Source organism: Martinezella lusitana (genome assembly GCF_014207095.1).
GTDB classification, from domain to species: Bacteria; Pseudomonadota; Alphaproteobacteria; order Rhizobiales; family Rhizobiaceae; genus Rhizobium; species Rhizobium lusitanum_B.
On the sequence record NZ_JACHBG010000008.1, the window covers coordinates 1 to 54734 of the forward strand.

Here is a 54734-nt window from a genome sequence, read left to right on the forward strand (position 1 = left end):
GATGCTGGCCTCCATTCCAGCATCAATGATCAATCACAAATCTGCTGATTTGGGAATCCCGCAACGATTCCGATAAGAAATGATCCGCTCTAGGCCCACTCGCCCTTGCGCATGACGGGCACGCGCGAGCCATCGGCATTGATGCCGTCAATATCGACCTTGTCGGAACCGATCATCCAGTCGATGTGGATCAGGCTGGAATTGCCGCCCTGCGCCTTGATCTGCTCCTGGCTGAGCTTGGCGCCGTCAATGAAGCACTTGGAATAGCACTGGCCGAGCGCGATGTGGCAGGAGGCATTTTCGTCGAAGAGCGTGTTGTAGAACAGGATGCCGCTCGCCGAAATCGGCGAGGAATGCGGCACCAGCGCCACTTCGCCAAGCCGGCGGGCGCCTTCGTCGGTGTCGAGCACCTTGTTCAGCACTTCCTCGCCGCGCGTCGCCTTGGCCTCGATGATCCGGCCGCCTTCGAAGCGCACCTGGATATTGTCGATCAAGGTGCCCTGATGCGACAGCGGCTTGGTGGAGGAGACATGACCTTCGACGCGCAGCGCATGCGGCGTGGTGAAGACCTCTTCCGTCGGAATGTTTGGGTTACAGGTGATGCCGTTCTTGGCGGTGGAAGAGCCGCCATGCCATTCATGACCGTCGGCAAGCCCAACCGTCAGATCGGTGCCCGGTCCCTGGAAATGCAGGGCGGCGAAGCGCTGACCGTTCATCCAGGCCGAGCGCTTGTGCAGATTGGCATTATGCTCAGCCCAGGCCGCGACCGGATCTTCGACATCGACGCGCGAGGCCGAGAAGATCGCCTTGGCGAGCTTGGCGACGGCAATCGCTTCCGGATCGTTCGGGAAGACCAGCTTTGCCCAGGAGGGGTTCGGATAGGAGACGATGTTCCAGTTCGTATCGAAGTTAGAGATCTTTTCGAGAGCCGGCTTGTAGGCGGCCGAATTGGCGCGGTTGGCGCGCGCCACCTTGTTCGGATCCTGGCTCGATAGCAGCATCGGGTTGTCGCCGGAAATCGCCAGTCGCGCCGTGTTGTTGGAGAAGGCCTTGGCCATGCCCTCATAGAGCCAGTTTGCTGCGCGGTCGAAGCTCGCGTCATGGCCGTATTCGTAGCGGGCGAGTGTCGTTTCCTCATCCGAATAGAAAGTGGAGACGAGGCCGGCGCCGGCCTTGTAGGCCTCGCGCGTGATCAGCCGCACCAGTGGCATTGCCGCAACTGGCGCCGTCATCAGCAGATCCTGCCCGGCCTGCAGCTGCAACCCGACCTTTATGGCCACTTCCGCAAGCTTTTCCAGCTTGGCGTGATCGACGGGATGATGGTTGGGGGAGGCTGATGTCATGGCAAAACCTGCTTGGCTGATATCGAAGATGGTCCGAAGACTTAGACCGGTTTACGGCGAAATTGAAGGCGCTTTGTCCGATCTTGAAGATCGTCAAGCAATCAGTGGCGCAGCCTTGGCCTTAAGCGCCGTCAAGGCATCCAGTGGGCTGAGGCGTACCTGCAAACCGCGCTGGCCGCCGTTGATATAGACATAGGCCTCGGTCATCGCCTGCGCCTCTATGGCTGTCGGCACGATCTTCTTTTGGCCGAAGGGGCTGATGCCGCCGACATGATATCCCGTCAGACGCTCGGCATCGACCGGCTTCATCATGGCGGCAGACTTGCCGCCGAAGGCCGCGGCGAGCTTCTTCATGCTGACTTCGTGGTCGGAGGGCACGACAGCGCAGATCGGCTTGCCATCCACCTCAGCCATCAGCGTCTTCAGGACGCGATGCGGTTCCTCGCCGAGCGCCTCTGCTGCCTGCAGGCCGACGCGTTCCGCATTCGGATCGTAATCATAGGCGTGTACGGTGAAGGCGACTTTCGCCTGGGTCAACACTTGCGTCGCGCGGGTGGTTTTGGACATGGCTTGCCTCTAAGCAGTCTTGCCGAATGCGGCCGCATAAATATCGGGCTTGAAGCCGATGAGCAATTTGCCGTCCGCTTCCAGCACCGGGCGCTTGATCATCGAAGGCTGCGCCATCATCAAAGCAATGGCCTTGTCCTTGGAAAGATCGGTCCGATCCGCTTCCGGCAAAGCCTTGAAGGTGGTGCCAGCGCGGTTGAGCACGATTTCCCAGCCGGCTTCCTTCGTCCAGCCTTCGAGATGCTCCCGGTCGATGCCCACAGCCTTGTAGTCGTGGAAATCATAGGAAATGCCGTGGCCTTCCAGCCAGGTGCGGGCCTTCTTCATCGTGTCGCAGTTCTTGATGCCGTAAATGGTAATCGTCATGGCGAATCCGTCTCTTGCTGTCCGACAGGGCATAGCATGCGAACAAAGCCGGTTGAAAGCCGAACGGAGGCCGAAGCGGTTCTCTCGTCCATTGCAGTCACCGCCCATAATCCTGTAAATATGCAGCGTGCATATTTACGGCGCGGGTGAGCATGGCGACGGACAAGGAAACACTACGGCTGGAAAACCTCTTCGGCGCCATGAGCCTCGCTCTGGTGGACAAGATGGAAAGGGCCTTTGCCGATGAGACAGGCCTCGGCCCACGCGCCGTTGCCGCCATCATCCAGATCGGCTCCGAGCCGGGTTTGACGATCGAGACATTGCGCCGAATGATCGCGCTCTCCCATTCCGCCACCGTGCGCCTCGTCGATCAGCTGGTGGCGTCGGATCTCGTGTTGCGCGCCGGCGGCATCGAAGGCGACAAGCGCGCCCGCTCGCTGCAGCTGACACTGGCCGGGCAGGCATTGTTTGACAAAAGCCTCACCGCTCGCCGCGCCGTCATCGAGCGCGCTTTCAAAACGCTCGAGCCTGAAGAGACTGAACAGCTCGGCCGTCTGGTGGAGAAGCTGCTGCCGGCCCTGGTCGATCTCGGCGACGATCAGGATGTGGTTTGCCGCGTTTGCGATCAGGGTGTCTGCGATCAGGATCGCTGCCCCATCGCCTTCATGTCCTAATCCAAGCGGAACTGTCTTGACAGGCTTCGAATATATATGCACTATGCATGCATATATCTGTGAGGCGCAATTTACACCTCTTGATGGTCTGAACACCGCCCGCATCGCTTCGACCGGAGGCATTATCTCAATGGAAAATAGTTCAATTCTTGCCCGGCTACCGGGCAGGGTGCGCGCGGCATTTGCTGGCGCGCTGGATCATATCCGCCGCCTCGGCACTCGTCTTCGGGAGGCGGCGGCGATCGCCTTTACCCTGCGCTGCAGGGTGATTGATCGCCGCTAACCACGTCAGTCTTCCAGCGTGCCCGGCTTGCGGGCGACGGAGCTTGGCTTGTCGGAGCCGATCTTCATCAGGTCGCCGCGCCGCCGCACGAGCCGATCCGAGACGCGGGTGACGATGAGGCCGGGTTGCGGCGCGCGAACCTCGATGGTTCCCTCAGCCATTCCGGGGGCGGTGATGATCGTCGCCAGCAGATCGCCTTCCACGACGCGCTCACCGATATTGCGATGGAAGAGCACCGTGCCTGCCTGCGGCGCGCGGATCATCTCGACATTGTCGAGCGGCACCGCCGGTCCGGCAAAGGCCGCGAGATGAACGCTGTCGTCTCGCACTGCACCGCGCGCCGCGAGGAAGCGCCAGAGCCCTTCGGCGTCCTGTTTGGCCATTTCGGGGTAAACATCGCGCGTGCCGCGCAGTTCGACAGTCACCGACAGCTTGCCCGGCAGCCTGGCCTTTTTCTCGCCGGGCACTTCGTATTTCCAGGCAAAGCTGACGGCTTCCTCGAATGCCGAGCTTTCGCCATCCGAAAGCAGCACCGCGTCCATCTTCAGGGCGGCGGCGAGATCGGAAGCCTCGGGCCAGAATGCCTCGTCGATATAGGCATATTGCAGGGATTCGTCGTCGCAATGGAGATCGATCACCAGATCGGCGCCGAGCGCCATATGGATCAGCTGGCGCTTCAGCCGGTCGACCGCGGAATAGCGCTCGAGGTTCTCGACCAGCAGTTCGCGATCGCGCAGCGAGATCAGCGGGAAGTCACGGTTGAAATTCGTGCGCGATCCCAGATCGAAGCGGCCCTGCATCTCGCCGAAATGCGATTGCGCTGCCCCGATCGGATTGGCATGCGGCACGACGATGATATCGCTCAGGATGGCACCTTCGCTTTCCGCCTGCCGCAGTCTCTCGCAGAGGAAATGGACGAGCGCCGTCCCCGGCAGCTCGCCGGCATGAAGTGCAGCCTGGATGTAGATCCTAGGGGCACCGGCATTCTTGCCGGCGAAATGCAGAACCGGCAGCCGCCACGCAATGCCCGGAGTATCGCCCTCGATGACGATTTCGGTGATATCCATGGAAGGGCCTCCTCATGATGATGATCGGAGACCCATATCAAGCCATCACTGCCTTCTGCAACTATTGCGGCCGCTTGACCGCATGGAGCGGCCGGTCAGGGGCCGTGATGTCTTCGTAGACCGAGACTTAGGAGAAGGCTGAGCAGCACGGCGCCGACGCCGAGCGAGAAGGGGGCGGCATAGCCGAGATGATCGGCGGCAATGCCGGCGATCGGGCCGGTTGCGCCGAGCGAAACATCGAGGAAGATCGAGTATAGGCCGAGCGCGACGCCGCGGTTCTGCGGCGGGATGCGCTCCATCGCCTCATTGCCGAGCGCCGGGAAGACGGGCGCGAAGCCCGCGCCGGCAAGCGCCGCGCCGATGATGGCAATCGTCGGCGAGGGTGCGAGTGCCAGCAATGCCAGGCCGATCACCTCGACGACGAGCGAAATACGCACCAGCGGCAGACCGCCGAACCGGGCAACGGCTTGTGCAAGGCCGAGACGAACGCCCATGAAGGCAAGACCGAAGGCGCTGAGCGCGAAGGAGGCGCCCTCCCAGCCGCGGCTGTGGAAGAACAGGGCGACAAAGGCCATCACCACGCCGAAACCGCTGGAGGCGAGGGCAAGCGCAACACCGAAAGGCGCCACGCGGCTCAGCACTTGGCCGGTGCCGATGCCATTTTCCTTCACACCCGGCACGGGCGGACGGCTCTGCGCCAGCATCAGCCCGGCGATGGCAAGCAGCACCGTGACTGCGCCGATGGAAGCGAAACCGTACTGCCCCTGCAGCCATGCGCCGAAGGGAGCGGCGAGCGCTATACCGCCGTAAGTGGCGATGCCATTCCAGGAGATGATACGAACGGTCTCGCGCGATCCCATCAGGCCGATTGCCCAGGTGATCGCCGCCGTGCTGACCCAACTTTCGCCGATCCCGAGCGCCAATCGCCCCGCAAGCAATAGGGCGAGGCTTGCCGTTGGGACTTGAACCGTGAAAGTCGAAGCAATCGTCAGCGCGCCCGAAAGCCCGTAGGCGAGGAAGCCGAGAAGCACGGAACGACGCGGCCCATACTGATCGCAGAGGCGACCGACATGCGCGCGGCTGATGATGGTTGCCACATATTGTGTGCTGACGGCGATGCCCGCCCAGACGACGCCGAAGCCGAGGCCGCTGTCGACATAGGTCGGCAGTACGGCTAGCGGAAGGCCGATGGCGATATAGCCAAAGAATGTCAGTGCAACGATGGAAATGAGGGCAAGGGTCGAATTGGACCGGATGGTCTGGGAGGCAGTGTTCACGGGATGTCGCCTGCGGACACCGGCGGGAGCGATGCCCAAACTGATTTCACGAAGGAACGAGATTTCGTATTGGATAGAGCTGACGGCGATAGCCCGAATGGCGGCGCCTCGCCTTGTGTAAGGCGTATCAGGCAAATGCAGGCGGGGTCAACGAATTGCTGCCTTGCAGCAAAAGTCATTGACGGCGTGAGGCGAATATGCGTCAGACCTGAAACATCTTCCTTAGAGCGGAGCTGAGGTGCAACCCCGCTCGAATGGCACTCACATCATCAAGACGACGCTCGCCGTCGTGCGGCCGGCTTCGAGATCCGCATGTGCTCGCGCCGCATCCTTCAGCTCGTATTCGGCGCCGATCGGATTGATCAGTCCATCCTGCAAATGCTCCATCAGGGCGGCAGTGCCCTGTCGATAGAGTTCCGGATCGTTGGCATAGGTCAGCACGCTCGGGCGAGACAGGGCGATGGCGCGGGGTGCAGTCAGCTCCTCGATCTCGATCGGCGGAATGGGGCCGGCGGCCTGGCCGAGGCTGGCAACCATGCCGAAGGGGCGCACGGCGGCAAACGTCTGCGACAGCATCGTTCCGCCGATCCCATCGACGGCCAAGTGGACGCCGCGACGATCGGCGATGCGGCGGGTCTCTTCCACCCAATCTTCGGATGTGTGCAGAAGAACGATGTCAGCTCCGGCCTCATAGGCAAAACCGGCCTTGGCTTCGGAGCCGACTGTGGAGATGACGTTCGCGCCGATCCGCTTGGCAAGGCGCGTAACGAGCTGGCCGAGGCCGCCTGCGCCGGCATGAACCAGCACCCATTCGCCCGCTTTTAGCGGATAGACCTTTTGCAGCACCATATGGGCGGTAAGTCCGCGCAGCATCGTGCTGCCGGCCACCCGTTCGCTAACGCCATCAGGCAGTTTCACGAGCCGCGAGGTGGAGAGTGTGCGCACCTCGGCATAGCTGCCGAGCGGATGGCCGATATAGGCGACGCGGTCGCCGACCTTCAGCTCGCCGCCGCCGGGGCCGAGCGCCTCGACCACGCCGGCACCTTCGAAGCCGAGCACGCTTTGGCCGGGCGGCAATGGGTAAAGTCCGGAGCGAACATAGATATCGACGAAATTGACGCCCGAGATGCTTTGGCGGATCCGGGCTTGACCCGGGCCGGGCTCTGTTGCGGGGAGATCGACGGCTTTCATGGCCTCGGGTCCGCCGGGGCCGGTAATGGCAATCGCTAGGGGCATCGAGAAGTCTCCTTTCAGGAGATCTTTGACCATAAACCCCGGCCTGAATAAATTCGGTATGAACTCACCGTATCTGTGCAATAATGCACCGATGATCGATTGGCAGGACCTTCTCCATTTCGCTGCGCTTGCTCGAACGGGCTCGCTGTCCGCAGCGGCGCGGGAGCTTGGCGTCGACCATGCCACGGTCGGCCGGCGGATTGCCGCATTGGAGCGGTCGCTGGATTTGCGCCTGATCGATCGGCGGCCGCGTACCTCTCCGCTGACTGCCGACGGCCGCGCCATAGCCGAGCTGGTGGCCGGCATGGAGGAAAATGTCGAAGCCATCAGGCGCTATTCGAAGAGCGCCGTCGCCGGGCTTTCCGCCGCGGTCAAGGTCAGCGCGCCGCCATCGATCGCCGCACATCTTCTCGCTCCGAAAGCGGCGTTGTTTCGCGCCGAGCATCCGGATATCACCCTGACCATTGCCGGCGTCACCCGCCGGGCCGCGCTCAACTACGGTGAGGCCGATATCGCCGTGCGCATGACGCGGCCGGAGGAGAGCGATTTGCTGGTGCGACGCATCGGGGTCATGCGCTTCGGCCTCTATGCGGTCCCAGCAGTGGCGCAGATGCCCGATAGCGACTGGGCTTTCATCGGCTATGATTCGGCGATGGAGCATCTGACGCAGCAAACCTGGCTGCGCAGCCTGCTCGAAGGCCGCCCGATCGTCTTTCGCGCCACCGATGTCTTCGGCCAGCTCGAAGCGGCTCGCGCCGGTCTCGGCGTCGTGGCGCTTCCGGCCTTTCTCGGCGATGGCGAGGCGGGGCTTACGCGTCTGCCGGTGGCGATCCCGTCTCCCGCGCGGGATATCTGGCTCGTCACCTATCCCGATCTGCGCCGCTCGCCGGCCATCCGTGCGGTCATGGACTTCGTCACGGAGATGATCGGCCGCGGCTGCCCGCTGCGCGACAGTCTCGACGCTGCTTCCTAAATCGTGGTTTTCAGGACTTATTTTGTTGTTGCAGCGTTGCGGCGAATCTCTATCCATAGATGGATGGGCCATACTTACGGTCGGTGATCGATGACGAAGCTGGGCAGTTGGTTCGTAATTGACAAGGCGGATCTGGTCGCCGGCATATCGGTTGCCGGGCTGATGCTGCCGGAAGCGGTGGCTTACGCCGGCATTGCCGGGCTGCCGCCGCATCGAGCCATCCTTGCCGGCATCGCCGGATGTTTGATCTATGCCATATTCGGCCGCAGCCGCTTCGCTATCATTTCCCCGACATCCTCCTCCGCCGCCATTCTTGCCGCGACGCTGGCGGTCGTGCCGGGCGATGCCACCGTCAAGATGGGGCTTGCCACCGTCGCAGTCGCGCTTGCGGGAGCCCTCTTTGTGGTTGCTGCCCTGTTGCGCTTGGGCGGCATCACCGGTTTCATTTCACGGCCGGTGCTGCGAGGCTTCGCGCTGGGGCTGGCGATCACAATCATTCTCCACCAGCTGCCTATCCTTGTGGGCGTGCCTGTGCAGGGCTCGAACATCTTCACCTATGCGGCGGCGCTATTCGGCGCGATCCTGCAGTGGAATCCGATCAGTGTTGCCGTCGGCGTCATGGCGCTGGCTGCTCTATTGTTGCTCAAGCGCATGCCGAGCATTCCCGGCGCCTTCCTGGTGCTCGCGGCCGGCATTTTCGCCTCATACTTGTTTGGCCTTGAGGCGCACGGGGTCAAGCTCGTCGGCACCATAGAAATACTGCCGCAATGGCCGTCGCTGCCCGATGCCGGCTGGACGTCCTATTCGCGGCTGGTCCAGTTTACGGTGCCGCTCGTACTCATCCTTTTTGCGGAATCCTGGGGCACCATGCGAGCTCTGGCGCTCCGCTACGGCGAAACGCTGGAGGTCAATCGCGAACTCGGCGCGCTCGGCGCGGCCAACATCGCCAGTGCGCTCGTCCAGGGCATGCCGGTTGGTGCTGGGTTTTCCGCCGGTTTCGCCAGCGAGGCTGCAGGCGCAAAGACACGGGCTACCACCGTATTCGCCGCCATTGGCCTTGCCATCCTGATCGCCTGCGCCGGACCGCTGGTAGCTCTCTTGCCGGAGCCGGTGCTTGCAGCCGTGGTGATTGCGGCGCTGACCCATGCGCTCGATCCGAGTCCTATCCTGCGCCTGCGTCGCCTGCATCGCGATTTCTACGTGGCGCTAGGCGCTGCGATCGGTGTGCTGATCTTCGGCGTGCTGAACGGCATGCTGCTGGCAATTGCACTGTCGCTGGCGGCCATGATGCATCGTCTGGCATCGCCCTATGTCGCCCGTCTGGGGAGGCTTGGCGACAGCCACAACTTCGTTGATGTCAGCCGTCACGACGACGCATCCGAGATGCCCGGTATCGCGGTCTGGCGCCCCGGCGAAACGCTGTTTTTCGGCAATGCCGACACGATCTTCGGCGAGATTCTGTCACGCAGCCATAGCGAGGCAGGGGTGCGTGCCGTCGTCCTCAGTCTGGAAGAGAGCTTTGACCTCGACAGCACGGCGATGGACGCCCTGATGGAATTCGATGGCGCCATGCGTCGATCGGGCATCCGCTTGCAGTTCGCCCGCGTGCATGATCGCGTTCGCGACCTTATGACAGTCGCCGGCGTAGCCGATGTCGCCAATCGCTGCAGCTTCAGCGTCGATGATGCCGTAGCGGCGGTGAAGGGATCTGCAAACCTGTCGAGGGCTTGAGCGTGGCGTTCAGTCCCGCAAAGTCCAATAGCAAAGATGCTCGTGGATTGACTGCCCCTGCAAGCTGTTGATGAGGACGAAATCCTTAGCTGTCCAGATGACAGGTTCCTCCAGCATAATGTCGGGAACCACTCGGCCTCGGTAGAGCAGCGTCATATGCGGCTCGATCGGTTTTTGCTTGGCAGGCATGATACCGGTAAGCCGCATGGAACCGGCCAATTCCTCATAGATCGCCTTGAGTTCGGCATTTCCATTCGATTTCCACAGAACAAGTGGGCGATTGTCGCCATTGCCGAAACTGACCGCTCGATCGAAAGTCACCGGACAACAGCGCTTACTGACTCTCGAAGCTGCCTCCATCGCTGCAAACACCACCTCTTCGGGCAAGCTACAAAACGATCCAATCCCATAAAGGGTCACATGAAAGAGATCAGATCTTCGAGGCTTTGCGAAAAAGCGGTGTTGCCGATGGAAATTGCTTGCAAGCTTATGGCTTTGCTCGGCGATCTCGGGATCGGGAAGGATTGCAAAATAGAGTTCGCTGATTGGCCCTCGATCGACTGACGGTGGTGTTCGGCTGGACGATCCGCCGCTGAGATAGAGCGAGAGCTGGTTCTTGTTCTTCATGGGTTCGCGTCAAAGCATGGGCGCTTTGCCTCCTCTTGTACGACCCCGCAATGATAGGACTCGATGCTTATAGAATCAAGAACAAATCATGAACATATGATCATTGAGCCGACTCACCAGTGCTCCTTGAAGCTCTCGAAAATACGTTCGAATAAAAAGCCGGCCTGATCTGTTCACTCCAGGTTCGGGTCTTCATGCCCATGCTCAGCAACAGGGAATGACAATCATGTACACCAGATCTGTCTTTACGGTCCTCTTCCTCGTTTTCGTCGGCCTTGGTGTCGCGTCTTGCACTACCTCGGGCGATCACAATTCCGGCGGCGGCATGACTCTGAACGCACCTCCGACCGGCGGCGGATATTGATTTCAGGATTGTCGTTATCTGAGCCTCGCTCCATCACCATCAAAACGGTGGCAATTCCTGTTCTTCGCAAGAATCGGGTTGAATTCGTCGCGCCTGAGGACGATTTTCATGACAAGTGGAAACACAGGAGCTTTCGTCATGAGTGAGGCAAGACAGCATTACCTGATTTTCGAAACCGCTGGTGGCTTCTGCGGCATCGCTTGGAACGATGTCGGCATCTTGCGCTTTCAACTACCGACAAAGGATGCAAGCTCGACCGAGCGGCTGCTCCTGCGCCGCTTGCCAAATGCGCAGCCCGGAACGCCGTCGCCCGAGATCGTGGAGGTGGTCGCGCAGGTGAAGCGCTATTTCGCAGGCGAGGAGATCGACTTCTCAGGCGTTACGCTCGACCTCGGCGAACAGGATGATTTCTTCAAGCGGATATACGATGCCGCCCGGCAGGTCGGCTGGGGTCACACGACCACCTATGGAACGCTCGCCAAGCAGCTTGGCGCCGGCCCGGAAGCCGCGCGCGATGTCGGTCAGGCCATGGCGAAGAACCCCGTCGCACTGATCATTCCCTGTCATCGCGTTCTGGCGGCGGGCGGCAAGATCGGCGGCTTTTCCGCACCGGGTGGCTCGAATTCCAAGGCACGCATGCTGGAGCTAGAAGGCGTCCAGTTGGCGCCGCCAAAGCCGGTCCAGCAATCGCTAGGGTTCTAAGCTACAGTCCAGGGATTGCGGCGAGCCTAGTCTTGCGCTGGTCGGCGAGCCCGGGAAAACAATAGCGTATCCTTGTCGTTGAGGCGCACCGGTGTCGGATCGCGGTAACCGGCCTTTTCCGCAACGCGGATCGAGGCCTTGTTTTCAGGCGAGATCAGACAGACACTTCGCTCGAAGCGAGGCTGCTCATCCAGCCACGCGGTGGCGGCGGTCAGGGCCTCCGTCGCAAAGCCCCTGCCATGCGCCCATGCCGCCATCGCCCAGCCGGCCTCGGGAATGCTGCGGATCGACGGCTCCATGACCCGATGAAAATCCGCAAAGCCGAGATCCCCGACATAGCGGCCGGAGGATTTCTCTCGGATTGCCCAGTAGCCATGGCCGAGAAGCGGCCAAAGGCCGTGATAGGACAGCATCCGCATCCAGGATTCTCTCGACGTCGATACCAGGTTGCCAAAGATATGCTTCACGACCAGCGGATCGCTCCACATGGCCGCAAGCGGCCCGAAATCATCGAGCGTATGTCCCGTGAGCAGGAGGCGTTCGGTTTCGAGTGATGGAGGGGAGGTTATCGGTTTCATGCAAGCCGTTCTTTCAGCCTAGTTTTGAGAGGTTTGCTGCAGCCGTTCGGCCAGTGCTTCTTCGTTGGGCAGGAACCAGACTTCGCGCCCCTTGTTCGCCTCATAGACGAAATCCCTGAGGGCGTCGCTATCGGCAACCCATCGCGAGATATCGCCAATGATGGCAAGCCGGCAACGATAATTGACGAATTTCTGGATGATGCCGCCGGCGATGCGCGTCGAAAGCCGGAAAAACTCATCGCTCAGCCGCGATACGGGAATGGCGATCATGCTCGCCTCGGCGTCCCATGCGGCACTGAGCCAATCGTTCACATCTCTCTCGCTGGCCAGTATCGGTCCATTCTCATCGCCGATGACAACCTTGTAGCCGGATAAGTTCTTGACTGCGTGCATGCTGCTCAACTGTTCTTTCTGTTGGGAAATATGGGGTTGTTCTCGTGGCGTGTCGATAGTTGTGCGTTGGCATCAGACACTGTCGGTTCTCTCCGCCGATGTCGGAAGACCCTTGCCGGAAAGCCGCAGCACCGCCGCCACCAATGCATCGGGATCTGTGCCCGGATCGAATTGTCCATCGATCATCAGGAGCGCGAGGCCATGCGTCAGAGACCAGAGAAAGAGCGCCGCCGTGCCGATCTCCCCGGCCGGCAGGCGCCGGGACAATCCGTCCTTGAGCACCTCGTAGGCTTGAGAGCGCAACGCGCGTATCCTGTCGTCGGCTGCGAAAGCGCCCCCGAAGCCTTCGCCGAACATCAGCCTGTAGAGGCCCGGATTGTCACGCGCAAAGGCGATATAGGCCATTCCCGCCGGCGCAAGCTGACCGTTTACATTGCTTGGCGCGGCCTGAAGGCGCTCCGCCAGTTCCGCGAAACCCTGCTCGGCAAGTGCCACAGCAATGTCGTCCAGTCCGGAAAAGTGATGATAGGCGGCCGGTGCGGAAACGCCGACGCGGCGGGCGATCTCCCGAATGCTGAGCGCACTCGGTCCACCCTCTTCCAGCAGCACACGGCCAGCCTCGAGAAGCGCGTTTCGCAAATCCCCATGATGATAGCGCGCCGGCGGCCCGTTTTCTGCTGTCGTCAACTTGCTCGTCTCCAATCTTTACGACGTTAAGATTATCGGCTAATTCTGTGCCGGCTGCAATCCTGCCGTTACGGAGTTCCGGCGATGTCTCATATTCCGGCCTATGTCTACTGCCTGTTTCTACTGCTGCTTTGGATGGGCATTTCGCGATGCTTGCCGCGCACCATCCGGGTTGAACGCCTCGCCATAATGCCAGTCCTGATGGCCATACTCGGTTTTCGCGGCTTTGAGGGACTTTTCTCGCAGCCCACGATGTTCGATCTGCTTGCAGCAGCGTTGGGGCTATGCGCCGGCATGGCAATCGGCTGGCATCATGTCAGAACCTGGAACATCGGTGTTGATAGAGAGCGGGGATCGCTCTCCTTGCCTGGCGACGTCATGATGCTGGTGATCATCCTTGCGACCTTCGCCTTCGAATTCCTGCTGCATGCCGCGGCGGAAACCCACTCCATCTGGTTCTCCGCTCCCGCGGTGCCGTCGGTTGCGGCAGCAATATGGGCCGGCTTCATCGGCATGTCCGTCGGCAGAAACCTGCATCTCTTTTCGCGTTACATGAATGTTCCTGTCGAGCCTGTCGACCAGGCAGGCTAGAGCGCCTTAGGCTCAACCACGCCCTTGTCCCTTTCCGCTAGCGGTTGTTGACCGAGCCCGTCGGCGAAGCGGCGCACAAGCAGCGTGAGCGACTGCCGGTCCTCGTCGGTCCATGCGGCGAGGACCTGCGTCAGGGCACGTCTGCGCGCCTCGCGCACTGCCCTGAAACGCGCGTTGCCCTCTTCGGTAATCTCGGCAATCGACCGACGCCTGTCTTCGTTATCGGGGCTGCGGGTCACGAGGCCGAGGCTGTCGAGCCGCGCCAGTTGACGACTGACGGTCGTGTAATCCCGACCGACCTGTTCCGCGAGTTCGGCAACGCCGAGCGGTCCCTGCATTCCGAGGCGCGCGAGCAGGGGAAACAGCGCGCGATCGAGTTCCACGCCCGCGGCCCTGAGCAGGGCCTCGTCGCGCTGCGGCGCATTCAGGAAATTGACGATATCAAGCAGGCCGCCGGCGAGCTCGTCGAGAATATGTGTATTTTGCACCTTTACAGGTCCCGCTCCTTCAATTTAAGTGTATTATACACATAATAAGAGAGAGCGCCATGCCCATGCCATCCAGAATTCTCGTCATTGTCGGCAGCATAAGGCCGAACCGCATATGCCCGGTCGTGGCAGAATGGGTGACATCCGTCGGCCGCGAAATCCTGCCGGCCGAGTTCGAGATCGTCGATCTTCTGGACTGGCCCTTGCCTATGGATGGCGAGCCCAGCATCCCGGCAACGGGAGACTATCGCACCGATCTCACCAAGGCGTGGAGCGAGAAGATTGCCACCGGCGATGCCTTTGTCTTCGTCAGCCCCCAATATAATTGGGGCTATCCGGCCGTACTGAAGAATGCGCTCGATCACCTCTATCGGGAGTGGGCAGGCAAACCGGCCATGATCGTTACCTATGGCGGCCATGGTGGCAATAAATGCGCGGCCCAGCTTCATCAGGTGCTGACCGGATTGAAGATGAAGCCGCTCGAAACCATGCCTGGCTTCACCCTATCGCGCAGCTTTATCGAGGCGAACACGGGGGCACTGGACCCGGCAACGGAATTCGCCGAGGGGCGCGCGATGCTCGAACAGGCTTTTGGCGAATTGGGCCGCAACTGAGCGGGCACTTCGCGCCGCATCAATTTTCATATGCGATCGTTGCTGCATTGTTGTTGGGGAATATCGGGCTTCGATCGACCGCTGGCCCATACTAATGGAACAATGGCTGCGCGTGATGGTTGGCTCGACCAGTAGAGGGGTGACTGTTCCGTCGGTCGCCGGCTTGCAAGCATCGGTCTAGAAGGGCCGGTTACCTTTGGCGATCGATCGCCAACTTCAGTTCGCGATAACATTCCGTTAGCTTTGCCAGATCGAAAGCCCGGTTGAGGCCGCTCGGGTTGGGTAAGACCCAGATCGAGGTGCCCGCAAAGCCTTCCGGCTGCTTGCCCCATTCAATGTCGGCCCGAAGGCTGATGGCGGCATAGGCTGCCTTGCCCAGAAATGCGAGATTGCCCGGAGCAAGCTTTCGGATCTTCTCCTCGAGCACAGGAGCGGCTGCAATATAGTCGCTCCTCTTCAGTTCGCTGGCGCTTTTGGTTGGACGGGCGATCGCGGATGTCAGGCCGAGGCTATATTGCAGCATCTCCAGCTCTTCCTCCGCCCGCAGCAGGCGAGGGGTGAAGCCGGCAAGATACAGCACCTGCCAGAAGCGGTTGCTGCGGTTGGAAAAGTTGTGGCCGTCGCGCTGCGCCGTCAGGGCCGGGTTCAATCCGCAAAAGATGACGGAAAGACGGGGCGCAAGGATTTCTGCCAGCCCGCTTGTCGAGGACGCACCTTCGAGCGGCGCATTCGTCGGTTCGAGAGAGGTGTCATCGTGCATATCGAGTGTCCGTGCGCAAACCGGAACGAGGCGGCTTGAACCCGCCCGTCAGCGTCTGCTGCGTGATATCAGATTTTCCCTGACCCTCTCAAGCCAATCGATAACCCGCCCGACCGCTTGACCTCCCACGCCGAAGAGTTCCGCAAGTTCGCTTTCGGCCTTCTCGCGTATCGAGGTCTCGTGAACCGGCAGCGGCGGCAGGATATGCGCGAAGTAGGTCTTGTCCAGCAGCCGATGAAGCAGGCGCTCGCCCGGAAAGGGCTCGTCATTGTTGAGCGCCCGCGCCGCCTTGAGGAGGGTACGGATATCATACTGGACGGGGCTGATGTCGGGCACCTGTTTATGCAGGCCCAAAAGCGTATAGACGCCCACGCGCGCCGTGCGGATCGAGCTGTCCATCGTGAAGATGATGTCGTTCGACGTTTCCACGAACTGGCCCATCAGCGCCAGGTTGGTGCATCCTGCTGGCACGACATGCGGCCTGTCGCCTGCAGCACGCGGCATGAACATAGCGGTGATGTATGGCATCAGGGCAAGGCGCGCCTTGGTGTTGGCGATAACAGCATCGAGCTGATCCTCGATCCCCAGATGATAGCAGAGCTCGGCGATGATCTCCCGGCCGGTGCAGGCGGGCATCGGCTTCTTGATGTAATTTCCCTCCTTGTCCATCAGCAGCGCGTAGACCCAGACGACGAGCATATCGTCCGGCTGTTCTGGGAAATGCGGCTGACGGTTGCAGGTGAAGCTCAGAACCCAGTTGGAATCGGTGAAGGTGATGATCCCGCCGGTGACGGTCTTTCCCGAATAGGGGTCGTTGACCGAAAGCTCCTTCAGCTTGTCCACGAAGGGCGAAGGCTTGCAGGTCAGCGTGACCGACTCCCACATCGATTTGTCGGTGTCGCCGTAGAATTTCTCCGGGTTGCCGAAGATCGGCGACTTCTGCGCAAGGTTTTTCCACAGCGTCCAGTCGCTGGCGTCGCCCGGTTCGTGCTGTCCGCGCTGAAGCACCGGCGCGGTCTCCATGTCGCCATAGGCGGTGCCTTCCGTCATGGATCCCGTCAGCGCGAACACCACGTCGTTCGGCCCAACGGCGATGGTCTGATCCTTGCCGCCGATATCGGCGCGGATCGCCGTTACGGTGTGCGCATTGCCGTCGACGGTCATGTCGAGGTCATAGGCGCGGGTGTCGAACTGAACCTTGACCCCACGCTCCTGAAGGTGCCGGACGAGCGGGCGCACGAAGCTGTCATACTGATTGTATTTGGGAAAGATCAGCGCCGACATGTCCTTGAGCCCATCGAGCGCATCCAGGAAGCGGTGCATGTAGAGCTTCATCTCGAGCAGGCTCTGCCAGTTCTCGAAAGCAAACATCGAGCGCCAGAGGTACCAGAAATTGGTTTCGAGGAAGTCGGCGCTGAAATATTGCTCGATGGTGATGTCGTCGAGGTCTTCCTTGCGTTTCAGCAGCAGCCGGATCAGCTCCCATTGCTGCGAGCGCGTGAGGCCGAGGGTCGAGAAGTCCCGGATCTCGCCGCGTTTGTGCATCAGCCGGGCTTTCGAAAAGTTCGGGTCATTGTCGTTGACCAGACGGTATTCGTCGAGAACGCTGTAGCCCTCGGGCAGTTCGAGCGCCTGTATATCCTGGAACATGTCCCAGAGGTTATCGTAGTTCCAGTTCATCTCGCGGCCACCGCGGATGATATAGCCTTCCTCGGGGTTACCCGCGCCGTCCAGCGAGCCGCCCTCGATGTCGATCGTGTCGAGGATGGTAATGTCCTCTCCGGCCATGCGGCCGTCGCGGATCAGATAAAATGCTGCAGCAAGACCGGCGATGCCGCTGCCGATGATCCAGGCCTTGCGTCCTTCCACCTGGTTCCCAGGCACGGGGCGGTTGCGCATATAGGCGCCCATCATGTCCGGCGGCGGCAGGGTATTTTCCGGGCGGTGGTGCCAATAGCCTGCGGTGGTGTCGTTCTCCACCGCGAATGCCTTGCTGCTATCCTGGCTGGAGTTTGGCGCGCGTGTCATGGAAGCCTCCAATCTGTCGACGATGTCAGTGGTTCAAGACGTCGGACCCGACCTTGAGGCCGGAGTGTATCTCGTTCCAACATATATCACAGGGCGTATGCGTCCATGACAGGAATGAGGCAAAGCCAATTCCTTTCGAGACAGCTCACGCAGCGCAGTAGATCTGCGCCACCGCGCCTCCCGGAAAGGCTTTGGAACTTGCAAGCTTGAGGCGCATCGGCGCATCAAGTTCCGAGAACAGCGGCAGACCCTTGCCCAGCACGACGGGACATACCAGGAGGACGTACCGGTCAATCAGCCCCCGGGCGATGAGGCTACGCGCAAAGCTTACGCCGCCATGAGCGATTATCGGTTTGCCATCCTGAGCTTTCAGCTTGGCGATTTCTTGGGCCAGATCGCCACCTGCCACATAGGCCTCCGCCCAGCTCTCAGCACCCGACTGCCGCTCTCTGGACTGCCCATTCCCCGCACGGGCGCGGACTGCATCGAGCGTCGCCGGTCCTTGCCGTGAAAAGACGGCCTTCGGAATCTGATTCATCGGCGGAGCGAACATGTCTGTGGATGTCGGCCACCAGCCAGCCATGCTCCAGAAGGTTCGGCTGCCCATGATATGAAGCCCAGCGTCCCACAGGGTTTCAACGGACCAGTTTTTTGCTTCCTGATCGGCGCCGAACATCCATGTGTTGCTGCCATCCAGATCGCTCACGAAGCCGTCGATCGACATCGACATTTTCAAGATCAGCTCTCTCACCGCTCGCTCCTCGTTTCGGTTCTATTCCGAGGACGGACGGGATCGATGATTTCCGACAGCTTGTGATGATTTTCTAAGGCAATTCCGGGAAAAGCGCGCAGCAGCTTTCCATCGAGATTTGCAGGAAGCAAGACGCCGGAACGGTTCTCAAATTCCGTGAGGAACCGAACCGCTCCGGCGAACCACGCTTATTCCCACTCGATCGTGCCGGGTGGCTTCGACGTAACGTCGTAAACCACGCGGTTGATGCCGCGGACTTCGTTGATGATGCGGGTCGCGGCGCGGCCGAGGAATTCCATATCGTAGTGATAGAAATCCGCGGTCATGCCGTCGACTGAGGTCACGGCGCGCAGTGCACAGACGAATTCGTAGGTGCGGCCATCGCCCATGACGCCGACGGTCTGAACCGGAAGCAGCACGGCGAATGCCTGCCAGATCGCATCGTAGAGGCCGGCCTTGCGGATCTCGTCGAGATAGATGGCATCGGCTTCGCGCAGGATTTCCAGCTTCTCGCGGGTGATGCCGCCTGGGCAGCGAATGGCGAGGCCGGGACCTGGGAAGGGGTGGCGACCGATGAAGCTGTCGGGCAGGCCGAGCTCCTTGCCGAGCGCGCGCACTTCGTCCTTGAAGAGCTCGCGCAACGGCTCGACGAGCTGCATCTTCATGCGCTCGGGCAGGCCGCCGACATTGTGGTGCGACTTGATGGTGACCGAGGGGCCGCCGGTGAAGGAAACGCTCTCGATGACATCGGGATAAAGCGTGCCCTGGCCGAGGAAGTCGGCGCCGCCGAGCTTCTTGGCTTCTTCTTCGAAGGTCTCGATGAAGAGGCGGCCGATGATCTTGCGCTTGGTCTCGGGGTCGGAAACACCCTCCAGCTCGCCGATGAAGCGCTCGGAAGCATCGACATGCAGCAGATGCAGATTGTAGTGCTCGCGGAACATGGCGACGACATTGGCCGCCTCGTCCTTGCGCATCAGGCCGTGGTCGACCAGGATGCAGGTCAGCTGGTCGCCGACGGCTTCGTGGATCAGCAAGGCTGCGACGGAGGAATCGACGCCGCCGGAGAGCGCGCAGATGACGCGCTTGTCGCCCACCTGATCGCGGATCGCCTGAACGGCCTTGGCGCGATAGGCCGACATCGACCAGTCGCCCTTGATACCGGCGATGTTATGGATGAAGTTGCCGATCAGCTTGGCGCCGTCGGGCGTATGAACGACTTCCGGATGGAACTGCACGCCGTAATATTTGCGCGCCTCGTCGGCGATGAAGGCATAAGGCGCGTTCGAGGACGTGGCGACGACTTCGAAGCCTTCTGGCAGCATGGTGACACGGTCGCCGTGGCTCATCCAAACCTGATGGCGCGAACCGCTCGACCAGAGACCTTCGAAGAGGGCGCAATCCTTGTCGACTTCGAGGAAGGCGCGGCCGAATTCGCGGTGATGGCCGCTCTCGACCTTGCCGCCGAGCTGCATGCACATGGTCTGCTGGCCGTAGCAGATGCCGAAGACCGGGATGCCGCTGTCGAAGATGATCTGCGGCGCTCGGGGTGAGCCTTCGTCCACGGTCGAGGCCGGGCTGCCAGAGAGGATCACGGCCTTCGGCTGCAGCCGCCGGAAGCCGGCTTCTGCGGATTGGAAGGGAACGATTTCGCAGTAAACGCCCGCTTCGCGCACGCGCCGTGCGATGAGCTGGGTCACCTGACTGCCAAAATCGACGATGAGAACGGTGTCTGGATGTGCTGTCTGGGTCATGCCGAGCCTTTAAAGAAAAGCGCTTTCCCTGGCAATCGGGCAAATCGGGCCGGAGCCGATTTTATTGTCCCGATTGTCCTAGCAATGCTTGGTTTCCAGTCTATCAGAACCAGAATACGCCGTCTTCCAGCGCGGTAAACAGGCCATCTACGGCATAGGACAGTTTGCGATCGATCACATGCAGATATTCGGTCCAGTCGGAAATGCGCTGCAGTTCGACCTGGCCGTCGGAAATCCCGCGCAGTCCGATCAGGGGCCGGCCGTAGGCCTGGCAGACCCGCAGAACGGCAAAGGTTTCCATGTCCACCATGTCGGTGCCGATGCGCTCATAGGCCTCTGTGCCGGAGACGATATTGGCGCCCGTCGAAAGGCTACCCTCAGCGATGGCGGGAATACGCAGCGGCAATTCGATCGTCGCCGGCAGATCGAGGAAGGGCGTCCGGCCCTTTTCGAAACCAAGCGGCGAAGCATCCATGTCGCGATAGGAAACGGATGTGACCTGGTAGACCTCCGTCTGCTCCAGCCGGGCGGAGCCGGCCGAACCGAGCGAAACCACGAGATCCGGCAGGTCGTCCTGGGCTTCGAGCTGGGCGAAGGTGCGGGTGAGCGCGATCGCCGCTTCGACAGGGCCGACGCCCGTCATTAGCGGATCGATGCGCGAGCGCAGGAAAGGCCCGTACTCCGCCTCCGCCGCCATCACGAACAGGATCGACTTGCCCGAGACGCGCTTCAATTCGAATTTCATCCGCTAATTCCCTCTCTGCCCCGGATGACCATCATCGTTCCCGTCATCGAGGCAATCAGCTTGGCCGGCCCGTCGCCGATCGCATAGCCGCGACCGTCCGCCACGATGATCGTCGTACCCGGCTTGGTGACGTCGCCTCGAAACAGGAAACGCTCGCCGCGCCCTGGCGACATCAGATTGATTTTGAACTCGATAGTCAGGATCGATGCCGAGGGGTCGATAACGCTATAGGCGGCGAAGCCGCAGGCCGAATCCAACGCGGCAGCAATGATGCCCGCATGCAGGATGCCGTGTTGCTGCGTCAGCTTCACATCGAAAGGCAGCTCGATTTCGACCGTACCATGCTCGACGCGTGTGAGTTCCGCCCCGATCGTCGCCATCGCCGCTTGCCGGTCGAAGCTCGTCCGGATGCGCGTCCGAAAATCGCTGCTGTCTGCCCCTGTCATGCCGTCCCCTTTCGCGGGTGCGAAATTGGCATGGAGCAGCCATTTGGACAAGGGACATCTACTGCGAAAGGCAACCTTTTGAGTGCCGTCGCTCTATCTCTTCGGGTATCGAAGGTGATCCTGTCTAGGCTGGCCGCTTGATCCGCACGATATGCTGGTCCCAGGCGACACCGCTGCGTTCGCCCAGAAAATCGCCGCGGTAGGACGATACGGCAAATCCGTGGCTGGCGGGCGCTATGCCGGCGGCATCCGGCACGCTTTCGACCTTGAGGACCTTGCCGGTCTTCGCATCGAGCGTCACCGACGCGCCTTCGACCGGCGACGTCACGCCGACGAGGTTTTCAGCGCGATTGACGGCGATGGCGCCGACATAGTTGCCGAGCGCCCGGGTCGTGTCGTCGGGCAGGGCAATAAATGTAAGGTCTTCGCCTTTGGCGAAGTGGCCGATAAGCGGCGGCAGGTCGTTGCGAGGCCCTTCATATTGGCAGGCGAACCAGACCCGGCCGCCGGCATCGATGTCGACATGCCGGGTCGAGACCTGGGCATACTGCGGCGGCAGTGTGTGCTTCTCGATCAGCTGTCCGCTCGCGGCATCGATCAGCGTCAGCGACGGTTGCATGTGGTCGCGGTTGAGCTTGGTGCGGCCGAAATCCGGATGAGTCTCGATGCCGCCATTGGCGACGATGAGGAACCTGCCGTCGTCGGAGATGGTCATGTCATGCGGGCCGACGCCGTAGGTCTCGTATTCGCCGATGCGGGCAAAGCGGTTGCTGACGTCATAGAGCCCGATGATGCCGCGATTGTTGTCGAAATCGTTCTCGCTGGCATAAAGCAGCCTGCCGTCGGGCGAAAACGTGCCGTGCCCGTAGAAGTGCCGACCGTCTTTGGCTGAGATAACGATCGGTTCCTCTTTGTTCCAAGGATCGAAAATCATCGCATAGGTGCCGGGCCGGCGCGCGAAGGCAACCGTCTTGCCGGTGGCCTTCGAGAAGGCCATGCCATGGGCGCGGGCCGGAAGAGCGACCTGATCGATGATGCGGCCTTGTTCCGTCACCGTCGCGACGGCAAATGAACCGTCTGCTCTCCGGATGCCCGAGGCGTAGACGGCATCGGCCCGCTCCAGCGCCATCAATGCGCCAGGCTTGAGCGCGGCGAGGAAGGTCAGTCCCGCGGCTTTGACGAAGGCTCTCCGATCGATGAGGCCGCTTTGCATGGAACTCAGTCTCCGTCTGCGAAGGAGAAGCCGGCCGATAGCCCGATGGCGACGCCATATTCATCGCTGAAGCCGGTGGCGAGATCACGGCTGACAGAAAGAAGCTTGTCGATCTTGGCCCGCTCGGCATCGTTGCCGATGGCCGCTTCGATATCCGGGTTGATCGCCGTCGCCGTCGTCGCCAGCTCGGCGAGCAGCTTGTCGATCTTGCCGGCGATATCGCGTTTGTCTGCCGGCAGCAGGCTGGCCATGTCGGCCTTTTCCCAGAGCGTCTTCAAGCCTTCGATATTGCCGGCAAACGAGGTCCAGGTGTTGGCGGAGCGCCAGTAGATCGCCATCTTCGGACGCGTTGCCGCAGCATCGCCCTTGTAGAAGGTCTCCAGCCGCTGGTCGCGGACAGTGGCTGCCCCATGCACCAGGATGCCGAGCAACGCCGTGACGGCTTCCTTGTTGTCCATGAAGTCACTGCTGGCGTTGCCCGGAAACTTCCATGATTTCTGCACGCCGTCCGGGGCGTCCCACTCGTCGGCAATTTCCTTGGTAGTCTTTTCGATATTGCCGGCGACAGCCGCACCATAGCGGCAACGGAAGCTTTGCTTCTCCGTGGAAAGCACGTCCGAGCCGTTGCCGTCGAGGACGTATTCCAGCGCCGTCAGGCTCATGAGTGCCACGCTCTTGCCGGCCACGGCCTCGACCGTCGTGTCGTGTTCGTCCGCCTTGGCGATCAATGCCTGCACCTGCTTGAGGCCGACGCCTTTGCGGTCAGGATAGAACAGGATGTGCTCGAAGCGGTTTTTCTCGATGATCGGGCCGGTGTCGACGATCTCGATATGAGACCAGCTCTTGACCGTGTCGCCGAAGGCCGACTTGGCGCTCGCAAGCGTCGTGGCGCTGGGGGCGGCGCAAAGCGCCTTCATCGCGACGGTCAGTTTCGATGCGGAATTGTGCATGGCGCGGTAACCGGGGCGAATGACGTCGTCGACCGCCTTCTGCAGGACCGCCGGTACTGCCGCCTCGTTGAGGCCGGCGCCGTTGGCTTTCGCGTCCTCTGCATGGGCCGGTAGAGCCGAAACCGAAAGAAGAAGGCAGACGGCGAGACTTTTCCAGTGGCGCATCAGAGAGACTCCAGAAAGTTGATGAGGGCTTGCCGATCATCCTTGGACAGGTCGGCGAATGCGTTGCGGGCTTTTTCGGCCTCTCCTCCGTGCCAGAGGATGGCTTCGGTCAATGTGCGGGCGCGGCCGTCATGCAGATAGGCCTGCCGTCCGCTTACCGTTTGGGTCAGGCCTATACCCCAGAGCGGCGGCGTACGCCAATCGCGACCGGATGCCACGCCCACCTGCTGCCCATCCGACAGGCCTTCGCCCATATCGTGCAGTAGGAAATCGGAATAGGGCCAGATCAGCTGGAAGGCCTGCGGTGAATCTTTGCCGTCGCTGCCCTTGATGCCGTCGCGGGTCACGAATTTCGGCGTATGGCAGGAAGCGCAGCCGGAGCGATAGAACATCTCCTTGCCGTGCAGCACATCGGGAAAGCTCGCCTTGCGGCGGGCGGGCACGGCGAGATTTTCGGAATAGAAGGTCACGAGAGGCAGAACCGGATCCGGCGCCTCCGTATCGCCGAGCCGCTTTTGCACGCCGTTCGGCATGGAGAGGCAGCGTGGCTCCTTTGCCGTGCAGTCGCCATAGGGGGTTGGGCGGTCCGGCGTCGAAATGCCGATATCGACGGAAAAGGCGTCGGCCGCCTGATCGCGCACTGTCGCATTCTGCGCCTTCCAGCCGAAACGGCCGAGTGCAAGTTGCCCGGTGCGATGATCGCGGACGATCGCGGCCTTGCCATGGATACCGTCGCCGCTCTTGTCGTCCGGGTCGGCATTGGCAAGAATGTCGGCTTCCGGAATGGCCTCGATCAGGCCGAGGCCGATCATCGGCGGGGCGATGCGGGGCGAAAGCGTGGTGGTCGGGTCCATCGGCCCGTAAGCAAGATCGGTCACCCTATAATGCGGCTTGCGCAGGGTAACGGTTTCACCATCGGCGAGCATCGCTGTCTCTTCGCTATAGCTGACCGTCACCTTGCCCTCGGCGGCAAGGCCGGGCACGGCGAGATCCTGCAGCTGCGCGCCATAGGTCGAATCCGGAAAATTGAGCGCGCGAAAATCCTTGGTTGCCTGTTCCTCCTCTGGGGTCGATGCCGGTCGCGCTAGCCTCAGCACCAGGGATATGGCATCGGTCGCCGTCTTTTCGAACCCATGTCCGCGGCCATCGCGGAGGTGGCAGCTCTGGCAGGATCGGGCGTTGAACAGAGGTCCGAGCCCGTCGGAGGCCTGGGTGGAGGAAGGCGCGGAGACCCAGAGCTTGCGGAAAAGGGCGTTGCCGAGATGGAAATCCTGTCCCCGTTCCAGGCTGAGATTGGCCGAAGGCTTCGAGAAGATATCGCGGGTGATGGGATCGATCGAGGTCAGCGCACCGCCCTGCATCGCCTCATAGGACTCGGCCTTGGAAAAATCCGTGGTCGCGCGGGTGACGTCGCGCACCCGCGTCAGCTGCTCGGTGGAAAGGTCGGTCCGCGTGGTCGGAAAATCAAGGATGCCGGCCGCGGCCAGGGTGATGGAAAAAACCAAAAAACCCGCAGCGAAGGCGGGCAAAAGGGCGCGGTTGGCCTGAGTGTTTATCATGGTTGCCGAGGGTGGCAGCGCCTTGTCGCGCTGCCACCTCCCTCATTACTTCTTGAAGACGGTGTTAGGATTGTCCAGGCTTGCCGAACCTTCAAGCTTGATGGTGCCGAGATCGAGAGCGGCGATGACGCGCTGGATGCTCTTCGTCTGGTCGAGCAGGCCCTCGATCGCCTTCTGCACGGTGGCGTTGCCTTCCTTGTTGCCTTCGCCGATCATCTGGTCGTACTTCTCGACCGTCTCGCCGCGATGCACCAGCGCCTTCATGGCGTCGAGGGTGGCGTCGAGCTTGGCTTCCATTTCCTTGTCGAGCGCCGGATCCTTGGCCTTGACCAGATCGTGCAGCGACGGACCCGTCATCTTGGTGCCGTCGACGCGCGTGTAATTGCCGGTATAGGCAGATGCGATGCCGATGGCGTCGCCATTATGCTCGTTGTAGGTGTTGTCGGAGAAGCAATCCTGCTCTTCTTCCGGATCGTGCAGCAGCAGGCCGAGCTTCATGCGCTCGCCTGCAAGTTCGCCGTAGGAGAGCGAGCCCATGCCGGTCAGGATGGTGGTGAGGCCAGCCTTCGGATCGGCCTGGACGTTCTTGGTGGCTTCGCCCTCAGGCGCCCACTTCTCCGCCATATCCTTGAGATCGGCAACGAGCAGCGTCGAAGCGGAACGCAGATATTCGGCGCGGCGGTCGCAATTGCCGTGCGTGCAATTCTTCAGGTCGTAATCGGTGGCGGGACGTTCGCCGGTGCCCGGTCCGGTGCCGTGCAGATCCTGGCCCCAGAGCAGGAATTCGATGGCGTGGTAACCGACGGCCACATTGGCTTCGACGCCTCCAGCCTTGTGTAGCGTGCCCGACAGGAATTCCGGCGTCAGATGCGAGGCGTCGACATCCTTGCCGTTGATCTTGATCGTCTTGTTGGCGATGACATTGGCGACATAGAGCGAATTCTCGTCGCTCTCCGTGCCGTAGGAGGCATCGACGTAGTCGATCAGACCTTCGTCGAGCGGCCACGAGTTCACCTGGCCTTCCCAGTCATCGACGATGGGATTGCCGAAGCGATAGACTTCCGTCTGCGCATAGGGGACACGGGCCTTGACCCAGGCCGCGCGTGCCGCCTTCAGCGTCTTGTCGCTCGGGTTGGCAAGCAAAGCGTCGATTGCCTTGTCGAGCGCCTGTGCTGTCGTCAGCGCGTCCTGATATTTGGCATGTGCCAGGTCCGTATAATGCTTGAGAACGGCGGCCGGCTCGGGAGCGGCGGCACGAGCGGGAAGGCCGGATGCGGCAGTCATGGCAACGGCCACCGCAAGTGGGGCGCCAAAATTGATTTTCACCTTCATGTTCCTCTCCTGTGACAGCGGGGGGCACCGTCAAAACTTGGCAATTTGTGTCATGTATGAAAAATAAACTTGTGTCAAACGCTCTAGTTTAGAATTGTTTTAAGGCGAGTGACCTTTGGTTCCGGCTTCGCGGATAGGGGGATTTGCCGGAAAAGCAGCGCGCTGACGGTGCGCCGCGTGCCGCATCTACATTGTCTCTGATTGCTGAAATAGCCTGCCCAATTGCAGTGCGGCGGCTCAACCTAGTCGCCGCACTGCGGTGCACCTATGCCTTGCGCTGCAGGCGGCAGAAGAAGAAGCCGTCCGTGTCTGTGGAGGCGGGGGTCAGGGTGATGGTCTTGCCATCTGAAGAATGCGGGCGCGCCGTATCCTTGCCGAACAACTTTTCCCAGGAGCTCAGCGTCTCCACGATTGCGAAATCGGGGTTCTGGCTGGCGAAGCGGGTGACTTGCGCCTCGTTTTCTTCGGGCAGGACCGAACAGGTGACGTAAAGCAGCGAGCCGCCGGGGCGGACGAATTCGCCAGCTTGAGCGAGGGCTTCCTGCTGCTGGCTGGTCCGCTCGTCGAGATTTTTCTGCGTCAGCCGCCATTTCGTATCCGGACGGCGGCGCCAGGTGCCGGTGCCGGTGCAAGGCGCGTCGACCAGAACCTTGTCGAACTTGCCGCGCAACGTCAGCAGACCGTTGCGTTCGTCATGAACCTGGACATTGCGGGTTCCGGCACGCTTCAGCCGTTCGATGATTGGTGCCAATCGCCGGCGATCGCTGTCATAGGCGTGGACCTGACCCTTGTTGTGCATGGCGGCCGACATGGCGAGCGTCTTGCCGCCGCCGCCGGCACAATAATCGAGCACTTGGTCGCCTTCTTCGGGCAAAACGAGATCGGCAACGATCTGCGAACCTTCGTCCTGCACCTCGAACCAACCTTTCTGGAACGAAAGCTCGGCCGTGACGTTAGGAAGACGGGATGCGCCTTCACCGGCGGGAATGCGGATGCCGAAACGGGCGATTTTCGATGCCTGTGCGCCTGCGCGTTCCAACGCCTTCACCACCTTGGCGCGGTCGGCCTTGAGCGCGTTGGCGCGAAGGTCGAGCGTTGGGCGGTCGGAGAGCGCTTGTGCTTCGGCAAGCCAGCCGTCGCCGAAGGCGCGCTGGAAGGAGGCTTCGACCCATTCGGGGATATCGCCCTGGACGTGCACGGGCGCGTCCTCGAGTTTGCGGGCGGCAAAGCTGGCCAAGGTCTGTGCGCTCGGCGCCTCGGGAGCAAACTTATCGCCGTCTAGTTCGGCAGCGAGAGCTTCGGGCGTCAGGCCCCATTGGCGAAAGAGGACAGCATGGGCAAGCGCCGAAGGACTGTCGTCTTCCATCAGCCAGGCGTGAGAAAGCCGCATGCGCAGGGCATCGTAGACGATGTTGCCGATCGCGGCCCTGTCGCCGGAGCCGGCAAAGCGATGGGCAAGGCCCCAATCCTTCAGGGCGTCGGCCACCGGTCGTTTGCGCGCTTCAATATCGGCAAGAACTTCGATGGCCCCCTGCAATCGGCCGCCCAGACGCATTCACTCTTCTCCTGCTTGCGCATGATCCCGAAACTCGGCGGAGTTTATCGGGAAACGGGATGCGCCGCCAACATATCGCTGACACTTCATCAATCCGCTCGAATGCCCTACATGGCGGCAGATTATTGAAGCGTCGCAATCGCGTGGTAGCCGCGATTGGCGGAGAGAGCAAGCGTTGAGCCGAAATGCCCTATGCGTCCGGCCTGATCGGCGATTACTTCGAGGCGACGACCTCGTAGCAGACCTTGGCGGTGCCGGAGGCAACCATGCCGATGTCCTGGGCTGCGGCGCGGGAAAGATCGAGAACACGTCCGCGAATGAAAGGTCCACGATCGTTGATGCGAACGACGACGCTGCGGCCATTGTGCTTGTTGGTGACCCGCAGACGCGTTCCGAAGGCAAGCGAACGGTGGGCGGCAGTAAGATTTCTGGAACTCATACGTTCACCGGAAGCAGTCTTGGAGCTTCCTCCGTACCATGAAGCGCCTCCGCAGCCGGCGGATGCAAATGCTGGAGTCGAAACGACAGCAAAGGAGGCGGATATAGTTGCGGCGATTGCCAAAGAACGTGCGACTTTCTTCAAACCGTTTTTCCCTCAAGCTATTGAACTTGCGCCCTGGGCAGGCGGTGGGGCTTAAATCCGGCCAAAAATGGCAAAAAAGTGCCACTATCAATCACGGAATGTTACAGACTGTAACATTTGTGAATCGCGGCAAATACTGTGACTATTCAGTGGATTTGCTCGGTTATGGAAAAAACCTAATAAAATCAGTTAAAAGTGGAACGATTTTTCCTGCAGGCATGCTGCAATGTCCGGGATCACGATTTTCTGGAAAATAATTTTGCGGCGCCGCCATAATTGCTGCCGCATTTGTGCAATTTTAGAGGTCGTTAACCATAATTGCGGGGAAAATTGAACTAGGGAGCCCGGCCTGGTAGGAATTTTCATGCAATTTAATGAGGGTTGGGGGCGTGTCTTTCAGCCTTGCCAGCGTCCCGAGGACCACAGTTCCGCAAGGGACATACGATACTCCGGGTAACGGAAGGCAAAGCCCAACGCGCGCAATTTCGCGTTCGAGACACGCTTGTTTTCGCCGTAGAAGGAGCGTGCCATCGGGCTCAGCTCAGCCGTTTCGAAGGGTTGTTCCGGCGGCGGCTCGATGCCCATGAGGCGGGCGGCTTCAGCGATCACATCCTGCGGCGGCGCAGGTTCGTCATCGGTCACATTATATATGCCGCCAAGCCTGTGCTCGGACAGGAAGCGGGCACAGGCGCCGATATCTTCGACGCGAATGCGATTGAAGACCTGGTTCGCCTTGATGAGGCGGCGGGCCGTTCCCTTGTCCAGATTGCAAAAGGCATTGCGGCCCGGGCCATAGATGCCGGAAAGTCTGAGAACGGAAACCGGCAGATCAAGCCGGATACCGACGCGCAGCCAGCCGTCTTCCGCCTCGACACGCTCGACGGAGCGGTCGGCGACCGGATGCAATGAAGTCTGCTCGCTGACCCATGCGCCCTTATGGTCGCCATAGACGCCAACCGTCGAGAGGTAGCAGACCCATTCCAGCTTCGGCATCAGCGCCTTCAGATTGAGCTGCGCCAGCCGCAGCAGCGGATCGCCCGATTTGCCCGGTGCGATCGACTGCACCAGATGGGTTGCGGATGCCATCGCTTCGGCCAGAGCCGGATCGAGCGTCTCGCCGTCGAAGACGAAAGCCTCGATGCCTTCCTTCGCCAGCAATGCGGCCTTCTCGGCGGAACGGGTCGTGCCGGTGATGCGCACACCGGGGCTGGCAAATGCCTTGGCGATGGCCGTTCCCGAATAGCCGCAGCCGAAAATCATCACATGCATCACAACACCCCTGCCAGTTTCCATTCCGCGCGAACCTCTTCGTCCGCTTCGTCATGCCTTTGTGCCGCAAATGCACGGAACTCGCCAGCCGTCATTAGCCGCGACAACGCCCAGACTGCCATTCCCCGCACGACAGGCGATGGATCGCCAGCCAATTCGCGACATTTCTCTGTGAGGGACCGTTCACCGGAATTGCCAGCCGCGATGAGGACATTGCGGATAAACCGATCCCGGCCGATACGCTTGACCGGCGAGCCGCTGAAGAAGGTGCGGAAGGTCGGATCGTCGAGACCGAGCAGAAAGGCGATCGATGGTTCCTTGAGATCTTCTCGCGCGACGAGCTTCATCTCCGAGGCAGCACTTGCGAACTTGTTCCAGGGGCAGGCGGCCAGACAATCGTCGCAGCCATAGATGCGATTGCCGATCATCGGTCGAAGTTCCGGGTCGATCGGCCCTTTGTGTTCTATGGTGAGATAAGAGATGCAGCGGCGCGCATCGAGTTGATAGGGCGCAGGGAAGGCCGCTGTGGGGCAGGCGTCGAGGCAGGCGCGACAGGAGCCGCAATGATCGATCTCAGGCGCGTCCGGCTCCAGATCGGCCGTGGTGAACATCGAGCCGAGAAATAGCCACGACCCGAAAGCGCGGCTGACGAGATTGGTGTGCTTGCCCTGCCAGCCGAGGCCGGCAGCGCCGGCGAGCGGCTTCTCCATGACTGGCGCCGTATCGACGAAAACTTTGACATCTTCTTTCGCCCGCGCCGCAAAGCGGGTCGCGATCTCCTTCAGCCGTCCTTTGATGACGTCATGATAATCGCGATTGCGGGCGTAAACGGAAATGGCTGCCTTGTCGGGCTTTTCCAGAATGCCGCGCGGATCTTCGTCGGGACCATAGTTGAGGCCAAAGACGACGATGGAGCGGGTTTCGCTCCATAGGACACGAGGATCGGCCCGCCGGTCACGCGTTTCCTCCATCCAGCCCATCGTGCCGTGATGGCCTTTGTCGAGGAACTCTCCGAGCCGGACGGCAGCCTCTGGGATGGCGTCCGGTCGTGTGATGCGACAGAGATCGAAGCCTTGCGCCCGCGCTTCCTCGTGCAGGAAGGCGGTCAGCGCGCTTCGCCGTTTTCCGGCTTTTTCCGTTTCACGATCCTCGGGCATGACAAGCCCTCGTTAGAGCAATTCCAGCAAAAGTGCGCAGCGGTTTTGCGTCCGGAATTGCGTGAAAACCAAGAGATAGAGCATTTTGCGACACCGCTCAAAGCGAAAAGGCTCTAGAAATCCAGATCGGCGTAGTGTGAAACCGGGGTGACGCCGCGCACACGCTCCGCCAGGATCGGCCGGAAGGATGGGCGCGACTTCAGCCGCTGGTACCATTCCTTGGCAATCGGGGATTCCGTCCAGTCGATCTCTCCGAGATAGTCCAGCACGGAAATCGAAGCGGCGGCTGCCAGATCGGCGTAGCTCAGCCGGTCGCCTGCCAGCCACTGCCGGGAGCCGGCAAGCCACGACAGATATTTCATATGCTGGCGGATATTGCCGCGCGCCATCCGCATTACCTTGGAGTCGGGCGCGCCGCCGCCTTGTTCGGCGGTCATCTGCAGCTTGAACACGCGCTCACGCGTAAGTGGCCGCGTGACGTCCTGCTCCATCTTCTGCATGAACCATTCCGTCAGCCGGCGAATTTCGGCGCGCTGGAACGGATCTTCGGCCAGAAGGCGGCGGTCGCGCTTCAGGACGCCGTGGGTCTCGTCGAGATATTCGGAAATGACCGAGGCACCACAGAGCGCCCTCATGCTGTCATCGACGTAGACAGGGAGGGTGCCGGCAGGGTTAAGCGCCAGGAAGTCGCGGCGCTTTTCCCATGTCTGCTCATCGATCAGTTCCGTCTGATAACCATATTCGGTCAGGATCAGCCGGACGAACCGAGATGAAGATGACATTGGGTGATGATAAAGCGTCGGCATTGCTACTCGGGTGTTTCTGATTGGTGCTACGGAGTTTTTCGGGTCGCGTTCTTGCGGCCCTAGTCATGTGTCATGGGTTGAAGCTATAGGAGCTTGGCCTAGTTTGCACAAGCGAATCGGGCCGCCCTGCCGTTTGACAAAGGACACGATATGGCTGAACAAATTATTATCGCGTTGGTTTTGGGTCTTGTGGAGGGCCTTACGGAGTTCATTCCGGTCTCCTCCACCGGACATTTGATATTGCTCGGACATTTTCTCGGTTTCAAAGAAGCCGCCACTTTCGACGTTCTCATCCAGCTCGGTGCGATTCTCGCCATCCTGCTCGTCTATTTCAATCGGCTTGTCCAAATTGCCAAGGCGCTTCCCGTCAGCGTCAAGGCTCGCCACTTCGTTCTGGCCGTCCTCTTCAGCTTCCTGCCGGCCGCGGTGATCGGCGCTCTGGCGCATGATTTCATCAAGACCGTGCTATTCGATTCGCCGAAGGTCGTCTGTATTTCGCTGATCCTCGGCGGCTTCGTTCTGCTCGGCGTCGACAAGATCAAGTTCAAACCGAAATACACCAGCGCCTACGAGTTTTCCTGGCCGATGGCGGTGAAGATCGGTTTCTTCCAGTGCCTGGCTATGATTCCGGGCACGTCGCGCTCCGGTTCCACCATCGTCGGTGCGCTGCTGCTCGGCGCAGACAAGCGATCGGCTGCCGAGTTCTCATTCTTCCTTGCCATGCCCACCATGGCAGGCGCGTTTGCACTGGATCTGTGGAAGAGCCGTCACGACCTGAGCATGGACCAAGGGTTGCTGATCGTCATCGGCTTCGTCACCGCCTTCATCTCGGCGCTGTTCGTCGTGCGGGCCTTGCTCGACTTCGTCTCCCGCCGTGGCTACGCGCCCTTCGCGTGGTGGCGTATCGCCGTCGGCACCGTCGGCCTGATCGGACTTTACTTCGGCTGAAGCAAGTCGTCCGCCGACGCGATCCTGGAGACAATTAAGGCCGGTGAGAACCGGCCTTTTTCATGCCTATCAATTTGAGGAGGCGTTGATAGAGCCCGTCGTGCAGGGATCGACGCCGTAGGCCGGCGCACATTCGCCCTTCACCGAGGCGATGCTGCCGCGGGCGACGAAAGAGCCTGCGAGAATCACCAGTGCCGCGCACGCAAACAGAAGCGCGATAGACTTGCCCATCGAAAAATGCCTTTCCGCAGAAGTGTGAAGCGCGCCACGATCGGTTCGTTATGCAAGCTCGCGACGCGCGGCCTTGTTAGTCAGTGAAGTGAGCAATAGCAATAAATGTTCATATTAAATTTGACGTTAATGCCACTATTTCCGCAGTGCGTCTTTTAGGCAACGCTAAGCTGTGTGCGGCAGGGGTTCAACGGGTTCAGCGACGTCAAATTTTGTCTATCTGGACAATAAAAAACGCCGCTCGGCAGGGCCGGGCGGCGCTTGAATTTATCGGGAGCTCCGAATCGTCAGGCTGCTTTGCCGGAGCCGGTGAACTGGCCATGCGGGCGGTAGCGCACGAGGTAGGAGGGCAGCACGGAGACGAGAAGCGTCGGCAGCAGGCCGATACCCTTCAAGGTGCGTCCCTCGGCTTCAGCCTGCTTGGAAACGACATTGTCGCTCTTCAGCAGCGTGACCTGGTCGGAGGTGATCGGCGGCTTGATCAGCGGGATGAGGGAGGCGATCGAGCCGATCAGCGAGGCGAGGCCGAAGGGGATGGAAACGAGCGCCTTCTTCCGGCTGATGACCGAAAGTGTCGTCTCGAGACATTCACGGAAGGACAGGACTTCCGGGCCGCCCAGTTCGTAGGTCGTGCCGGCCTTCAGCTTGCCGTCGACGCTGCGGGCAACGGCTTCCGCGATGTCTTCGACGTAAACGGGCTGGAACTTCGTCTTGCCGCCGCCGATCAGCGGCAGGAACGGGGCCGTGCGCGACATGTCGGCAAACTTGTTGAAGAACTCGTCTTCGGGTCCGAAAACGATCGATGGGCGCAGGATCACGACGTCAGGCTTGATCGACAGGATGGCCGTCTCTGCGCGAGCCTTGGTGCGGGCATAGGCGGAAGGTGACTTGGCATCCGCGCCGAGCGCCGAAATATGCGTCAGCGATGCGCCGACGCTGCGTGCGGCTTCCGCGATGGCCTTGGCGCCGAATTCCTGCACGGCGTCAAAGGTGTTGCGGCCGCTTTCGGCCAGGATACCCACGCAATTGACGACATGTTGCGCGCCTTCGGCTGCGCGATCGATGGAGTTGCGATAGCGCACATTGGCCTGAACGATCGAAATCTGGCCGAGATTGCCGAGCGGGATCAGGAAACCCGCAAGATCGGGGCGGCGCACGGCAACACGGATGCGATAGCCACGCTTGGCAAGCGCACGCACGACGTGCCGCCCGATGAAGCCTGATCCTCCGAACACGGTCACGAGCGGCGGGAGGTTGGACAGGGTCATGGCAGGCTCCTCGAAAGGCTTTGATTGGGCTTATATGGTTTCGTCTTAGCCGATCCGAGCGCCGAGGTGAAGTGCAATCACGCTGCGTTGCAGCGTCGCGTTTCGAAGGGGTCAAACCCCTTCGACGACGACCATTTCCGCGTCCGCGACCTGCTGGCGGATTTTGGCGGCGATCTGGTATTCCGGCGAGTTGTAGCAATCGACGGCGTGCTGCAGTGACGGGAACTCGATGACGACGTTGCGCCCGCGTGCAGGCCCTTCAAGCGGCGTGAAAGCGCCGCCCCGGGCGAGGAAATTCGCGCCATATTTCTCGAAGGCGGGCTTGGCGGCTGCGACGTAGTCCTTGTAACGCTCGGGGTCGCGCACGTCCACGCGTGCGATCCAGTATCCCTTCGGCATATGTTCCTCCCTGTTTCTTGGTGTATTCTCAGATTGCGGCGTCGATCTCGGCGAGGATGGCGCGAGCGGCCTCCTTCGGATCGCCGGCCTTGACGATCGGCCGGGCGACGACGAGATGGCTCGAACCAGCCTTGATGGCCGCAGCCGGGGTCATTACTCGCTTCTGATCACCCTTGTCGCTACCATCAGGCCGGATGCCGGGGGTCACCAGCGCCATGTCGGGGCCGATGATCTTGCGCACCGCAGCTGATTCCTCGGCCGAACAGACGATACCGCCCATGCCGGCAAGATGCGCCTGCTCAGCCCGGCGCAGCACCAGCGTATGCGGATCGTACTCATAGCCGGCGGCGATCAGGTCTTCTTCGTCCATCGACGTTAGCACGGTCACACCGAGCAGGCAGAGATCCGAGCCCTTGGCCGCTTCGACGGCCGCCTTCATCGCCTTCGGATAGGCGTGCAGTGTCAGCATCGACATGCCCATCTTGACGATGTTCTCGACGCCGGAGGCCACCGTGTTGTCGATGTCGAGCAGCTTCATGTCGAGAAAGATCTTCTTGCCGCTGGCGGCGAGATCGCGCGCAAATTCCAGGCCGCCGGCAAAGGCGAGCTGATAGCCGATCTTGTAATAGAGAATATCGTCGCCGAGGGCGCCGACCACTTTCTCGGCCTCCTGAAGGTTTGGAACATCCAGTCCAACGATCAAGCGGTCGCGTGCGGTCATCTCAAGCCCATCCCATCCAGTCTTCCATGGGTGTCCAGTCGCACGAGACGGCGCGCTTCGCAAGATCGAAACAGAAAAGATTGCCCCCGCCCGGCGGCTGGTCGCCCTGGCGCGCGATCGGCTTTCCCTCGAGATGGCATTTCAGCAGCGTACCGACGCCGCCGTGTCCGACGAAGGCGATCGGCAGCCGCGGATCGTGCCGCGCAAGAATGGCTTCGACATTGGAGACGATCCTTGCCTGCGCATCGAAGGCGCGCTCCCAGCCCTTGAAGCTCTCATGCGGATTGGCAAAGAACCAGTCCGCCGCCTTTTCGAACTCGGGCGGGGCCAGGAAGCCCGTGGCGCTGCGGTCGTTCTCGTGCATGGCCTCGATGATCTCGACGGACGCGCCGCTCGTCGCCGCCAGAATTTCGGCCGTTTCTATCGCTTTGCGTTCGCCGCTAGAGACGATCAGCCCAAGCTTATAGGCCCAAGGATGGGTCGCCGCCGCGCGCGCCCTTGCCGCTCCGATCTCGGACAGCCCCCATTCCGGCACGGGCACGTCCGGATCAATCCGCACCTGCGGGTGCGTAATATAAAGAGCATACATGGATTGTCTCAGCCGCGGCTGTAGACCCAGAGCTGGGCCGGCGGAATATTGCGGACGATGAAATCGAAATGGCGGATGTGGTAGCGATCGGGTTTGGCGATGATCGGCGACACCGGTCCATAGGAAATCTGCACGAAGGGACGACCCGCGGGCATGCGATCCAGCAGGCTTTCGAGCAGCGCCACACGCGCCTTCATCGGGAAATTGAGGAGTGGAATGCCCGAGACGACGGAGTCGAAGGTCTGGCCGCGCAGCACGCCGAGCGTCTTGTCGAGATCGAAGGCATCGCCATTGATGAAATGGACGCCGGGATAGAGCTTGACGAGATGATTGTAGAAGTCGGTCGAATATTCGATGGCGACCAGGTTCTTCGGCTCGACGCCGCGTCCGAGGATCGCCTTGGTGATGGCGCCCGTACCCGGCCCAAGTTCCAGCACAGGCAGCCCTGACTGGGTGTTGATGACGCTCGCCATCTTGCGGGCGGTGATCGAGGACGTCGGCGCAATCGAACCGACGGTCTTCGGCCCTTGCATCATGCCCTTGAAGAAACGGATCTCCTCATCGAATTTCTTGCCAAGCCGTTCCTTAAGACGCAGCGCCATGCCTTCTCCCCCTAGATGTTACGGTCACGACTTACATACAGTTTCTCTAAAATCTTGCAATGCGATGACGCAATAACAAGAGAAAATGTCGCAATCCGAAAAGAACCAAATAAAAGCGCCCTCGCGGTAATGAAACGCATGAAAGGGCGCTTTGGTTTCCCTAGATCCGGGTGATTTTTACGTCTGTTCGACCTGAAATCATCCGGATCTTGAAGCAAAAAAGCAGAGCACGATGTCATCCGAAAACCGCTGGCAGCTTTCGGCAGCATGCTCTAGACGCGCATCGGCATCAGCACATAGAGCGCATCGTCACCGGCCGTGTCGCGAATGAGCGTCGGCGACCCGGCATCGGCCAGCAGGAACACGGCAGAATCGCCGGAAAGCTGTGCGGTGATGTCAAGCAGGTACTTGGCATTGAAGCCGATTTCCATCGGGTCCATCTCATAGCCGACAGCGACTTCTTCCGTTGCACTTCCCGAATCCGGGTTGTTGACCGTCAGCAGCAGCTGGCCGTCGGACAAAGCGAGCTTCACGGCGCGGCCGCGCTCGGACGAGATCGTCGAGACGCGGTCGACGGCCTGCGCGAAGGTCTGGCAATCGACGCGCATTTCCTTGTCGTTGTTGGTCGGAATGACGCGCTGATAGTCTGGGAAGGTGCCGTCGATCAGCTTCGAGGTCATGACGATCGAGCCGATCGTCAGACGGATCTTTGCATCGGAAACTTCGACGGTGACGATCGTATCCGGAGAATCCACCAGCTTCTGCAGTTCACCGACCGTCTTGCGCGGAATGATGATGCCGGGCATGCCCTCGGAGCCCGAGGGAGCGCTGACATCGGCGCGGGCGAGGCGGTGGCCGTCGGTGGCAACGGCGCGAAGCTTGAGGTCGCCGTCGCTTTCGATCGTGTGGAAGAAGATGCCGTTCAGGTAGTAGCGCGTCTCTTCGGTAGAAATCGCAAACTGCGTGCGGTCGATCAGCATCTTCAGATCGGCGGCCTTCAGCTTGAAGGAATGGCTGAAACTGCCGGCGGTGAGATCCGGAAAATCGGATTCCGGCAGGCACTGCAGCGAAAACTTGGAGCGACCGGAGGCGACCGTCATCGAGCTGCCGTCGGCATTGGTGGCAAGCAGTACTTCCGAGCCGTCGGACAGCTTGCGCACAATGTCGTAGAGCAGATGCGCGGGAACCGTGGTGGCACCGGCCTGCTCGACATTGGCAGGCGTCGCCTCGGTAATTTCGAGGTCGAGGTCGGTCGCCTTCATGTCGAGGCTGGTGCCTTCGGCCTTCAGCAGGACGTTGGACAGGATCGGGATCGTATTGCGACGCTCGACCACGCGATGCACGTGGTTCAGCGACTTCAGGAGGTTTGACCGCTCAATTGTAATACGCATGGATGCTACCGCTTTCGACCGTGACTTGCCGGGCAGCCCGAGGCGCCCGAGCGACATGTTTTCGGACGAGGCCCGAAAGATTGGACAGGCAACTTGGCAGACTTCTCCATCCGAATGCAAGAGGCATGGATCAATTGCCAAGGGCCAATTCGACATTTCGTCGACAATGCTCCACAGGAATTGCACCGCTCTTGCCGTCCGTGCGCGGCTCGCTCATAAAGGCTGCTTATCCCAAGCGAATTCAGGATCGGCATGAACGAAGAGCAATCCAGCGGCGGGACGCGCAGTTTCCGCCTGCACAACAACCAGATTCCTGCCCGTCCCCTCGAGCCGGCGCTCTATCTCGTAGCCACGCCGATCGGCAATCTCGGCGATATCACGCTGAGAGCGCTGGAGACGCTGGCCGGTGCCGACGTACTCGCCTGCGAGGATACGCGCGTCACTCGCGTCCTGCTCGATCGCTACGGAATCCAGAACAAGCCCTATGCCTATCACGAGCACAATGCCGATGAGGCCGGTCCGCGGCTGCTTCAGGCGCTGGAGGCTGGCCGTTCGGTGGCGCTGGTGTCGGATGCCGGCACGCCGCTCGTCTCCGATCCCGGCTATCGGTTGGCGGTGCAGGCGATCGAGGCAGGCTACAAGGTCGTTCCAATTCCTGGCGCTTCGGCGCCGCTCGCAGCCCTCGTCGGCTCCGGCCTGCCCAACGACGCCTTCTTTTTCGCGGGCTTCCTGCCCGCCAAGGATAAGGGTCGGCGTGATCGGCTGGCCGAACTTGCCGGCGTGCCTGCAACCCTCATCTTCTTTGAATCGCCGCATCGCATCGCCGCCACGCTCGCCGCCGCTGCCGATGTGCTGGGTGGAGAGCGCGCAGGTGCCGTCTGCCGCGAGCTGACGAAGACGTTCGAGGAATTCCGGCGCGGCTCGCTATCCGAGCTCGCCGCATTCTATGAAACAGTCGACAATGTGAAGGGCGAAATCGTCTGGCTCGTCGGCCCACCAGCGGAAAGCGCCCCGGCTGAAGCCGATATCGACGCCATCCTTACCGACCTCTCGGGGACGATGCCGACGGCAAAGGCTGCCGCCGAAGCCGCGCGTCTCACCGGTCTGCCGCGCAAGGAGCTTTACCAGCGCCTGCTCGACATGAAGGAGCGCCATGGCTGATACGAAGCCCGAGGCAGGAGAAAGACTGAAACGACAAAAGGCGTGGCGACGCGGCCATGTCGCGGAATATCTCGCCGCAGCCTTCCTGATGCTCAAGGGCTATCGCATCCTGGCGATCCGTCACCGCACCAAGCTTGGTGAAATCGATATCGTTGCTCGCAAGGGCGATCTTGCCGTCTTCGTCGAGGTCAAGTCGCGGCGCGGCGCACAGGAGGCGATCGACGCCGTTTCCTTCTCCTCGCAAAGGCGCATCCGCGCCGCGAGCGATCTCTGGCTTGCGCGCCAGCCGGACTTTGCCCGTCTTTCGCAACGCTATGACATCGTTGCGATGCTGCCCGGCCGCTGGCCGCAGCATTTTCCGGATGCTTTTTAAGTCGTCGTTACAGGGCCTTCACACAATCAGCCTATTGCCGGGCGACCAGCGCCAGCGATTTCCCGGCGTGCGCTCCTCATTTTCACCTCGACAGGCCCTATCCATGATCCGCAACACCGTTTCCGCTTTCACCGTGCCCTCGCAGGAGGAGCGCACGAGCTTCGTTTCGCTCGAAAAGATCCCGGCCGTTCATGCCGAAAAGCTCGCGTCACTCGCCTGCTTGAATACCGTGCGTATCGGTGGGCAGGAAGCCAAGGAGGGAGCTTTGTCCTTCCCCTTTACGGTCGCCGCCTGGAACCTCGAGCGCTGCCTGTTCCCCGAGGAAAGCGCCGCCAAGCTGCGCGCCACGAGTGCGCCGCTTGTCCTGCTGTCGGAAATGGATCTGGGTATGGCCCGCACCGAGCAGCGTGACCCGACAGCCGTCATCGCCGGCGAACTCGGCATGAACTACGCCTATGGCGTCGAATTTCTCGAACTCAGCCTCGGTTCGGAAATCGAGCGTTCCTATTGCCGCGACGATTTCAACGAGAAGGGCTTTCACGGCAATGCACTGATGGCCTCCGTGGCCCTGAAGGATGCGTTCATGATCCGTCTGCCGGGCGAAGCCGTCTGGTTCAACGACAGCAATGAACAGCCGCGCATCGGCGATCGCTGCGCCGTCGGCGCCATCGTCGAGACCGAGGCCGGTCCCCTCGTTGCTGTTTCGGTTCATCTGGAGAGCGTCGCGACCGCTGCCTACCGCGAGCGGCAGATGGCGGCGCTCATCGATGCCGTGGAAGTGTTTGCTCCCGGTTTGCCGATCCTGATCGGCGGCGACCTCAATACAGGCAACCACACCGGCGGCGATTTTTCGACCGATACGCTGTTTGCCATGGCCGAGGGCCGTGGCTTCGAATGCCACGGCGGCCCGCTTGATCAGACGAGCACGCGCCCGAGCCTGATCACGCGCTTTCCGGATCGTGCCATGAAGCTCGACTGGTTCATCACCCGCGGTCTGAAGATCGCCGAGAGCCACCTTGTTTCCTCCATCAATGACGAGGGCAAGCCGCTGTCCGATCACGACATCGTCGTCTGCGCAATCGAAGGTTTCTCTGTCTGATCGTTGCAATCGTTAAAATGCGCCATATTTCATGAACCGCGCCGTTACCCCTTCCATGCGATGACATCTTGGAAGCGCATGGAATCTTTGGGGGATTGTATGGTCTTGAAACTGATGTTGGCGAGCATGGCGGCCTTTGCTGCGCGTGCCGTGCCGGTCGTCGTCACGATGCCGCCGTCACGGAACTTCGTTGCGGGCGCCAGCGACGAAATGGAAATGAAGCCGTCGCCGATCGAGCGGTCGTGGATCCTGTCGGGCAATCCGGTTGCCCGCATCGCCGAGCATTCGCGCGGCCAGGACGATGCCGCCATTACGGCGCTGTGGGATTGCACGGCGGGCGAGTTCCGCTGGTATTTCGGCTGGGACGAAACGGTGATGATCCTCGAAGGCGAGGTGCATATCACCACGGAAGATGGCGTCGAGCGCACGCTGAGCGCCGGTGACGTCGCCTATTTTGCCGGCGGCACCTGGGCGACGTGGCGTATCGATCGCTACCTGCGCAAGGTCGCCTTCTGCCGCAAGCCGTTCCCGAAGCCTTTGACCATGGCTTATCGTCTGCGCAACTTCGTCCGCCAGGGCGGCGCACAGGGCATTGCCGCCTGAGGGCCGCCGGCCCCGGCGAAGAATGCCGCAGACGGAAGTCCTTGAATAGCCGTTGCGTTTGGAGGCGGGCCGACCTACATCTGTCCGCAAATTCGAGCGAGGGCTGACTATGGCTGGTATCAAGAATGTTGCGGTCCAGATGGACCATGTCCGGAGCATCAATATCGCGGGCGACTCGACCTTCGCCATGAGCCTCGAGGCGCAGAACCGCGGCTACAAGCTCTTCCACTATACGCCCGAGCGGCTGAGCATGCGCGACGGCAAGGTCTATGCCGCCGTTGAGCCGATGATCCTGCGCGACGTCAAGGGCGATCACTTCGAGCTCGGCGAGTCGGAGCGTGTCGACCTCGGGACCATGGACGTGGTGCTGCTGCGCCAGGACCCGCCATTCGACATGGCCTATATCACCTCGACGCATCTGCTTGAGCGCATCCACCCGAAGACGCTCGTCGTCAACGATCCGGCCTGGGTGCGCAATTCGCCGGAAAAGATTTTCGTCACCGAATTCGCCGATCTCATGCCGAAAACGCTGATCACCCGCGATGCCGGCGAAATCCGCCGCTTCCGCGAGGAGATGGGCGACATCATCCTGAAGCCGCTCTATGGCAATGGCGGCGCCGGTGTATTCCACTCGACTCGCGACGACCGCAATCTCTCATCCCTGCTTGAGATGTTCGGCCAGCTCTTCCGCGAGCCTTTCATCGCCCAGCAATATCTGCCTGATGTCCGCAAGGGCGATAAGCGCATCATCCTCGTCGATGGCGAGCCAGTCGGCGCGATCAACCGCGTGCCGGCCGAGCACGATGCCCGCTCCAACATGCATGTCGGCGGCCGCGCCGAAGCCACCGAACTGACGGCGCGCGAGAAGGAAATCTGCGCTCGCATCGGTCCGGCCCTGAAGGCACGCGGCTTCCTGCTCGTCGGCATCGACGTCATCGGCGACTACATGACCGAGATCAACGTCACCTCGCCAACGGGTCTTCGCGAAGTGAAGCGTTTTGGCGGCGCCGATATCGCGAGCCTGCTCTGGGATGCGATCGAAGCCAAGCGGGCCTGATCGGCAGTTCTTACCAAGCCTCGAGCTGGACAATAATGCGCAGCCAGTCATGTCGATGATTTCGGCATGACTGAGAGACGTTTTTGTTCGTTTATTGTTCTTGTTTCATTCCTTGTCTTGTGCCAGATTGCAACCCGAAGTTTGCTGATCGAGGCACGTAACGGCAAACGCGTCGGATGAGGGCAGGGAATGGTAGCGCGCGTCAGCACGGTTGCGTTTCAAGGCATTGAAGGCGTACCCGTCGAAGTGCAGGTGATGATCGCACCCGGCAAGGTGCTGATGCACATCGTCGGCCTGCCCGACAAGGCTGTGGCCGAAAGCCGGGAGCGGGTTCAGGCGGCATTGCACGCATCCGGCCTTGCGCTGCCGCCAAAGAAGGTCACGGTCAATCTCGCGCCGGCTGATCTGCCCAAGGAGGGTAGCCATTTCGATCTTGCAATAGCGCTCGGTCTGATGGCGGCGCTCGGTGCGATCCCCGCCGATGCCCTGTCGTCCTATACCGTCATCGGCGAGCTCAATCTCGACGGCACGATCGCGCACGTTGCCGGCGCGCTTCCTGCGGCAATCGCCGCCAACGCTATGGGCAAGGGGCTGATCTGCCCGGCGGAAAGCGGGCCGGAAGCCGCCTGGGCCGGCAAGGAGATCGATATTCTAGCGCCACGTAGCCTGATCGCGCTCGCCAATCATTTCCGCGGCACACAGGTCCTGTCGCGGCCGGAGCCGGCTGTTCGCGCCGGTGCGGCTAACCTGCCCGATCTTGCCGATATCAAGGGGCAGGAAAGCGCCAAGCGCGCCCTGGAAGTGGCCGCCGCCGGTGGGCATAATCTGTTGTTCGTAGGGCCGCCCGGTTCCGGGAAGTCGATGCTCGCCTCGCGGCTGCCGTCGATCTTGCCGCCTTTGTCGACGAATGAGCTGCTGGAAGTGTCAATGATCCATTCGATCGCCGGCCAGCTTTCCGGGGGCAAGCTCTCCGACCGGCGGCCCTATCGCGCGCCGCATCACTCAGCCACCATGGCGGCGCTCGTCGGCGGCGGCTTGCGCGCCAGGCCTGGCGAGGTGTCGCTCGCCCATCACGGCATTCTGTTCCTGGACGAGCTGCCGGAGTTTTCACCGCAGGCGCTAGATGCGCTGCGTCAGCCCTTGGAAACCGGTGAGTGCGTCATTGCGAGAGCGAACCATCGCGTCGCCTATCCGGCTGGTATCCAGCTCGTGGCGGCGATGAACCCGTGCCGCTGCGGCATGGCCGGCGAACCCGGGCACACCTGTGCCCGCGGTCCGCGCTGCGCCTCGGATTATCAAGGCCGCATTTCCGGTCCGCTGCTGGATCGTATCGATATCCGCATCGACGTGCCGGCGGTGTCAGCCGCGGATCTCATCCGGCCAACAACCTCAGAAAGCAGTGCCGATGTCGCACTCCGCGTCGCCCGCGCTCGCGAACGGCAGCGCGAACGTTTCGAAAGGGCCGGTATGAAGGATGTCAGCACCAACGCCCGCTGCTCGACATCGATGATCGAAACCATTGCCGAACCGGATGCCGCCGGCTTGCAATTGCTGCGCGATGCCGCCGAGAAGATGAAATTCTCGGCCCGTGGCTATCACCGCATCCTGAAGGTCGCACGCACGCTTGCCGATCTCGATGATAAGCCGACGGTCGGGCGTATCCATCTGGCGGAAGCCATTTCCTATCGCATTGCCGGTGAGCGGCTGACAGCGCATGCCTGAAAATTCGGGGCTCAGAGAGCGTCTGATCGTCGCCGACTCGCCTGAATAAAAAAGGGGCGCAGCAGCACCCCTTTCAAATCAAACCGACGACTTGCTACCTCAGCCGCCTAGCCCTTCGAAAAGCGCCGTCGAAAGATAACGTTCGGCGAAGGAGGGGATGATGACGACGATGGTCTTGCCTTCGTTTTCAGGACGCTGGCCGACCTTGATTGCCGCTGTCAGGGCTGCGCCCGAGGAGATGCCGACCGGCACGCCCTCGAGCTTTGCCACGAGGCGAGCCTGCTGGAAGGCCTCGTCATTGCTAACGGTAATCACCTCGTCATAGACATGGGTGTCGAGGATCTTCGGTGCGAAACCGGCGCCGATGCCCTGGATCTTGTGCGGGCCAGGATTGCCGCCCGAGAGAACCGGCGAATCCGCCGGCTCGACGGCGATGACCTTGACGTCGGCCTTGCGGGCTTTCAGCACCTGACCGACGCCGGTGATCGTACCGCCGGTGCCGATGCCGGACACGAAGATATCGACCTTGCCTTCGGTGTCGTTCCAGATCTCTTCGGCGGTCGTCTTGCGGTGGATTTCCGGATTGGCCGGGTTTTCGAACTGCTGCGGAATGATGGCGTCGGGCAGCGTCGATGCCAGCTCTTCGGCCTTGGCGATCGCGCCCTTCATGCCTTTCGGCCCTTCGGTCAGCACCAGTTCGGCGCCGAGCAGTGCCAGCATCTTGCGACGCTCGACCGACATGGTCTCCGGCATGGTGAGGATCAGCTTGTAACCCTTGGCAGCGGCGGCGAAGGCGAGCGCGATGCCGGTATTGCCCGAGGTCGGCTCGATCAGCACCGTCCGGCCGGGGGCGATCTTGCCCTGGGACTCCAGGCTTTCGATCATGGCGACGCCGATACGGTCTTTCACGGAAGCGATCGGATTGAAGAATTCGAGCTTTGCCAGGAGGTTGGCCTTGACGCCCTTTTCCTTTGCCAGCTTGTCGAGACGGATAATCGGCGTGTCGCCGATGGTCTCGGTGATCGAGGCATAAACGCGGCCGCGGCCTGGTTTGCGGGTGTCGGACATGGGTTTCTCCCTACATGTGAATTATGCAGCGACAATAGGAGCAAACGCCTGCGGAAACCAGAGTGCACGCGCGCACACTGTTTGTTGCAGGTGAGAAAAGAATCTCTTCTCTAGCCATTTCAGGGAATGATTTTTCAGGCTGCTCGTACGGCAATAAACGCGGCCGTACTGGCGAGAATGCTGGCCGCGACCCTGTTCAATATCCGCAGGGCTTTCGGCTTCTTGAGGAAGGCCCGAGCCCGAGACGCGAGCAGCATGTAGGGGACGAGGGCGATCAGCGGCACGATGACGGTTGCGGCGATCAGCATAGCATATTCGCGCGCACCGATATGATCGATGTCGATCAGCGTCGGCACGAGCGCGATATAGAAGAGCATGGCCTTCGGATTGCCGAGCGTCACCAGCAGGCCCGAAAGAAAGGACATGCCGGCGCCATTGGGCTTTCTTGCCGATATATCGGCTGCCAGAAGGCCGGCGGTCCAGAGCTTCCACGCGATATAGCCGAGATAGAGGGCGCCGGCGATCTTGATGACGATGAAGACTTCGGTGAAGGCCTGCGCCACGACGGCCAGGCCGAGGATGACGGCCGTCAGGTAAATGGTGTCGCCGAGCACCAGGCCGAGGCCCATGAAGAAGGTCTCGCGAAAGCCTGAGCCCAGCGCGCGTGCCACGATGGCCGTGACGCCCGGACCAGGAATGGCAGCTGCGATGAAGAGCGCGCCGCTATAGGCAAGAAGAGCCGCGAGCGTCATCAAGATTTCCTCCAAAGATGGTACCGTCTCTATCGTACCACCTTTGCGTTTTCAAGCGATTGCGCCGGCGCTGCGAACATACTACCAAGGGGTTAACGCGCGTCGAAACTGCTATGCCCAAGGATATCATGTCTTCTGCATTGCTCCTGATCGATCTACAGAATTCCATTCTGACCGGCCTCGGCGCTCCGGCGCGGCAACCGGCCATCGATGCCGCTCTGGAGGTGGTGGTCACCAAGCTCGCCACGCTGAAGCATAGGGCGCGTGCGACCGGCGTTCCGGCCTTTATCGTCCAGCATGACGGCAATGCGGGTCATCGCCTGGCAAAGCGCAGCGAGGGCTGGCAATTGCGCCGCGAAATCGCGCCCGAGGCCGGTGATGTCGTCGTCCACAAGACGAGCAGCGATTCCTTTTTCGAAACCGATCTCGAGGCGAAGCTCCGTGCCCGGGGCATCACCCGTCTTTTCATCGGCGGCTGCATGACGCAGTTCTGCGTCGACACGACTGCACGACGTGCCGTCTCGCTCGGTTTCGACGTTTCGCTGATCTCCGATGGCCACACCACTGCCGATATGGGAAAGCTGGCTTTCGAAGAGATCATTGCGCACCACAACATGCTTCTTGATGGCTTCGACGCTGGGTCGCATGAAATCAAGCTGGTTGCAGCCGATGAAATTCAATTCTAGAGCCCTTTCGCTTTTCCTCGAATCGCGAAAATGCTCTATCCTCTTGTTTTTACGCAATTCCGGACGGAAAACCGCTCTGCACTTTTTCTGGAATTGCTTCTGTTCCCTTTCCGCCATCGGAGGCTTCATGCCGTATTTGACCACTTTGACCGCCTTTGCCCTAAGGGCTCTCGGCATGATGCGGGCCGGAGCCTCCACCCGTATGACTTTCGAGGTGCAGCGCTGATGCGGAGTTTTTCAAAGCCACTTACCGCCGGCCTTCTGTCACTTGCAGTGCTTGGCGGCTCAGTGCCAATCGCTTCTGCGGCTGGGACCGGCGCACAGACAATAGTCTTCATGCGCCATGGCGAAAAGCCGGAAACGGGGCTTGGTCAGTTGAACTGCCAGGGCCTCAACCGGGCGCTGGCATTGCCATCGGTACTGACAAAGCGCTTCGGCAAGCCTGCGGCGATCTTTGCGCCGAATCCCTCCCAGCGAAAGAGGGATGACGGGATTTCCTACGACTACATCAGGCCGCTGGCGACCATCGAGCCGACAGCGATTGCGCTCGGCATGCCGGTCGACACCCGCTTTGGCTATGACGATATCGACGAGCTGAAAACAGAGCTGGAAAAGCCTGCCTATGCAGGCAAGCTGGTCTTCGTCGCCTGGGAGCACAAGCAGATCGTCAAGCTCGCCCGGCAGCTGTTGAGTGACAATGGCGGGGATGACGAGGCGGTGCCTAAGTGGCAGGGAGAGGATTTCGACAGCCTCTATGTCCTGCGTCTTGGCGGCGGCAAGAGCGGGTTGGGCGCGACCTTTGAAAAAATGGCGGAGGGCCTCGACGGCCGCTCCACAACCTGCCCGACTCCGGCTAAGTAGGTTTAGAAAACCGGCCGCATGAAGCTGCGTTCGTAGCTGACGATGCAGCGCGTTTCTTCGCCATAGGCGAATGCGGCCCGGCATTCCGCATCCTCGGCCATCTGCTTCCGGTAGTCCTCATAGGCAGCAAGGCTCGGAAAGCTGAAGAGCGCCAATGCGATATTGTTGGCGCCTTCATGCGGCAGGAAATAGCCGTGATGCGCGCCGCCTAGCCGGTTGACCAGCGGAATCCAGAGCTTGGCATAGTGCTCGAACTCGGCAAGCTTGTAGGGGTCGATGACGTAGCGCAGGTAGCAGGTGATCATTCGATGGCTTCCTTGGAGAGATGGTTGTTCTTATGCCCGGGCACGGGGATGGTCCAGCCGAGATTCATGCCGGCTGCAGCACCTAGAATGATGATCGCACCGGCGATCTGCGTGATGCCGAGCACATGGCCGAAGGCAAGGCGATCGACGACGATAGCGGCAATCGGATAGATGAAGGACAGCGCGCCGGTGAGATGCGTCGGCAGCTTCTGGATCGCGCCATAGAGCAGCACATACATCACGCCGGTGTGCACGACGCCCATGGCGACGAGGATCAACCACCCGCTGGCATCCTGTGGCGCGGCAGAAAAATTGGTAAAGGGCGCAAGCATCAGGATGCCTGTCGAAACCTGGATGAGCGCGATCAGGTGCGGCGGCGTGCCTTTCAGCCACTTGGCCGCTATGGCCGCCAGCGCGTAGAAGAAGGCCGCGCCCAGCGAGAGGAGGATGCCGATTGCATAGCTTCCCGTACCTGCCGTTTCAGCTGGCTTGCCTTCCACGATGATCACCATGCCGGCAAAGGCGAGGGCGAGCCAGAACAGCTTGGCGAAGGTGATCCGCTCGCCCAGGAACAATGCGCCAAGCCCCAAAAGCATGAAGGGCTGCGTATTATAGACGGTCGTGGCGATGGAAATGGAGGCGTGGGAGTAGGCGGCAAACAGCAGCAACCAGTTGAGGACGATGGCGATCCCGCCGCCGACGGCGATCGCAAAGCTCTTCAAGTTCAGAATGCCCGGACGCAGCAGGCCCATCGCCGCGCAGATGACGAGTAGCGTCAACGCACCGAAAGAACAGCGCCAGAAGACGACATCGGTCACCGCCTGTCCGGACATCAGCACGAACCAGCCGATCGTGCCTGAAATCAGCATTGCCGCCGTCATTTCCGCCGTACCGCGTTTAATCTCGCTCATTGTCTTGGCTCCCGTCTATTGCTGCCAATCATATTGCGGCGCGGGGATCGTTGATATAGATTCAGTGAGGTGAAATCGCTGTTTGACCTAAAAATATGAGGTTTAAATATGAGTGTCCCTAATGCGGCTCTTGGTCTCGATGAGATCGATCAGCGAATGCTTGAGGCGCTCGCACGCAATGCCCGTATATCGCTGAAGGAGTTGGCGGAAGCGGCAGGGTTGTCCTCGCCGAGCGCAGCGGAGCGGCTGCGCCGGCTGGAGGAGCGCGGCATCATATCGGCGTTCACCGTCGATATTGCACCCGAGGCGATCGGTTACCCGCTGCAGGCTATCGTTCGCATCAGGCCTTTGCCCGGTCAGCTGCATGTCGTCGAGCGGATCATTCAGGACACCCCCGAATTCATCGAATGCGACAAGGTCACCGGCGACGATTGCTTTATCGGGCGGTTAGTGGTGCGTTCCATGGGCGAACTCGATGGCATATTGGACAGGATCACCGAGCGGGCCGAGACGAACACGTCGATGATCAAGGCGACGCCGGTCAAGCGCCGCCTGCCGCCGCTATCGCGCTAAAATTCCGCCATGGGCGAGAGGATGAGCGGCCCGGTGATTTCGCCTGCTGCTTTGCCGCGCGCCATCAGCACAGTGTATCCCTCATAGGGCTCGATCGATGCCTCGCAATCCAGCCGATCCGGCGAGAAGCAGATCTCGATACGATCGGGTTCGACATCAAGAGCGGACAGGATCGTCGCCAGGGACGGAATGGCTGTTCCGGCCACGTCGAGCAGCCAGAAGGTCGCGCCATCGAACGTCCATGCAATGACCGCATCATCCCCGAGCGCCGTCAGGCGGATCGCGGGATTGAAGCAGGCGTTCAGCAGAAACATCTCCGTCTGCTCGATAACGGCAAAGCGCTCGGAAACCGGCTGCCGGTTTTGCAGCAGCGTCTGGATCAGGTGCAGATCTTCCGGCGTTTCCAGGGAAAGCTGCCGCGCAGCCCTGTCTGATTTCTGCAGCTTCGGCATCTGCGCGATGAAGACATGCTGAGGCACTGTGCGGAACCCGTAACGCTCATAAAGCTCCGGCTTGTCGGTGAGCAGAAGATCGAGCTCGTAGCCCTCAGCGGCGGTTCGCTCAAAGGCGCGCCGCATGAGGTCTCGATAAAGCCCGCGTTCGCGCCACTCCGGCCGCACCGCGCCCGATTGATAGCCCGCCGCCTTGACGGCACGGCCATTGATCATCATCGGCATGGAGAAGGCGCTGAAGTTGGCGATGCAGCGCCCTTCGCCATCGAAATAGCCAAACGGCATGCTGCCTCGATCGGGGCCGCCAAATTTATCCTGAATGCCGACATCGATCGAGAACGTGTCCTGCAGCAGGTCGACGAGGCCTTTCCATGCGGAGGGATCACCGAAATAATCCTGACGCAGAGTCAGGCCATGCGCTTGGGCAAGCTCGGTCATTACACGCCGGTCGAGCCGAAGCCGCCGGCGCCGCGCTTGGTTTTGCTCGCTTCCGTCGTTTCGACGATATGGGCCTGGATCGCTGGCGCGATGATCATCTGCGCGATGCGCATGCCGCGGGTGATCTCGAAAGGCTCTTCGCCAAGATTGATCAGCAGCACCTTCACTTCGCCGCGATAGTCGCTGTCGATCGTGCCCGGCGAGTTAAGGCAGGTGATGCCGTTCTTGAAGGCAAGGCCCGAGCGTGGGCGGATCTGCGCTTCGAAACCATCCGGAACTTCGAAGATAAAGCCCGTGGGAACAAGCGCCCGCTTGCCGGGAAGGATCGTCAGCGTCGCGCCATCGTCGACGGCTGCGCGCAGATCCATGCCCGCGGCACCTCTGGTCTCATAAGCGGGCAGATCTAGCCCTTCGCCATGCGGCAGACGGATGAGGTTCAGGGTCGGGCTGATATCGGTGTGTATGGTCATGCGGCATTAGTTTGCGCTGCAACGGCCGAGGTCAATTGCATTTAGGGCTTTGAGTCGCTAGATACGGCCGCAATTCACAGGATTTACACGCATGGCCGAAAGTCTCGCCGAGGCGGTCTCCCGCCGCCGCACATTTGCTATTATCGCTCACCCGGATGCGGGCAAGACGACGCTCACCGAAAAGCTGCTGCTGTTCGGCGGCGCCATTCAGCTTGCCGGCGAAGTCAAGGCGAAGAAGGATCGCATGCAGACGCGCTCCGACTGGATGAAGATCGAGCGCGAACGCGGCATCTCGGTCGTGACCTCCGTCATGACCTTCGAATATGAAGGCAACGTCTTCAATATTCTCGACACGCCCGGCCACGAAGACTTCGCCGACGACACCTACCGCACGCTGACCGCCGTCGATGCCGCTGTCATGGTCATCGACGCTGCCAAGGGTATCGAGCCGCGGACGCTGAAGCTCTTCGAAGTCTGCCGCATGCGCGACATCCCGATCATCACCTTCATCAACAAGATGGACCGCGAAAGCCGCGATCCCTTCGAAATCCTAGATGAAGTCGAAGAGAAGCTGGCGCTGGATACGGCGCCGATTACCTGGCCGATTGGCCGCTCCAAGACTTTCTGCGGCTCTTATCACATTGCCGACAATACCGTGCGCGGTTCCGATACCGAAGTCGAAGCGACCAAGGTCAATGGGCCGCAGGCCGTAGCCGACAGGCTGCCGGAAAACGAGCGTCAGGCCTTCATCGACGAGACGGAGCTGGCGATCGAAGCTTGCCGCCCGTTCGACCGGGAATCTTTCCTCGAAGGCCACATGACGCCGGTCTTCTTTGGCTCGGCGCTGCGCAATTTCGGCGTTCGCGATCTGATCAATGCGCTCGGCGCATTCGCGCCGCCGCCGCGTGACCAGGTCGCCGATATTAGGACCGTGCACGCCACCGACGACAAGATGACGGCCTTCGTCTTCAAGATCCAGGCCAACATGGACCCGAACCACCGCGACCGGATCGCCTTTGCGCGTATCTGCTCCGGCAAGCTGGAGCGCGGCATGAAGGCGCGGCTGTCACGCACCGGCAAGCAGCTTGGTCTCACCGCGCCGCAATTCTTCTTCGCCTCGCAGCGCCAGCTCGCCGATACCGCCTATGCCGGCGATGTCGTCGGCATTCCGAACCACGGAACGCTGCGCATCGGCGATACGCTGACGGAAGGTGAATCCCTGGTTTTCCAGGGCGTGCCGAACTTCTCGCCGGAAATCCTTCGCCGCGTCCGCCTTGAAGACGCGATGAAGGCAAAGAAGCTCAAGGAAGCCCTGCAGCAGATGGCTGAAGAGGGCGTCGTACAGCTCTTCTCGCCGGAGGACGGCTCTCCCGCCATCGTCGGCGTGGTCGGTGCCCTGCAGCTCGACGTGCTGAAGGAGCGGCTGATGGCCGAATATGGCCTGCCGGTTTCCTTCGAAATGTCGCGCTTTTCCGTTTGCCGCTGGATCTCTGCCGATCAAACGGCCGACCTCGAAAAGTTCGTCACCGCACGTCGTGGCGATATTGCCCGCGACCTCGATGGTGACCCGGTTTTCCTCGCCCAGGACGGCTTCTCGTTGCGCTATGAGGCTGAACGTTATCCGGCTATCAAGATGGTCGCCATCAAGGAATATCACGCCGTCAAGGCGGCTTGATATCGGAGGCATGACAGCCACAGGCGGCCAGCCTGTGGCTCAAGGTGTTACTGTGCGGATGCTGCGTTCATCAGCTCTGCGTAGCGAGCCTCGGTGGCATCGTCCAGCGGAAACATGCATTCGACCCGCAGCTCTTGGGTCGTGATCATCTGCGGCGTTCCGACCGTCGTGACCAGCGAGAAAAATTTCAGGACATGCCCGTCCTTCACGAAGGACAAGGGGATCAGCGGCGCATTCTCGATCGCGGGCGATGTCCTCCATTCGGCATTCACATCGGGATAGGCAAGTAGTCTGTCGATAAGCTCCTTCGTTCGCGCATCGATCACGCGCCCGACAGACTCTCGGAAAACGCGTCTCAAGAGGCTTTCGGCCGTCTTCTCCCAGTCCGCAATGAAGGGCCGCATGCCCGAGGGATCGAACATGAGATGCAGGAGATTCCGCGGTTTCGGGCGGGCGGCCATATCGATGAACTGGCCGAAGAAGCGCAGCGTCGCGTCATTGCTCATCAGGACATTCCAATAGCGGTCCATGACGATGGCCGGAAAGGGCTCGTGTTGGCGAAGCATGCGTTTCAGCGCATTGGCGACTCCTCGCATTTCCTGATCGTCGAAGCCTCCTTCGGAATAGATCGGCGCATAACCGGCGGCGAGCAGCAGGGTGTTGCGCTCGCGAAGTGGCACGTCCAATGCATCGGCGAGACGTAAAACATTCTGGCGGCCGGGCGTGCTCCTGCCGCTTTCGATGAAGCTGATCTGCCGCTGCGAAATGCCGGTGTCGAGGGAAAGTTCAAGCTGGCTCTTGCCGCGTGTGCTGCGCCAGGCGCGCAGCTGCAGGCCGAGTTGGTTTGGCAATCTCAGTTTGCCGCGAAGAGAACTCATCCTGCAAAGCCTCACTTCCTTCGTTTGATCTGGCAGGGCCGTATTCGGCAGCCCCGCCAGCAATGGTTTTATGAGAAGGCAACCGGCCCGACTGCACCGTACCAATGGCGCACTGTCGTGGGATCGGTCTCGTCCATGTAGAAAAAGTGCGTCATCACCGGTTTGACGACCGCCTGAGTGCGGCCATCGGGCGTCATTGTCACGGTCCCGCGGAACACTTTCAGCGATCCGGCGTCCCAATATTCGGTGACATCATGCAATGCCGTGAAGCCTGTGTCGATGAAGGCGCGCAGGTTCCGGCGTATGGCTTCTCGCCCCTTCCAGTCGGCGATGCCGAGGTTGCATGTGGCGTCTTCCGCAAGGCAATTGAAGCCTTCACCAAAGGTCTTGTCGTCGATTTCCCGCCAGAAGGCCAGCAGCCATCGGGGAGCTTCTCTTTTCGTGAACGTCATCGTCGTCATGGGTTTTTCCTGAGACCTCTGCCGGAATGATGTCGTGGCCATCAACGTCACACCGGGCTAGGGCTCTTTTGTTGAAGGGCTGAAATAGCTCTTCCTGCAAGAAGATGGTCGTTCAATACCTCGGGACGAGTATTGCTCTCAATTACATACAATGTCATGAAGGCCTCGCCGATCGGGCCTCAAGCCGCCGTGATCGGCTCGTATGTGTTTCATTTTGGAATAGTGCCTTGGCGATGTTCCATCCGATATGGCGCTATGCCATAGTGCCGCCCCGGAGGATCTCCTAGATCAGAACGGGCAGCTTTCATGATGAGATTTCTTGCGGTTCTTGCTCTGGCCTTCGCCGGCCTGATGCCGGTCGCAGCCGAAGCACGAATCATCACCGATGCGGCCGGACGCACGGTGTCGGTGCCGGACAAAATCAACCGTATCGTCGCCGCCGGGCCTCCGGCAGCAGTGCTTGTCTACGTGTTGGCGCCGGAAAAATTAGCGGGTTGGGTTCATGCGCCCGACGAGGCCGCGAAGGCCTATTTGATGCCGTCGGTGCGGGCGCTGCCGACCATCGGGCGGCTGACCGGCAAAGGCGGTACGATCAGCGCGCAAGCCGTCACGGATGCCAAGCCGGATATCATCCTCGATGCCGGTACGGTCGATCCCACCTACAAGGCGCTGGCCGACAAGGTGCAGGCCGAGATCGGCGTTCCCTATGTCCTCATCGACGGCAGCTTTGCCCGCACAGCCGATACGCTTCGCGATGTCGGCGCCCTGATCGGCGTCGAAGACCGCGCCAACAAGCTGGCTGATTATGCCGATTCCGAAATCAAGGATTTGAACGACAAGCTGGCGACGCTGCCGAACGACCCGCGCCCACGCGTCTATTACGGTCGTGGCGCCGACGGCCTGGAAACGGGGCTCTCGGGCTCGATCAATCTCGAGATCCTCGATGCCGTCGGCACCATGAACGTCGCTGCGGCTGCCGGCAAGGGCGGCCTGACCAAGGTGACGCCGCAGCAGGTCGTCGGCTGGAATCCCGACATCATCATAGCCGACGATGCGAATTTCGCAGCCTTGGTGAAAAGCGATCCGCAATGGGCTGCGATCAAAGCCGTCAAGGACGGCAAGATCTTCGTGCCGCCGTTCTTGCCCTTCGGCTGGTTCGATTCACCGCCCGGCGTCAACCGGCTCATCGGTGTACGTTGGCTGGAGAAACTGCTCTATCCAAAGCTCTTCCGCAGCGACTTCGCAGGCGACGTGAAGGAATTCTACAAACTCTTCTATCAGGTCGACCTGACTGATGATCAGGTGGTGGCGCTACTGAAGGGCGTGAAGTAACCGCCGGGGTCAGGGAGGCATTGATGGTCCGTGAAAACGAAATTCGCAAAAACGAAGTAGCCGTCGAACCGCCCGCA

At 60.8% G+C, this 54734-nt stretch carries 62 protein-coding genes (1 of these 62 running past the window's edge); 21 read left to right on the top strand and 41 right to left on the bottom strand.

Features of this window, described 5'->3' with window-relative positions; translation table 11 throughout:
- Positions 1 to 89 precede the first annotated feature (89 nt).
- From GGD46_RS17800 to GGD46_RS17810, 3 genes are all read right to left on the bottom strand, one after another.
- A complete protein-coding gene (locus tag GGD46_RS17800; protein WP_184706263.1) occupies positions 90 to 1343 on the bottom strand; it encodes an aminopeptidase in 1254 nt (417 codons plus the stop codon).
- Between the two features lie 93 nt (positions 1344 to 1436).
- A complete protein-coding gene (gene ybaK, locus GGD46_RS17805) occupies positions 1437 to 1910 on the bottom strand; it encodes a Cys-tRNA(Pro) deacylase (RefSeq protein ID WP_184706265.1) in 474 nt (157 codons plus the stop codon).
- A gap of 9 nt (positions 1911 to 1919) precedes the next feature.
- Complete coding sequence (locus tag GGD46_RS17810; protein ID WP_184706267.1) at positions 1920 to 2276, bottom strand: ArsC family reductase; 357 nt, start codon at positions 2274 to 2276, stop codon at positions 1920 to 1922.
- Between the two features lie 152 nt (positions 2277 to 2428).
- On the opposite strand from GGD46_RS17810, the gene GGD46_RS17815 reads away from it, so the two are divergent.
- Both GGD46_RS17815 and GGD46_RS17820 read left to right on the top strand, forming a co-directional pair.
- Positions 2429 to 2950: a MarR family winged helix-turn-helix transcriptional regulator gene (locus tag GGD46_RS17815; RefSeq protein WP_184706269.1), complete on the top strand. Its 522-nt coding sequence runs from the start codon at positions 2429 to 2431 to the stop codon at positions 2948 to 2950.
- Between the two features lie 16 nt (positions 2951 to 2966).
- On the top strand, positions 2967 to 3233 hold the full coding sequence (locus tag GGD46_RS17820; protein ID WP_184706271.1) for a hypothetical protein: 267 nt from the start codon (positions 2967 to 2969) through the stop codon (positions 3231 to 3233).
- A gap of 5 nt (positions 3234 to 3238) precedes the next feature.
- Here the strand turns inward: GGD46_RS17820 and GGD46_RS17825 are convergent, their stop codons facing one another.
- The 3 genes from GGD46_RS17825 to GGD46_RS17835 form a co-directional block, all read right to left on the bottom strand.
- Positions 3239 to 4300 (bottom strand): succinylglutamate desuccinylase/aspartoacylase family protein, encoded by a 1062-nt coding sequence (locus GGD46_RS17825; RefSeq protein ID WP_184706273.1) that lies wholly within the window; start codon positions 4298 to 4300, stop codon positions 3239 to 3241.
- Positions 4301 to 4395: 95 nt separating this feature from the next.
- Positions 4396 to 5577 carry an MFS transporter gene (locus GGD46_RS17830; protein WP_184706274.1) on the bottom strand — a complete coding sequence of 394 codons (1182 nt, stop codon included), beginning with the start codon at positions 5575 to 5577 and terminating at the stop codon, positions 4396 to 4398.
- A gap of 261 nt (positions 5578 to 5838) precedes the next feature.
- The gene (locus GGD46_RS17835) at positions 5839 to 6813 is read right to left on the bottom strand and encodes a quinone oxidoreductase family protein (protein WP_184706276.1); all 975 of its coding nucleotides are present in this window, start codon (positions 6811 to 6813) and stop codon (positions 5839 to 5841) included.
- A gap of 91 nt (positions 6814 to 6904) precedes the next feature.
- Between GGD46_RS17835 and GGD46_RS17840 the strand changes: the two genes are divergently transcribed.
- Complete coding sequence (locus tag GGD46_RS17840) at positions 6905 to 7786, top strand: LysR family transcriptional regulator (protein WP_184706278.1); 882 nt, start codon at positions 6905 to 6907, stop codon at positions 7784 to 7786.
- Positions 7787 to 7876: 90 nt separating this feature from the next.
- The gene (locus GGD46_RS17845; protein ID WP_184706280.1) at positions 7877 to 9517 is read left to right on the top strand and encodes a SulP family inorganic anion transporter; all 1641 of its coding nucleotides are present in this window, start codon (positions 7877 to 7879) and stop codon (positions 9515 to 9517) included.
- A gap of 9 nt (positions 9518 to 9526) precedes the next feature.
- On the opposite strand, the gene GGD46_RS17850 is transcribed toward GGD46_RS17845, so the two are convergent.
- Entirely contained in the window at positions 9527 to 10144 is a 618-nt protein-coding gene (locus tag GGD46_RS17850; RefSeq protein ID WP_184706282.1) for a 2'-5' RNA ligase family protein, read from the bottom strand.
- A 226-nt stretch (positions 10145 to 10370) separates the two neighbouring features.
- On the opposite strand from GGD46_RS17850, the gene GGD46_RS17855 reads away from it, so the two are divergent.
- Positions 10371 to 10508, top strand: a complete 138-nt coding sequence (locus GGD46_RS17855) for a hypothetical protein (protein WP_184706284.1) — start codon at positions 10371 to 10373, stop codon at positions 10506 to 10508.
- A gap of 138 nt (positions 10509 to 10646) precedes the next feature.
- Positions 10647 to 11210, top strand: coding sequence for a methylated-DNA--[protein]-cysteine S-methyltransferase (locus GGD46_RS17860; protein ID WP_184706286.1), 564 nt, complete (start codon positions 10647 to 10649; stop codon positions 11208 to 11210).
- Positions 11211 to 11236: 26 nt separating this feature from the next.
- On the opposite strand, the gene GGD46_RS17865 is transcribed toward GGD46_RS17860, so the two are convergent.
- The 3 genes from GGD46_RS17865 to GGD46_RS17875 form a co-directional block, all read right to left on the bottom strand.
- Positions 11237 to 11788, bottom strand: coding sequence for a GNAT family N-acetyltransferase (locus tag GGD46_RS17865; protein WP_184706288.1), 552 nt, complete (start codon positions 11786 to 11788; stop codon positions 11237 to 11239).
- 18 nt (positions 11789 to 11806) lie between these two features.
- The gene (locus GGD46_RS17870; protein WP_184706690.1) at positions 11807 to 12181 is read right to left on the bottom strand and encodes a DUF4180 domain-containing protein; all 375 of its coding nucleotides are present in this window, start codon (positions 12179 to 12181) and stop codon (positions 11807 to 11809) included.
- A 72-nt stretch (positions 12182 to 12253) separates the two neighbouring features.
- Positions 12254 to 12868 carry a TetR/AcrR family transcriptional regulator gene (locus GGD46_RS17875; protein WP_184706290.1) on the bottom strand — a complete coding sequence of 205 codons (615 nt, stop codon included), beginning with the start codon at positions 12866 to 12868 and terminating at the stop codon, positions 12254 to 12256.
- Positions 12869 to 12922: 54 nt separating this feature from the next.
- Here GGD46_RS17875 and GGD46_RS17880 point away from each other — a divergent pair, with 54 nt between their 5' ends.
- Positions 12923 to 13459 (top strand): DUF6622 family protein, encoded by a 537-nt coding sequence (locus GGD46_RS17880; RefSeq protein WP_313206313.1) that lies wholly within the window; start codon positions 12923 to 12925, stop codon positions 13457 to 13459.
- Here GGD46_RS17880 and GGD46_RS17885 read toward each other — a convergent pair.
- Positions 13456 to 13947, bottom strand: a complete 492-nt coding sequence (locus GGD46_RS17885; protein ID WP_313206311.1) for a MarR family transcriptional regulator — start codon at positions 13945 to 13947, stop codon at positions 13456 to 13458. The genes GGD46_RS17880 and GGD46_RS17885 overlap by 4 nt on opposite strands.
- A 59-nt stretch (positions 13948 to 14006) precedes the next feature.
- Between GGD46_RS17885 and GGD46_RS17890 the strand changes: the two genes are divergently transcribed.
- A complete protein-coding gene (locus tag GGD46_RS17890) occupies positions 14007 to 14561 on the top strand; it encodes an NADPH-dependent FMN reductase (protein WP_210325631.1) in 555 nt (184 codons plus the stop codon).
- Between the two features lie 190 nt (positions 14562 to 14751).
- On the opposite strand, the gene mug is transcribed toward GGD46_RS17890, so the two are convergent.
- The 15 genes from mug to GGD46_RS17965 all read right to left on the bottom strand — a co-directional run bounded on the left by mug (position 14752) and on the right by GGD46_RS17965 (position 31631).
- A complete protein-coding gene (gene mug / locus GGD46_RS17895) occupies positions 14752 to 15321 on the bottom strand; it encodes a G/U mismatch-specific DNA glycosylase (protein WP_184706294.1) in 570 nt (189 codons plus the stop codon).
- A gap of 48 nt (positions 15322 to 15369) precedes the next feature.
- Positions 15370 to 17349, bottom strand: a complete 1980-nt coding sequence (locus GGD46_RS17900; protein ID WP_184706296.1) for an oleate hydratase — start codon at positions 17347 to 17349, stop codon at positions 15370 to 15372.
- A gap of 145 nt (positions 17350 to 17494) precedes the next feature.
- Complete coding sequence (locus GGD46_RS17905) at positions 17495 to 18079, bottom strand: dihydrofolate reductase family protein (protein WP_210325636.1); 585 nt, start codon at positions 18077 to 18079, stop codon at positions 17495 to 17497.
- A gap of 209 nt (positions 18080 to 18288) precedes the next feature.
- Positions 18289 to 19851, bottom strand: coding sequence for a glutamine-hydrolyzing GMP synthase (gene guaA, locus GGD46_RS17910; protein WP_184706300.1), 1563 nt, complete (start codon positions 19849 to 19851; stop codon positions 18289 to 18291).
- A gap of 103 nt (positions 19852 to 19954) precedes the next feature.
- Positions 19955 to 20596, bottom strand: coding sequence for a 5'-methylthioadenosine/S-adenosylhomocysteine nucleosidase (locus tag GGD46_RS17915; protein WP_184706302.1), 642 nt, complete (start codon positions 20594 to 20596; stop codon positions 19955 to 19957).
- Positions 20593 to 21042: a PaaI family thioesterase gene (locus tag GGD46_RS17920; protein ID WP_184706304.1), complete on the bottom strand. Its 450-nt coding sequence runs from the start codon at positions 21040 to 21042 to the stop codon at positions 20593 to 20595. Before GGD46_RS17920 ends, GGD46_RS17915 begins: the two co-directional genes overlap by 4 nt.
- A 124-nt stretch (positions 21043 to 21166) precedes the next feature.
- Positions 21167 to 22255, bottom strand: a complete 1089-nt coding sequence (locus tag GGD46_RS17925) for a DUF1513 domain-containing protein (protein WP_184706306.1) — start codon at positions 22253 to 22255, stop codon at positions 21167 to 21169.
- Positions 22256 to 22260: 5 nt separating this feature from the next.
- Positions 22261 to 23370: an imelysin family protein gene (locus tag GGD46_RS17930; protein ID WP_184706308.1), complete on the bottom strand. Its 1110-nt coding sequence runs from the start codon at positions 23368 to 23370 to the stop codon at positions 22261 to 22263.
- Positions 23370 to 24929: a di-heme oxidoredictase family protein gene (locus GGD46_RS17935; RefSeq protein WP_184706310.1), complete on the bottom strand. Its 1560-nt coding sequence runs from the start codon at positions 24927 to 24929 to the stop codon at positions 23370 to 23372. Before GGD46_RS17935 ends, GGD46_RS17930 begins: the two co-directional genes overlap by 1 nt.
- 45 nt (positions 24930 to 24974) lie before the next feature.
- Positions 24975 to 26261 carry an imelysin family protein gene (locus GGD46_RS17940; protein WP_184706312.1) on the bottom strand — a complete coding sequence of 429 codons (1287 nt, stop codon included), beginning with the start codon at positions 26259 to 26261 and terminating at the stop codon, positions 24975 to 24977.
- Between the two features lie 265 nt (positions 26262 to 26526).
- Entirely contained in the window at positions 26527 to 27816 is a 1290-nt protein-coding gene (locus GGD46_RS17945) for an RsmB/NOP family class I SAM-dependent RNA methyltransferase (protein ID WP_184706314.1), read from the bottom strand.
- A gap of 214 nt (positions 27817 to 28030) precedes the next feature.
- A complete protein-coding gene (locus GGD46_RS17950; RefSeq protein ID WP_184706316.1) occupies positions 28031 to 28399 on the bottom strand; it encodes a septal ring lytic transglycosylase RlpA family protein in 369 nt (122 codons plus the stop codon).
- A gap of 396 nt (positions 28400 to 28795) precedes the next feature.
- A complete protein-coding gene (locus GGD46_RS17955) occupies positions 28796 to 29668 on the bottom strand; it encodes an SDR family oxidoreductase (RefSeq protein ID WP_184706317.1) in 873 nt (290 codons plus the stop codon).
- Complete coding sequence (gene queG / locus GGD46_RS17960) at positions 29668 to 30825, bottom strand: tRNA epoxyqueuosine(34) reductase QueG (RefSeq protein ID WP_184706318.1); 1158 nt, start codon at positions 30823 to 30825, stop codon at positions 29668 to 29670. Before queG ends, GGD46_RS17955 begins: the two co-directional genes overlap by 1 nt.
- A gap of 113 nt (positions 30826 to 30938) precedes the next feature.
- Positions 30939 to 31631 (bottom strand): glutathione S-transferase family protein, encoded by a 693-nt coding sequence (locus tag GGD46_RS17965; protein WP_184706319.1) that lies wholly within the window; start codon positions 31629 to 31631, stop codon positions 30939 to 30941.
- Positions 31632 to 31781: 150 nt separating this feature from the next.
- Between GGD46_RS17965 and GGD46_RS17970 the strand changes: the two genes are divergently transcribed.
- The gene (locus tag GGD46_RS17970) at positions 31782 to 32579 is read left to right on the top strand and encodes an undecaprenyl-diphosphate phosphatase (protein WP_184706322.1); all 798 of its coding nucleotides are present in this window, start codon (positions 31782 to 31784) and stop codon (positions 32577 to 32579) included.
- Positions 32580 to 32648: 69 nt separating this feature from the next.
- Here the strand turns inward: GGD46_RS17970 and GGD46_RS17975 are convergent, their stop codons facing one another.
- The 7 genes from GGD46_RS17975 to dnaN all read right to left on the bottom strand — a co-directional run bounded on the left by GGD46_RS17975 (position 32649) and on the right by dnaN (position 37780).
- Entirely contained in the window at positions 32649 to 32810 is a 162-nt protein-coding gene (locus tag GGD46_RS17975) for a hypothetical protein (protein ID WP_037149170.1), read from the bottom strand.
- A 287-nt stretch (positions 32811 to 33097) separates the two neighbouring features.
- Complete coding sequence (locus GGD46_RS17980) at positions 33098 to 34078, bottom strand: complex I NDUFA9 subunit family protein (protein WP_184706324.1); 981 nt, start codon at positions 34076 to 34078, stop codon at positions 33098 to 33100.
- A gap of 111 nt (positions 34079 to 34189) precedes the next feature.
- Positions 34190 to 34477 (bottom strand): DUF1330 domain-containing protein, encoded by a 288-nt coding sequence (locus GGD46_RS17985; RefSeq protein WP_184706326.1) that lies wholly within the window; start codon positions 34475 to 34477, stop codon positions 34190 to 34192.
- Positions 34478 to 34505: 28 nt separating this feature from the next.
- Positions 34506 to 35198: an orotidine-5'-phosphate decarboxylase gene (gene pyrF, locus GGD46_RS17990; RefSeq protein ID WP_184706327.1), complete on the bottom strand. Its 693-nt coding sequence runs from the start codon at positions 35196 to 35198 to the stop codon at positions 34506 to 34508.
- 1 nt (position 35199) lies between these two features.
- On the bottom strand, positions 35200 to 35787 hold the full coding sequence (locus GGD46_RS17995; protein ID WP_184706329.1) for a histidine phosphatase family protein: 588 nt from the start codon (positions 35785 to 35787) through the stop codon (positions 35200 to 35202).
- Positions 35788 to 35795: 8 nt separating this feature from the next.
- The gene (gene pmtA / locus GGD46_RS18000) at positions 35796 to 36389 is read right to left on the bottom strand and encodes a phospholipid N-methyltransferase PmtA (RefSeq protein WP_184706331.1); all 594 of its coding nucleotides are present in this window, start codon (positions 36387 to 36389) and stop codon (positions 35796 to 35798) included.
- Positions 36390 to 36661: 272 nt separating this feature from the next.
- Positions 36662 to 37780, bottom strand: coding sequence for a DNA polymerase III subunit beta (dnaN, locus tag GGD46_RS18005; RefSeq protein ID WP_184706333.1), 1119 nt, complete (start codon positions 37778 to 37780; stop codon positions 36662 to 36664).
- Positions 37781 to 38032: 252 nt separating this feature from the next.
- Between dnaN and rsmI the strand changes: the two genes are divergently transcribed.
- From rsmI to GGD46_RS18035, 6 genes are all read left to right on the top strand, one after another.
- On the top strand, positions 38033 to 38941 hold the full coding sequence (rsmI, locus tag GGD46_RS18010) for a 16S rRNA (cytidine(1402)-2'-O)-methyltransferase (protein ID WP_184706335.1): 909 nt from the start codon (positions 38033 to 38035) through the stop codon (positions 38939 to 38941).
- Positions 38934 to 39314: a YraN family protein gene (locus GGD46_RS18015; protein ID WP_184706337.1), complete on the top strand. Its 381-nt coding sequence runs from the start codon at positions 38934 to 38936 to the stop codon at positions 39312 to 39314. The genes rsmI and GGD46_RS18015 overlap by 8 nt, the downstream gene beginning before the upstream one ends.
- 103 nt (positions 39315 to 39417) lie before the next feature.
- Positions 39418 to 40413, top strand: a complete 996-nt coding sequence (locus GGD46_RS18020; RefSeq protein WP_184706339.1) for an endonuclease/exonuclease/phosphatase family protein — start codon at positions 39418 to 39420, stop codon at positions 40411 to 40413.
- A 99-nt stretch (positions 40414 to 40512) separates the two neighbouring features.
- Entirely contained in the window at positions 40513 to 41016 is a 504-nt protein-coding gene (locus GGD46_RS18025) for a cupin domain-containing protein (RefSeq protein WP_184706341.1), read from the top strand.
- A 109-nt stretch (positions 41017 to 41125) separates the two neighbouring features.
- The gene (gene gshB, locus GGD46_RS18030) at positions 41126 to 42073 is read left to right on the top strand and encodes a glutathione synthase (RefSeq protein WP_184706343.1); all 948 of its coding nucleotides are present in this window, start codon (positions 41126 to 41128) and stop codon (positions 42071 to 42073) included.
- Between the two features lie 189 nt (positions 42074 to 42262).
- Positions 42263 to 43795 (top strand): YifB family Mg chelatase-like AAA ATPase, encoded by a 1533-nt coding sequence (locus tag GGD46_RS18035; RefSeq protein ID WP_184706345.1) that lies wholly within the window; start codon positions 42263 to 42265, stop codon positions 43793 to 43795.
- 99 nt (positions 43796 to 43894) lie between these two features.
- Here the strand turns inward: GGD46_RS18035 and cysK are convergent, their stop codons facing one another.
- Positions 43895 to 44863 carry a cysteine synthase A gene (cysK, locus tag GGD46_RS18040; protein WP_184706347.1) on the bottom strand — a complete coding sequence of 323 codons (969 nt, stop codon included), beginning with the start codon at positions 44861 to 44863 and terminating at the stop codon, positions 43895 to 43897.
- Positions 44864 to 44997: 134 nt separating this feature from the next.
- Positions 44998 to 45615, bottom strand: coding sequence for a LysE family translocator (locus GGD46_RS18045; protein ID WP_184706348.1), 618 nt, complete (start codon positions 45613 to 45615; stop codon positions 44998 to 45000).
- A 128-nt stretch (positions 45616 to 45743) separates the two neighbouring features.
- Here GGD46_RS18045 and GGD46_RS18050 point away from each other — a divergent pair, with 128 nt between their 5' ends.
- Both GGD46_RS18050 and GGD46_RS18055 read left to right on the top strand, forming a co-directional pair.
- Positions 45744 to 46301: a cysteine hydrolase family protein gene (locus GGD46_RS18050; RefSeq protein WP_184706350.1), complete on the top strand. Its 558-nt coding sequence runs from the start codon at positions 45744 to 45746 to the stop codon at positions 46299 to 46301.
- 225 nt (positions 46302 to 46526) lie between these two features.
- Positions 46527 to 47162 (top strand): hypothetical protein, encoded by a 636-nt coding sequence (locus GGD46_RS18055; protein WP_184706352.1) that lies wholly within the window; start codon positions 46527 to 46529, stop codon positions 47160 to 47162.
- Positions 47163 to 47164: 2 nt separating this feature from the next.
- On the opposite strand, the gene GGD46_RS18060 is transcribed toward GGD46_RS18055, so the two are convergent.
- On the bottom strand, positions 47165 to 47467 hold the full coding sequence (locus tag GGD46_RS18060; RefSeq protein ID WP_184706354.1) for an NIPSNAP family protein: 303 nt from the start codon (positions 47465 to 47467) through the stop codon (positions 47165 to 47167).
- Positions 47464 to 48378 carry a DMT family transporter gene (locus GGD46_RS18065; RefSeq protein WP_184706356.1) on the bottom strand — a complete coding sequence of 305 codons (915 nt, stop codon included), beginning with the start codon at positions 48376 to 48378 and terminating at the stop codon, positions 47464 to 47466. The genes GGD46_RS18060 and GGD46_RS18065 overlap by 4 nt, the downstream gene beginning before the upstream one ends.
- Before the next feature lie 108 nt (positions 48379 to 48486).
- Between GGD46_RS18065 and GGD46_RS18070 the strand changes: the two genes are divergently transcribed.
- Positions 48487 to 48951 (top strand): Lrp/AsnC family transcriptional regulator, encoded by a 465-nt coding sequence (locus tag GGD46_RS18070; protein WP_184706358.1) that lies wholly within the window; start codon positions 48487 to 48489, stop codon positions 48949 to 48951.
- On the opposite strand, the gene GGD46_RS18075 is transcribed toward GGD46_RS18070, so the two are convergent.
- Both GGD46_RS18075 and dut read right to left on the bottom strand, forming a co-directional pair.
- Positions 48948 to 49841: a GNAT family N-acetyltransferase gene (locus GGD46_RS18075; RefSeq protein WP_184706360.1), complete on the bottom strand. Its 894-nt coding sequence runs from the start codon at positions 49839 to 49841 to the stop codon at positions 48948 to 48950. The genes GGD46_RS18070 and GGD46_RS18075 overlap by 4 nt on opposite strands.
- Entirely contained in the window at positions 49841 to 50311 is a 471-nt protein-coding gene (gene dut / locus GGD46_RS18080) for a dUTP diphosphatase (protein ID WP_184706362.1), read from the bottom strand. Before dut ends, GGD46_RS18075 begins: the two co-directional genes overlap by 1 nt.
- A gap of 91 nt (positions 50312 to 50402) precedes the next feature.
- On the opposite strand from dut, the gene GGD46_RS18085 reads away from it, so the two are divergent.
- Entirely contained in the window at positions 50403 to 51986 is a 1584-nt protein-coding gene (locus tag GGD46_RS18085; RefSeq protein WP_184706364.1) for a peptide chain release factor 3, read from the top strand.
- A 47-nt stretch (positions 51987 to 52033) separates the two neighbouring features.
- On the opposite strand, the gene GGD46_RS18090 is transcribed toward GGD46_RS18085, so the two are convergent.
- Both GGD46_RS18090 and GGD46_RS18095 read right to left on the bottom strand, forming a co-directional pair.
- The gene (locus GGD46_RS18090) at positions 52034 to 52864 is read right to left on the bottom strand and encodes a helix-turn-helix domain-containing protein (RefSeq protein ID WP_184706366.1); all 831 of its coding nucleotides are present in this window, start codon (positions 52862 to 52864) and stop codon (positions 52034 to 52036) included.
- A 68-nt stretch (positions 52865 to 52932) separates the two neighbouring features.
- The gene (locus GGD46_RS18095) at positions 52933 to 53325 is read right to left on the bottom strand and encodes a nuclear transport factor 2 family protein (protein WP_184706368.1); all 393 of its coding nucleotides are present in this window, start codon (positions 53323 to 53325) and stop codon (positions 52933 to 52935) included.
- Positions 53326 to 53631: 306 nt separating this feature from the next.
- Between GGD46_RS18095 and GGD46_RS18100 the strand changes: the two genes are divergently transcribed.
- Positions 53632 to 54657, top strand: a complete 1026-nt coding sequence (locus GGD46_RS18100) for an iron ABC transporter substrate-binding protein (protein ID WP_184706370.1) — start codon at positions 53632 to 53634, stop codon at positions 54655 to 54657.
- Between the two features lie 23 nt (positions 54658 to 54680).
- Positions 54681 to 54734, top strand: the 5' portion of a protein-coding gene (gene tsaA / locus GGD46_RS18105) for a tRNA (N6-threonylcarbamoyladenosine(37)-N6)-methyltransferase TrmO (RefSeq protein WP_184706372.1). It continues 477 nt past the right edge of the window; the window shows 54 of its 531 coding nt (coding positions 1-54); the start codon lies at positions 54681 to 54683; its stop codon lies beyond the right edge, outside the window.

Coding starts and splice junctions, on each gene's coding strand:
- GGD46_RS17865 (WP_184706288.1), bottom strand. CDS start 11,788: ATGAAACCGATAACCTCCCCTCCATCACTCGAAACCGAACGCCTCCTG.
- cysK (WP_184706347.1), bottom strand. CDS start 44,863: ATGTCCGACACCCGCAAACCAGGCCGCGGCCGCGTTTATGCCTCGATC.
- GGD46_RS17980 (WP_184706324.1), bottom strand. CDS start 34,078: ATGACCCTGTCCAACCTCCCGCCGCTCGTGACCGTGTTCGGAGGATCA.
- dnaN (WP_184706333.1), bottom strand. CDS start 37,780: ATGCGTATTACAATTGAGCGGTCAAACCTCCTGAAGTCGCTGAACCAC.
- GGD46_RS17940 (WP_184706312.1), bottom strand. CDS start 26,261: ATGAAGGTGAAAATCAATTTTGGCGCCCCACTTGCGGTGGCCGTTGCC.
- GGD46_RS18060 (WP_184706354.1), bottom strand. CDS start 47,467: ATGATCACCTGCTACCTGCGCTACGTCATCGACCCCTACAAGCTTGCC.
- queG (WP_184706318.1), bottom strand. CDS start 30,825: ATGCCCGAGGATCGTGAAACGGAAAAAGCCGGAAAACGGCGAAGCGCG.
- dut (WP_184706362.1), bottom strand. CDS start 50,311: ATGACCATACACACCGATATCAGCCCGACCCTGAACCTCATCCGTCTG.
- GGD46_RS17995 (WP_184706329.1), bottom strand. CDS start 35,787: ATGTATGCTCTTTATATTACGCACCCGCAGGTGCGGATTGATCCGGAC.
- GGD46_RS17800 (WP_184706263.1), bottom strand. CDS start 1,343: ATGACATCAGCCTCCCCCAACCATCATCCCGTCGATCACGCCAAGCTG.
- GGD46_RS17890 (WP_210325631.1), top strand. CDS start 14,007: ATGCCCATGCCATCCAGAATTCTCGTCATTGTCGGCAGCATAAGGCCG.
- GGD46_RS17965 (WP_184706319.1), bottom strand. CDS start 31,631: ATGCCGACGCTTTATCATCACCCAATGTCATCTTCATCTCGGTTCGTC.
- GGD46_RS17945 (WP_184706314.1), bottom strand. CDS start 27,816: ATGCGTCTGGGCGGCCGATTGCAGGGGGCCATCGAAGTTCTTGCCGAT.
- GGD46_RS17905 (WP_210325636.1), bottom strand. CDS start 18,079: ATGTCGATGTCGATCGACGGCTTCGTGAGCGATCTGGATGGCAGCAAC.
- GGD46_RS17825 (WP_184706273.1), bottom strand. CDS start 4,300: ATGGATATCACCGAAATCGTCATCGAGGGCGATACTCCGGGCATTGCG.
- pyrF (WP_184706327.1), bottom strand. CDS start 35,198: ATGACCGCACGCGACCGCTTGATCGTTGGACTGGATGTTCCAAACCTT.
- GGD46_RS18100 (WP_184706370.1), top strand. CDS start 53,632: ATGATGAGATTTCTTGCGGTTCTTGCTCTGGCCTTCGCCGGCCTGATG.
- GGD46_RS17955 (WP_184706317.1), bottom strand. CDS start 29,668: ATGCATGTGATGATTTTCGGCTGCGGCTATTCGGGAACGGCCATCGCC.
- GGD46_RS17850 (WP_184706282.1), bottom strand. CDS start 10,144: ATGAAGAACAAGAACCAGCTCTCGCTCTATCTCAGCGGCGGATCGTCC.
- GGD46_RS17870 (WP_184706690.1), bottom strand. CDS start 12,181: ATGCACGCAGTCAAGAACTTATCCGGCTACAAGGTTGTCATCGGCGAT.
- GGD46_RS18095 (WP_184706368.1), bottom strand. CDS start 53,325: ATGACGACGATGACGTTCACGAAAAGAGAAGCTCCCCGATGGCTGCTG.
- GGD46_RS17845 (WP_184706280.1), top strand. CDS start 7,877: ATGACGAAGCTGGGCAGTTGGTTCGTAATTGACAAGGCGGATCTGGTC.
- GGD46_RS18090 (WP_184706366.1), bottom strand. CDS start 52,864: ATGAGTTCTCTTCGCGGCAAACTGAGATTGCCAAACCAACTCGGCCTG.
- GGD46_RS18015 (WP_184706337.1), top strand. CDS start 38,934: ATGGCTGATACGAAGCCCGAGGCAGGAGAAAGACTGAAACGACAAAAG.
- GGD46_RS18085 (WP_184706364.1), top strand. CDS start 50,403: ATGGCCGAAAGTCTCGCCGAGGCGGTCTCCCGCCGCCGCACATTTGCT.
- GGD46_RS17915 (WP_184706302.1), bottom strand. CDS start 20,596: ATGAAATTCGAATTGAAGCGCGTCTCGGGCAAGTCGATCCTGTTCGTG.
- GGD46_RS17900 (WP_184706296.1), bottom strand. CDS start 17,349: ATGACACGCGCGCCAAACTCCAGCCAGGATAGCAGCAAGGCATTCGCG.
- GGD46_RS17930 (WP_184706308.1), bottom strand. CDS start 23,370: ATGCGCCACTGGAAAAGTCTCGCCGTCTGCCTTCTTCTTTCGGTTTCG.
- ybaK (WP_184706265.1), bottom strand. CDS start 1,910: ATGTCCAAAACCACCCGCGCGACGCAAGTGTTGACCCAGGCGAAAGTC.
- GGD46_RS17855 (WP_184706284.1), top strand. CDS start 10,371: ATGTACACCAGATCTGTCTTTACGGTCCTCTTCCTCGTTTTCGTCGGC.
- GGD46_RS17835 (WP_184706276.1), bottom strand. CDS start 6,813: ATGCCCCTAGCGATTGCCATTACCGGCCCCGGCGGACCCGAGGCCATG.
- GGD46_RS17925 (WP_184706306.1), bottom strand. CDS start 22,255: ATGCAAAGCGGCCTCATCGATCGGAGAGCCTTCGTCAAAGCCGCGGGA.
- GGD46_RS17935 (WP_184706310.1), bottom strand. CDS start 24,929: ATGATAAACACTCAGGCCAACCGCGCCCTTTTGCCCGCCTTCGCTGCG.
- GGD46_RS18035 (WP_184706345.1), top strand. CDS start 42,263: ATGGTAGCGCGCGTCAGCACGGTTGCGTTTCAAGGCATTGAAGGCGTA.
- GGD46_RS17815 (WP_184706269.1), top strand. CDS start 2,429: ATGGCGACGGACAAGGAAACACTACGGCTGGAAAACCTCTTCGGCGCC.
- GGD46_RS17920 (WP_184706304.1), bottom strand. CDS start 21,042: ATGACAGGGGCAGACAGCAGCGATTTTCGGACGCGCATCCGGACGAGC.
- GGD46_RS18065 (WP_184706356.1), bottom strand. CDS start 48,378: ATGAGCGAGATTAAACGCGGTACGGCGGAAATGACGGCGGCAATGCTG.
- GGD46_RS17985 (WP_184706326.1), bottom strand. CDS start 34,477: ATGCCGAAGGGATACTGGATCGCACGCGTGGACGTGCGCGACCCCGAG.
- GGD46_RS17975 (WP_037149170.1), bottom strand. CDS start 32,810: ATGGGCAAGTCTATCGCGCTTCTGTTTGCGTGCGCGGCACTGGTGATT.
- gshB (WP_184706343.1), top strand. CDS start 41,126: ATGGCTGGTATCAAGAATGTTGCGGTCCAGATGGACCATGTCCGGAGC.
- GGD46_RS17860 (WP_184706286.1), top strand. CDS start 10,647: ATGAGTGAGGCAAGACAGCATTACCTGATTTTCGAAACCGCTGGTGGC.
- GGD46_RS18025 (WP_184706341.1), top strand. CDS start 40,513: ATGGTCTTGAAACTGATGTTGGCGAGCATGGCGGCCTTTGCTGCGCGT.
- GGD46_RS18075 (WP_184706360.1), bottom strand. CDS start 49,841: ATGACCGAGCTTGCCCAAGCGCATGGCCTGACTCTGCGTCAGGATTAT.
- rsmI (WP_184706335.1), top strand. CDS start 38,033: ATGAACGAAGAGCAATCCAGCGGCGGGACGCGCAGTTTCCGCCTGCAC.
- pmtA (WP_184706331.1), bottom strand. CDS start 36,389: ATGGCGCTGCGTCTTAAGGAACGGCTTGGCAAGAAATTCGATGAGGAG.
- GGD46_RS18070 (WP_184706358.1), top strand. CDS start 48,487: ATGAGTGTCCCTAATGCGGCTCTTGGTCTCGATGAGATCGATCAGCGA.
- guaA (WP_184706300.1), bottom strand. CDS start 19,851: ATGACCCAGACAGCACATCCAGACACCGTTCTCATCGTCGATTTTGGC.
- GGD46_RS17840 (WP_184706278.1), top strand. CDS start 6,905: ATGATCGATTGGCAGGACCTTCTCCATTTCGCTGCGCTTGCTCGAACG.
- GGD46_RS18020 (WP_184706339.1), top strand. CDS start 39,418: ATGATCCGCAACACCGTTTCCGCTTTCACCGTGCCCTCGCAGGAGGAG.
- GGD46_RS18050 (WP_184706350.1), top strand. CDS start 45,744: ATGTCTTCTGCATTGCTCCTGATCGATCTACAGAATTCCATTCTGACC.
- GGD46_RS18055 (WP_184706352.1), top strand. CDS start 46,527: ATGCGGAGTTTTTCAAAGCCACTTACCGCCGGCCTTCTGTCACTTGCA.
- GGD46_RS18045 (WP_184706348.1), bottom strand. CDS start 45,615: ATGACGCTCGCGGCTCTTCTTGCCTATAGCGGCGCGCTCTTCATCGCA.
- GGD46_RS17810 (WP_184706267.1), bottom strand. CDS start 2,276: ATGACGATTACCATTTACGGCATCAAGAACTGCGACACGATGAAGAAG.
- mug (WP_184706294.1), bottom strand. CDS start 15,321: ATGCACGATGACACCTCTCTCGAACCGACGAATGCGCCGCTCGAAGGT.
- GGD46_RS17970 (WP_184706322.1), top strand. CDS start 31,782: ATGGCTGAACAAATTATTATCGCGTTGGTTTTGGGTCTTGTGGAGGGC.